Annotated in this window: 49 protein-coding genes and 4 pseudogenes (2 of these 53 only partly in view); 38 read left to right on the top strand and 15 right to left on the bottom strand. The window is 73.8% G+C overall.

Annotation, left to right across the window (positions count from 1 at the left end):
- Window positions 1-1,997, bottom strand: the 5' portion of a protein-coding gene (locus tag BUE44_RS21575; RefSeq protein ID WP_079189944.1) for a catalase. Its footprint begins 217 nt before the window's first position; 1,997 of the gene's 2,214 nt are visible here — the first part of the coding sequence; the start codon lies at window positions 1,995-1,997; its stop codon lies off the left edge, out of view.
- Window positions 1,998-2,404: 407 nt separating this feature from the next.
- Between BUE44_RS21575 and BUE44_RS21570 the strand changes: the two genes are divergently transcribed.
- Together BUE44_RS21570 and BUE44_RS21565 are read left to right on the top strand one after the other, a co-directional pair.
- Window positions 2,405-3,595 carry a zinc-dependent alcohol dehydrogenase gene (locus BUE44_RS21570; RefSeq protein WP_073500606.1) on the top strand — a complete coding sequence of 397 codons (1,191 nt, stop codon included), beginning with the start codon at window positions 2,405-2,407 and terminating at the stop codon, window positions 3,593-3,595.
- Between the two features lie 25 nt (window positions 3,596-3,620).
- Window positions 3,621-4,607, top strand: coding sequence for an SDR family NAD(P)-dependent oxidoreductase (locus tag BUE44_RS21565; RefSeq protein WP_073500605.1), 987 nt, complete (start codon window positions 3,621-3,623; stop codon window positions 4,605-4,607).
- Between the two features lie 24 nt (window positions 4,608-4,631).
- Here the strand turns inward: BUE44_RS21565 and BUE44_RS21560 are convergent, their stop codons facing one another.
- A complete protein-coding gene (locus BUE44_RS21560) occupies window positions 4,632-5,603 on the bottom strand; it encodes a YihY/virulence factor BrkB family protein (protein WP_235002326.1) in 972 nt (323 codons plus the stop codon).
- Window positions 5,604-5,787: 184 nt separating this feature from the next.
- Here BUE44_RS21560 and fdh point away from each other — a divergent pair, with 184 nt between their 5' ends.
- The 3 genes from fdh to nrfD are packed head-to-tail and all read left to right on the top strand — an operon-like array spanning window position 5,788 to window position 11,113.
- A complete protein-coding gene (fdh, locus tag BUE44_RS21555; RefSeq protein ID WP_073500604.1) occupies window positions 5,788-9,051 on the top strand; it encodes a formate dehydrogenase in 3,264 nt (1,087 codons plus the stop codon).
- Window positions 9,048-10,037, top strand: a complete 990-nt coding sequence (locus BUE44_RS21550) for a 4Fe-4S dicluster domain-containing protein (RefSeq protein WP_073500603.1) — start codon at window positions 9,048-9,050, stop codon at window positions 10,035-10,037. The genes fdh and BUE44_RS21550 overlap by 4 nt, the downstream gene beginning before the upstream one ends.
- Entirely contained in the window at window positions 10,037-11,113 is a 1,077-nt protein-coding gene (gene nrfD / locus BUE44_RS21545) for an NrfD/PsrC family molybdoenzyme membrane anchor subunit (RefSeq protein ID WP_073500602.1), read from the top strand. Before BUE44_RS21550 ends, nrfD begins: the two co-directional genes overlap by 1 nt.
- 78 nt (window positions 11,114-11,191) lie before the next feature.
- On the opposite strand, the gene BUE44_RS21540 is transcribed toward nrfD, so the two are convergent.
- From BUE44_RS21540 to BUE44_RS21515, 5 genes are all read right to left on the bottom strand, one after another.
- Window positions 11,192-11,887, bottom strand: a complete 696-nt coding sequence (locus tag BUE44_RS21540; RefSeq protein ID WP_143172541.1) for a GAF domain-containing protein — start codon at window positions 11,885-11,887, stop codon at window positions 11,192-11,194.
- Between the two features lie 85 nt (window positions 11,888-11,972).
- Window positions 11,973-12,887 (bottom strand): SigB/SigF/SigG family RNA polymerase sigma factor, encoded by a 915-nt coding sequence (locus BUE44_RS21535; RefSeq protein ID WP_079189932.1) that lies wholly within the window; start codon window positions 12,885-12,887, stop codon window positions 11,973-11,975.
- 330 nt (window positions 12,888-13,217) lie between these two features.
- Entirely contained in the window at window positions 13,218-13,619 is a 402-nt protein-coding gene (locus tag BUE44_RS21530; protein ID WP_143172540.1) for an SsgA family sporulation/cell division regulator, read from the bottom strand.
- A gap of 178 nt (window positions 13,620-13,797) precedes the next feature.
- Window positions 13,798-14,229 carry an STAS domain-containing protein gene (locus BUE44_RS21525; protein WP_143172539.1) on the bottom strand — a complete coding sequence of 144 codons (432 nt, stop codon included), beginning with the start codon at window positions 14,227-14,229 and terminating at the stop codon, window positions 13,798-13,800.
- 480 nt (window positions 14,230-14,709) lie between these two features.
- Window positions 14,710-15,852, bottom strand: a complete 1,143-nt coding sequence (locus BUE44_RS21515; RefSeq protein ID WP_073500599.1) for a permease — start codon at window positions 15,850-15,852, stop codon at window positions 14,710-14,712.
- Between the two features lie 107 nt (window positions 15,853-15,959).
- Between BUE44_RS21515 and BUE44_RS38640 the strand changes: the two genes are divergently transcribed.
- The 4 genes from BUE44_RS38640 (at window position 15,960) to BUE44_RS21495 (ending at window position 19,822) form a co-directional block, all read left to right on the top strand.
- Window positions 15,960-16,166 (top strand): VOC family protein, encoded by a 207-nt coding sequence (locus tag BUE44_RS38640; RefSeq protein WP_235002325.1) that lies wholly within the window; start codon window positions 15,960-15,962, stop codon window positions 16,164-16,166.
- Between the two features lie 86 nt (window positions 16,167-16,252).
- Window positions 16,253-16,831, top strand: coding sequence for an isochorismatase family cysteine hydrolase (locus BUE44_RS21505; RefSeq protein ID WP_235002323.1), 579 nt, complete (start codon window positions 16,253-16,255; stop codon window positions 16,829-16,831).
- Between the two features lie 193 nt (window positions 16,832-17,024).
- Window positions 17,025-18,320 carry a zinc-dependent alcohol dehydrogenase gene (locus BUE44_RS21500; protein WP_073500642.1) on the top strand — a complete coding sequence of 432 codons (1,296 nt, stop codon included), beginning with the start codon at window positions 17,025-17,027 and terminating at the stop codon, window positions 18,318-18,320.
- 773 nt (window positions 18,321-19,093) lie between these two features.
- Entirely contained in the window at window positions 19,094-19,822 is a 729-nt protein-coding gene (locus BUE44_RS21495) for a GAF and ANTAR domain-containing protein (protein ID WP_073500598.1), read from the top strand.
- Between the two features lie 17 nt (window positions 19,823-19,839).
- Here BUE44_RS21495 and BUE44_RS21490 read toward each other — a convergent pair whose 3' ends face one another.
- The 3 genes and pseudogenes from BUE44_RS21490 to BUE44_RS21480 all read right to left on the bottom strand — a co-directional run bounded on the left by BUE44_RS21490 (window position 19,840) and on the right by BUE44_RS21480 (window position 21,649).
- On the bottom strand, window positions 19,840-20,292 hold the full coding sequence (locus tag BUE44_RS21490; protein ID WP_079189931.1) for an ATP-binding protein: 453 nt from the start codon (window positions 20,290-20,292) through the stop codon (window positions 19,840-19,842).
- A gap of 167 nt (window positions 20,293-20,459) precedes the next feature.
- A pseudogene (locus tag BUE44_RS21485) lies at window positions 20,460-20,852 on the bottom strand (uracil-DNA glycosylase family protein); the annotation flags it as partial.
- 224 nt (window positions 20,853-21,076) lie between these two features.
- The gene (locus BUE44_RS21480; RefSeq protein WP_073500597.1) at window positions 21,077-21,649 is read right to left on the bottom strand and encodes a hemerythrin domain-containing protein; all 573 of its coding nucleotides are present in this window, start codon (window positions 21,647-21,649) and stop codon (window positions 21,077-21,079) included.
- Window positions 21,650-21,949: 300 nt separating this feature from the next.
- On the opposite strand from BUE44_RS21480, the gene BUE44_RS21475 reads away from it, so the two are divergent.
- From BUE44_RS21475 to BUE44_RS21465, 3 genes are all read left to right on the top strand, one after another.
- A complete protein-coding gene (locus BUE44_RS21475; RefSeq protein ID WP_073500596.1) occupies window positions 21,950-22,366 on the top strand; it encodes a CBS domain-containing protein in 417 nt (138 codons plus the stop codon).
- 35 nt (window positions 22,367-22,401) lie between these two features.
- Complete coding sequence (locus BUE44_RS21470; RefSeq protein WP_079189929.1) at window positions 22,402-22,953, top strand: DUF1360 domain-containing protein; 552 nt, start codon at window positions 22,402-22,404, stop codon at window positions 22,951-22,953.
- Between the two features lie 289 nt (window positions 22,954-23,242).
- Complete coding sequence (locus BUE44_RS21465; protein ID WP_073500595.1) at window positions 23,243-24,061, top strand: SigB/SigF/SigG family RNA polymerase sigma factor; 819 nt, start codon at window positions 23,243-23,245, stop codon at window positions 24,059-24,061.
- Between the two features lie 35 nt (window positions 24,062-24,096).
- Here the strand turns inward: BUE44_RS21465 and BUE44_RS21460 are convergent.
- Window positions 24,097-24,321: pseudogene (locus BUE44_RS21460) on the bottom strand (DNA topoisomerase IB); the annotation flags it as partial.
- A gap of 159 nt (window positions 24,322-24,480) precedes the next feature.
- Entirely contained in the window at window positions 24,481-24,807 is a 327-nt protein-coding gene (locus tag BUE44_RS21455) for a hypothetical protein (RefSeq protein ID WP_073500594.1), read from the bottom strand.
- A 373-nt stretch (window positions 24,808-25,180) separates the two neighbouring features.
- Here BUE44_RS21455 and BUE44_RS21450 point away from each other — a divergent pair, with 373 nt between their 5' ends.
- The 14 genes from BUE44_RS21450 to BUE44_RS21385 all read left to right on the top strand — a co-directional run bounded on the left by BUE44_RS21450 (window position 25,181) and on the right by BUE44_RS21385 (window position 39,902).
- On the top strand, window positions 25,181-26,179 hold the full coding sequence (locus BUE44_RS21450) for an NAD-dependent epimerase/dehydratase family protein (protein ID WP_073500593.1): 999 nt from the start codon (window positions 25,181-25,183) through the stop codon (window positions 26,177-26,179).
- A 10-nt stretch (window positions 26,180-26,189) separates the two neighbouring features.
- The gene (locus tag BUE44_RS21445; RefSeq protein ID WP_073500592.1) at window positions 26,190-27,824 is read left to right on the top strand and encodes a carbamoyltransferase family protein; all 1,635 of its coding nucleotides are present in this window, start codon (window positions 26,190-26,192) and stop codon (window positions 27,822-27,824) included.
- Window positions 27,821-28,813: a glycosyltransferase family 2 protein gene (locus tag BUE44_RS21440; protein ID WP_073500591.1), complete on the top strand. Its 993-nt coding sequence runs from the start codon at window positions 27,821-27,823 to the stop codon at window positions 28,811-28,813. The genes BUE44_RS21445 and BUE44_RS21440 overlap by 4 nt, the downstream gene beginning before the upstream one ends.
- Window positions 28,810-29,382 carry a D-glycero-alpha-D-manno-heptose-1,7-bisphosphate 7-phosphatase gene (locus tag BUE44_RS21435; protein WP_073500590.1) on the top strand — a complete coding sequence of 191 codons (573 nt, stop codon included), beginning with the start codon at window positions 28,810-28,812 and terminating at the stop codon, window positions 29,380-29,382. The genes BUE44_RS21440 and BUE44_RS21435 overlap by 4 nt, the downstream gene beginning before the upstream one ends.
- A complete protein-coding gene (locus BUE44_RS21430; protein WP_073500589.1) occupies window positions 29,379-30,386 on the top strand; it encodes a glycosyltransferase family 9 protein in 1,008 nt (335 codons plus the stop codon). The genes BUE44_RS21435 and BUE44_RS21430 overlap by 4 nt, the downstream gene beginning before the upstream one ends.
- Window positions 30,383-31,348 carry a glycosyltransferase gene (locus BUE44_RS21425; protein WP_073500588.1) on the top strand — a complete coding sequence of 322 codons (966 nt, stop codon included), beginning with the start codon at window positions 30,383-30,385 and terminating at the stop codon, window positions 31,346-31,348. The genes BUE44_RS21430 and BUE44_RS21425 overlap by 4 nt, the downstream gene beginning before the upstream one ends.
- Window positions 31,345-32,601 carry a glycosyltransferase gene (locus tag BUE44_RS21420; protein WP_073500587.1) on the top strand — a complete coding sequence of 419 codons (1,257 nt, stop codon included), beginning with the start codon at window positions 31,345-31,347 and terminating at the stop codon, window positions 32,599-32,601. The genes BUE44_RS21425 and BUE44_RS21420 overlap by 4 nt, the downstream gene beginning before the upstream one ends.
- Window positions 32,598-33,224 carry a D-sedoheptulose-7-phosphate isomerase gene (locus BUE44_RS21415; RefSeq protein ID WP_073500586.1) on the top strand — a complete coding sequence of 209 codons (627 nt, stop codon included), beginning with the start codon at window positions 32,598-32,600 and terminating at the stop codon, window positions 33,222-33,224. Before BUE44_RS21420 ends, BUE44_RS21415 begins: the two co-directional genes overlap by 4 nt.
- The gene (rfaE2, locus tag BUE44_RS21410; protein ID WP_073500585.1) at window positions 33,221-34,648 is read left to right on the top strand and encodes a D-glycero-beta-D-manno-heptose 1-phosphate adenylyltransferase; all 1,428 of its coding nucleotides are present in this window, start codon (window positions 33,221-33,223) and stop codon (window positions 34,646-34,648) included. The genes BUE44_RS21415 and rfaE2 overlap by 4 nt, the downstream gene beginning before the upstream one ends.
- Window positions 34,645-35,874, top strand: coding sequence for a glycosyltransferase family 9 protein (locus tag BUE44_RS21405; protein WP_407640041.1), 1,230 nt, complete (start codon window positions 34,645-34,647; stop codon window positions 35,872-35,874). Before rfaE2 ends, BUE44_RS21405 begins: the two co-directional genes overlap by 4 nt.
- Window positions 35,864-36,784, top strand: coding sequence for a glycosyltransferase family 2 protein (locus BUE44_RS21400; RefSeq protein WP_073500583.1), 921 nt, complete (start codon window positions 35,864-35,866; stop codon window positions 36,782-36,784). Before BUE44_RS21405 ends, BUE44_RS21400 begins: the two co-directional genes overlap by 11 nt.
- Window positions 36,781-37,677, top strand: coding sequence for a glycosyltransferase family 2 protein (locus BUE44_RS21395; protein WP_073500582.1), 897 nt, complete (start codon window positions 36,781-36,783; stop codon window positions 37,675-37,677). Before BUE44_RS21400 ends, BUE44_RS21395 begins: the two co-directional genes overlap by 4 nt.
- 470 nt (window positions 37,678-38,147) lie before the next feature.
- Window positions 38,148-38,867, top strand: coding sequence for a GAF domain-containing protein (locus tag BUE44_RS21390; protein ID WP_073500581.1), 720 nt, complete (start codon window positions 38,148-38,150; stop codon window positions 38,865-38,867).
- Window positions 38,868-39,176: 309 nt separating this feature from the next.
- A complete protein-coding gene (locus BUE44_RS21385; RefSeq protein WP_073500580.1) occupies window positions 39,177-39,902 on the top strand; it encodes a GAF and ANTAR domain-containing protein in 726 nt (241 codons plus the stop codon).
- Window positions 39,903-39,954: 52 nt separating this feature from the next.
- Here the strand turns inward: BUE44_RS21385 and BUE44_RS21380 are convergent, their stop codons facing one another.
- A complete protein-coding gene (locus BUE44_RS21380; protein WP_322940452.1) occupies window positions 39,955-41,787 on the bottom strand; it encodes a cholesterol oxidase substrate-binding domain-containing protein in 1,833 nt (610 codons plus the stop codon).
- Window positions 41,788-41,826: 39 nt separating this feature from the next.
- Between BUE44_RS21380 and BUE44_RS21375 the strand changes: the two genes are divergently transcribed.
- From BUE44_RS21375 to BUE44_RS21365, 3 genes are all read left to right on the top strand, one after another.
- The gene (locus tag BUE44_RS21375; RefSeq protein ID WP_073500579.1) at window positions 41,827-42,447 is read left to right on the top strand and encodes an L-threonylcarbamoyladenylate synthase; all 621 of its coding nucleotides are present in this window, start codon (window positions 41,827-41,829) and stop codon (window positions 42,445-42,447) included.
- A gap of 103 nt (window positions 42,448-42,550) precedes the next feature.
- On the top strand, window positions 42,551-42,988 hold the full coding sequence (locus BUE44_RS21370) for a hypothetical protein (RefSeq protein WP_235002321.1): 438 nt from the start codon (window positions 42,551-42,553) through the stop codon (window positions 42,986-42,988).
- Between the two features lie 76 nt (window positions 42,989-43,064).
- Window positions 43,065-44,444, top strand: a complete 1,380-nt coding sequence (locus BUE44_RS21365; protein WP_073500578.1) for an esterase/lipase family protein — start codon at window positions 43,065-43,067, stop codon at window positions 44,442-44,444.
- 76 nt (window positions 44,445-44,520) lie between these two features.
- Here the strand turns inward: BUE44_RS21365 and BUE44_RS21360 are convergent, their stop codons facing one another.
- On the bottom strand, window positions 44,521-45,072 hold the full coding sequence (locus tag BUE44_RS21360) for a DUF1697 domain-containing protein (RefSeq protein WP_073500577.1): 552 nt from the start codon (window positions 45,070-45,072) through the stop codon (window positions 44,521-44,523).
- Between the two features lie 211 nt (window positions 45,073-45,283).
- On the opposite strand from BUE44_RS21360, the pseudogene BUE44_RS21355 reads away from it, so the two are divergent.
- The 9 genes and pseudogenes from BUE44_RS21355 to argF form a co-directional block, all read left to right on the top strand.
- A pseudogene (locus BUE44_RS21355) lies at window positions 45,284-46,468 on the top strand (AAA family ATPase); the annotation flags it as partial.
- 260 nt (window positions 46,469-46,728) lie between these two features.
- Window positions 46,729-47,085 (top strand): nucleotide pyrophosphohydrolase, encoded by a 357-nt coding sequence (locus BUE44_RS21350; protein ID WP_073500576.1) that lies wholly within the window; start codon window positions 46,729-46,731, stop codon window positions 47,083-47,085.
- A gap of 207 nt (window positions 47,086-47,292) precedes the next feature.
- A complete protein-coding gene (locus BUE44_RS37545; protein WP_073500575.1) occupies window positions 47,293-47,775 on the top strand; it encodes a DUF6099 family protein in 483 nt (160 codons plus the stop codon).
- A gap of 33 nt (window positions 47,776-47,808) precedes the next feature.
- Complete coding sequence (locus tag BUE44_RS21340; RefSeq protein WP_073500574.1) at window positions 47,809-48,729, top strand: LLM class F420-dependent oxidoreductase; 921 nt, start codon at window positions 47,809-47,811, stop codon at window positions 48,727-48,729.
- 9 nt (window positions 48,730-48,738) lie between these two features.
- The gene (gene mmuM, locus BUE44_RS21335; RefSeq protein ID WP_073500573.1) at window positions 48,739-49,662 is read left to right on the top strand and encodes a homocysteine S-methyltransferase; all 924 of its coding nucleotides are present in this window, start codon (window positions 48,739-48,741) and stop codon (window positions 49,660-49,662) included.
- Between the two features lie 169 nt (window positions 49,663-49,831).
- A complete protein-coding gene (locus BUE44_RS21330; protein ID WP_073500572.1) occupies window positions 49,832-51,367 on the top strand; it encodes a 3' terminal RNA ribose 2'-O-methyltransferase Hen1 in 1,536 nt (511 codons plus the stop codon).
- Window positions 51,364-53,939, top strand: a pseudogene (locus tag BUE44_RS21325) (polynucleotide kinase-phosphatase). The gene BUE44_RS21330 and the pseudogene BUE44_RS21325 overlap by 4 nt, the downstream one beginning before the upstream one ends.
- A 125-nt stretch (window positions 53,940-54,064) precedes the next feature.
- Window positions 54,065-55,288, top strand: a complete 1,224-nt coding sequence (locus BUE44_RS21320; protein ID WP_073500571.1) for an arginine deiminase — start codon at window positions 54,065-54,067, stop codon at window positions 55,286-55,288.
- A gap of 140 nt (window positions 55,289-55,428) precedes the next feature.
- Window positions 55,429-56,442: an ornithine carbamoyltransferase gene (argF, locus tag BUE44_RS21315; protein ID WP_073500570.1), complete on the top strand. Its 1,014-nt coding sequence runs from the start codon at window positions 55,429-55,431 to the stop codon at window positions 56,440-56,442.
- An 83-nt stretch (window positions 56,443-56,525) separates the two neighbouring features.
- On the opposite strand, the gene BUE44_RS21310 is transcribed toward argF, so the two are convergent.
- Window positions 56,526-56,756: the final stretch of a geranyl diphosphate 2-C-methyltransferase gene (locus BUE44_RS21310; protein WP_073500569.1), read on the bottom strand. It continues 642 nt past the right edge of the window; only the last 231 of its 873 coding nucleotides appear in the window; its start codon lies beyond the right edge, outside the window; the stop codon is at window positions 56,526-56,528.

Here is a 56,756-nt window from a genome sequence, read left to right as displayed (position 1 = left end):
CCCGCCGCGCCCGCCACCGCGTCGTCCACCTTGGCGTCCCGGGCGCCGTAGGCGTCGGCGCCAGGAGCGGGCGCGCCGGCGACGAGGATGGCGTCGAATTCGGTGGACCGGGCGGTCGCGAAGGTGCGCTGCGCGGTCACGGTCTCGTCGCCGGTGCCGACCTCCCCGCCGGTCGGGGCGATCACCAGCGGGACCATCCCGGCGTCCAGGACGGCCTGGCGGACCTCGCGGACGCCGTCCAGGCCCTGGTCGGGCGCCGTGACGATGCCGATGATCCGGCCGTCCAGCGGCCAGCTGTCACCCAGCTGCGACAGCGCGGGACTGGGCTGCGGGTCGGTCAGGGCCGCGGTGGGCTCGGGGGCGGGCAGTCCGAGGCCGGCGGCGACCTGGGCGCACAGGTCGGCGTCGATGTTGGCCAGGACGAGCAGCGCCCGCTCCTTGATCGCCTGCTCGTAGCACTTGTTCAGCTCGAAGGTGTAGGCGGAGACGATGTGCTCGCGCTCGGTGGGCGTCATGCTCAGCCAGAACAGCCGGGGCTGGGTGAAGTGGTCGTCGAAGGAGGCCGCCGCGTCGCGTACCTTGCGGCCGGCCGGCACGTCGGCGGGGACCTCGATGTAGGCGCCGGTGTCGGCCCCGGCCAGGAACGGGCAGCCGCCGTCGAGGGAGTTGGGCCGGTAGGGCGCCACCCCGCGGTGGACCGCGGTCTGGTGCATGCCGTCGCGCAGCATGTCGTTGACCGGCGCGTGGGTGCGGTTGATCGGCAGCTGACCGAAGTTGGGGCCGCCCAGCCGGGTGATCTGGGTGTCGAGGTAGGAGAAGAGGCGGCCCTGCAGCAGCGGGTCGTTGGTGACGTCGATGCCGGGCACGAGGTGGCCGACGTGGAAGGCGACCTGCTCGGTCTCGGCGAAGAAGTTCGACGGGTTGGCGTTGAGGGTGAGCAGGCCGACCGGCTGGACCGGGGCCAGCTCCTCGGGGACGATCTTCGTCGGGTCGAGGAGGTCGATGCCCTGGAACATCTGGTCGTCGGTGTCGGGGAAGGTCTGCACGCCCAGCTCCCACTGCGGGTACGCGCCGGCCTCGATGGCGTCCGCGAGGTCGCGGCGGTGGAAGTCGGGGTCCATGCCGGCGGTGATCTGGGCCTCCTCCCACACCAGGGAGTGCACGCCGAGCTTCGGCTTCCAGTGGAATTTCACCAGCGTGGTGGCGCCTTCCGCGTTGACCAGCCGGAAGGTGTGGACGCCGAAGCCCTCCATCATCCGGTAGGAGCGCGGGATGCCGCGGTCGGACATGTTCCACATCGTGTGGTGGGTGGCCTCGGTGTGCAGGGTGACGAAGTCCCAGAAGGTGTCGTGCGCGCTCTGCGCCTGCGGAATCTCCCGGTCCGGGTGCGGCTTGCCGGCGTGGATGACGTCGGGGAACTTGATCGCGTCCTGGATGAAGAACACCGGGATGTTGTTGCCGACGAGGTCGAAGACACCTTCCGAGGTGTAGAACTTGGTCGCGAAGCCGCGGGTGTCGCGGACGGTGTCCGCCGAGCCGCGCGAGCCGAGCACGGTGGAGAAGCGGACGAAGACCGGCGTCTCGACGTCCTTGCCGAGGAAGGCCGCCTTGCTGATCCCCTCGGCGGTGCCGTAGCCCTGGAAGACGCCGTGCGCGGCGGCCCCCCGCGCGTGCACCACCCGCTCCGGAATCCGCTCGTGGTCGAAATGGGTGATCTTCTCCCGCAGGTGGTGGTCCTGCAGCAGGACCGGCCCGCGCGGGCCCGCCTTCAGCGAGTGGTCCGTGTCGTACAGCCGCGCCCCCTGGGCGGTCGTCAGGTATTCGCCGGCCTGGGCGACCTTGTCCTGCGGGGCGCCGGTCTTCTGGCCGGTGGGGCTGTACGTGTCAGGACCGCGCTGGTCCGGCTTGGGCGGCAGCGGGCCGCGCGGCTCGGTCGGCTCCTCCACCGAGGGCGCTTGCGGTCCGGGGGAGCCGGGGATCTCGTTGCCCGTTCCCATCGCGTTGCGCACGGTCTCCGCCACCTTGTCGGCGGTCGCCGCCACGGGGTTCTTCTTCTTCGCAGTCACCTTGTGCTTCCGATCCGTCTGGGGAGGGCGCCGCCGCGTGCGGCGGCACGGCTCTGCCGCGGGCGTCGCGGGCAGGCTGTCCCTGCCGGGTACCCGGGCGGCCACCTTCGATACGCATGGACTGCTCCATCCGGCGGTCGGGCCGTTCCGGACGGCGCCCGAGCCCCCGGCTGCCCGGCGAGGGCAGGCTGACCAGGGAGGCAGCGGGGTGCGCGGGCGGCCCCTCCGGTGCCGTTTGCCCGCATCCGCCTGGGGCACCCGAGGCCGGAGGGACGCGAGCCGCCTGGGCCTGGACCGCTCGGCTGCCGCGTCGTCCGCGGACGAGCGAGGAGAGCTGCATGCGTGCGACCGTCTGGCACGGCAAGCGGGACGTCCGGGTCGAGAACGTCCCCGACCCCACCATCCAGGAGGACACCGACGCTGTCATCCGCGTCACCTCGTCCGGCCTCTGCGGCTCCGACCTGCACCTTTACGAGGTCCTCGCGCCGTTCATGACCCCGGGTGACATCCTCGGGCACGAGCCGATGGGGATCGTGGAGGAGACCGGTCCCGCGGTGAAAAACCTCAAGCCCGGTGACCGGGTGGTGGTGCCCTTCCAGATCGCCTGCGGCTCCTGCTGGATGTGCGCCAAGGGCCTGCCGACCCAGTGCGAGACCACGCAGGTCACCGAGCAGGGCATGGGCGCCCGGCTGTTCGGCTACACCAAGCTCTACGGGGCGGTGCCGGGCGCGCAGGCCGAGTACCTGCGGGTCCCGCAGGCGCACTACGGGCCGATCAAGGTGCCCGACGGGCCGGCCGACGACCGCTTCGTGTTCCTGTCCGACGTGCTGCCGACGGCCTGGCAGGCGGTGCGGTACGCCGACGTGCCGGAGGGCGGCACGCTGGTGGTGCTGGGCCTGGGACCCATCGGCGCGATGGCCTGCCGGGTCGCCCGCCACCTGGGCGCCGAGCTGGTGATCGGCGTCGACCTGGTGCCCGAGCGCCTGGAGCGGGCCAAGCTCGACGGCACGGTCACCCTCGACCTGGCGGCCTTCGACTCCCCGGACGCCCTCACCGACGCGGTCAAGGAGCTGACCGGCGGCCGCGGCGCGGACAGCGTCATCGACGCCGTCGGCACGGAGGCCCACGGCAGCCCGGTCGCCAAGCTCGCCCAGGCCGCCACCGGCCTGCTGCCCGCGAACTGGGGCCAGAAGCTCATGGAGACCGCGGGCGTCGACCGGCTCAGCGCGCTCGAGACGGCGATCACCCTGGCCCGCAGGGGCGGCACGGTCTCGATCAGCGGGGTCTACGGGGGAGCCGCGGACCCGCTGCCGATGATGACGATGTTCGACAAGCAGCTGACCCTGCGGATGGGCCAGGCGAACGTCCGGCGCTGGAGCGACGAGATCCTCCCGCTGCTCACCGACGACGACCCGCTCGGGGTGGACACCTTCGCCACCCACCACATGCCGCTCGACAGCGCCCCGGACGCGTACGCGATGTTCCAGAAGAAGGAGGACGGCGCCATCAAGGTGCTGTTCCGCCCCTGACGGACCGTCCTGAGAGGAAGCCCGCATGACGACCAGGCAACGACCCTTCGCCGCGGAATCCCTGGCGGGCCTGTCCGCCGTGGTGACCGGCGGCTCCCGCGGACTCGGCCTGCTCATCGCCGGCGAGCTGGCCGCCCGCGGCTGCACCGTCACGCTCGCGGCCCGCGGCGCGGGCGAACTCGACCGGGCCGCGGCCGGACTGCGCGCTGCCGGCACCGGTGCGGGAGAGGTACGCACCGCCGTGTGCGACGTGCGCGAACGCGACCAGGTGGACGCGCTGTTCACCTCGGTCGCGGAGGCGTGCGGCTCGGTGGACGTCGTGGTGGCGAACGCCGGGATCATCCAGGTGGCACCGGTCGCGGCGATCGGGGCCGAGGAGTTCGACGACGCCATGGGCACGATCTTCGGCGGCGCCGTGCACACCGCCCTGAGCGCGCTGCCGCACCTGCGGCGCAGTGCGGCGGGCGGCCGGCTCGCCCTGATCGGGTCGGTCGGCGGCCTGCTGGGGGTGCCTCACCTGCTGCCGTACTCGTGCGCGAAATCCGCGGTGGCCGCGCTCGCCGAGGGACTGCACGCGGAGGAGGCGGCCAACGGGGTGACGGTCACGGCCGTGCATCCCGGCCTGATGCGTACCGGCTCGCACCTCCACGCCGAGTTCGGCGGGGACAGCGGCCGGGAATTCGCCTGGTTCTCGGCGCTGGCCGGCACCCCGCTGGTGTCGATGGACGCGGAGAGGGCCGCCGCCCGCATCGTCGGGGCGGTCCAGCGCCGGCGGGCCCGTATCGTGCTCACCCCGGCGGCGAAGGCGGCCGACGTGCTTCACGGGATCGCGCCGGGCACGGTCACCCGGCTGTCGGGCCTGGCCGCACGGGTCCAGCCCGACGCGTCGGGGGCCCGGGGCGAACTGAAGGAGGGAAGCGCGGTCAGGACGTCGGAGGCCGGTCTGGCCGGGCGCCTGCGCAAGTGGGGGAGCGCGCTGAACGACCGGGCGTCGGCCCGCTTCAACCAGTAAGGCCGCCGCCGGACCGCCGCCGAATCAGAGTTCGCGGCGGTCGCGGGGTTCGACGTACGGCTCCTCCTCGGCGGGATGACCGCCTTCGACGGCCCGTGCGCGCTCGGTCTCCGCATTGAACTCCAGGCCCAGCAGGAGCGCGATGTTGGAGATCCAGAGCCATACGAGAAAGATGATGACGGCGGCGAAGCTCCCGTAGGTCTTGTTGTAGCTGCTGAAGTTGGCCACGTAGACCGCGAAGGCGGCGGAGGCGACGAGCCAGAGGCCGACGCTCAGCAGGCTGCCCCGGGTCACCCATCTGAAGCCGTGCCGGACATTCGGCGCCGCCCAGTGCAGGACCGCGACCACGAGGGCGAAGAGGACGACGAGCACCGGCCACTTGGCGAACTTCCACACGGTGACCGCCGTGTCGCCCAGGCCCAGGACGGACCCGGTCCTGCGGGCCAGCCTCCCGGTGAAGACGATGCCCACCGAGATGGCGGCCAGCATGACGACGGTGAAGACCGTGATGGCGAGGCGGGTGGGGAGGGCCTTCCACACCGGGCGGCCTTCCCCGACGCGGTAGACGGTGTTGCCGGCCCGCATGAAGGCCGCCACGTAGCCGGACGCGGACCACAGGGCGACGGCCACGCCGACGATCAGGGCGACCACGGCGCTGCCCTGGTTGCCCTGCACCTGCCGCACGATGCTGTTCAGGACGGTCCGCACCGTTCCGGGCGCGAGGGTGGCGATGTTGTCGGTCAGCGACTTCACCGCCGAGGGGCCCAGCAGGCCCACGATCGACACCAGGGCCAGCATCGCGGGAAAGATCGCCAGCACGCCGTAATAGGTGAGCGCGGCGGCCATGTCGGGGAGATTGTCGGCCTTGTACTGCTTGAGGGTGCGCCTGAGGACATTCCGCGACGCGCCCTTCGGCAGATCCGACGGTTTCGCGGGCGCTTCCGCACGCTGCGCGCCTTCGCTGGCGGCGTCGTCGCGCCCCGGGTCGTCCTCCATCCCGCAGAATCTACCCTTTTGGTCGGCACTCGGCCGGTTGGTGCGGCCGGGCCGGGCCCGGCATTCCGACCCGGCCGTCGGTTTCACCCGCATGCGCCGTCCCGCGGTGTGCACGAGGACTTCCGGGGAACCCTGGAAGCCGACGGCTGTCGCCGCAGCCGGCCGAGGCGTGAAAGGCGGGACCATGGGTGTGCGGACCTGGATTCAGGACTGGCCCGTCTACCGGCAGCTGACGGGGGACGATCCGCTGGGTAGGGGCGCGGCCGCCATGTCGGCGCGGACCCGGGCACTGCGGCCGCGCACCGGGACCGCGGACCGGGTGGTGAAATCGGTGTGCCCGTACTGCGCGGTGGGGTGCGCGCAGAACGTCTACGTCAAGGACGAGAAGGTCGTGCAGATCGAGGGCGACCCCGACTCGCCCGTCAGCCGCGGCCGCCTGTGCCCCAAAGGCTCGGCGACCCTGCAGCTCACCACCGGCAGCGCCCGCCGCCACCAGGTGCTCTACCGCCGCCCGCACGGCACGGACTGGGAGCCGCTGGACCTGGAGACGGCCATGGACATGGTCGCCGACCGGGTGATCAGGACCCGCCGCGAGACGTGGCAGGCAGAGCAGGACGGCGTCCGGGTCAACCGCACGCTGGGGCTCGCCAGCCTCGGCGGCGCCACCCTGGACAACGAGGAGAACTACCTGATCAAGAAGCTCTTCACCGGTCTCGGCGTCGTCCAGGTGGAGAACCAGGCACGCGTCTGCCACAGCTCGACCGTCGCCGGCCTCGGGACGTCCTTCGGACGCGGCGGCGCCACCACCTTCCTGCAGGACCTGCAGAACGCGGACTGCATCGTCATCGAGGGCTCGAACTTCGCCGAGGCCCACCCGGTCGGCTTCCAGTGGGTGATGGAGGCCAAGGCCCGGGGCGCCACGGTCATCCACGTCGACCCGCGGTTCACCCGCACCAGCGCGCTCGCGGACCTCCACGTGCCGATCCGGGCGGGCAGCGACATCGCCTTCCTCGGCGGCATCATCCACCACGTCCTGGAGAACGAGGCCGACTTCCGCCCGTACGTCCTGGAGTACACCAACGCGGCGATGATCGTCGGCGAGGACTTCCGCGACACCGAGGACCTGGACGGCGTCTTCTCCGGCCTCCACGAGGAGACCGGCCACTACGACGTGACCAGCTGGCAGTACGAGGGGACGCAGGTGCAGGCCCCGTCCGGCGAGTCCGACAAGCTCTACGACGAGCGCACCCACTCCGGCCACTCGGTGTCCACCTCGGGGCAGTCCGAGTCGCACGGCTCCGGCGGCGCCGCCGTCTCCGGGCAACCGCACCGCGATCCGACCCTGCGCGACCCCCGCTGCGTCTACCAGATCCTCAAACGCCACTACGCCCGCTACACCCCGGAGATGGTGCACGAGGTGTGCGGCATCCCTCCCGAGACCTTCGAGAAGGTCTGCCGCGCCCTGGTGGACAACTCGGGACCCGACCGCACGTCGGAGTTCGTCTACGCGGTGGGCTGGACCCAGCACACGGTCGGCTCGCAGTACATCCGCGCGGCCTGCATCCTGCAGCTGCTGCTCGGCAACATCGGCCGCCCGGGTGGCGGCATCCAGGCGCTGCGCGGCCACGCCTCCATCCAGGGCTCCAGCGACATCCCCACCCTCTTCAACCTGCTGCCCGGCTACCTGCCCATGCCGCACGCGCACCGGCACGAGGACCTCGACTCCTTCATCGAGGCCTCGAAGACCGACAAGGGCTTCTGGGGCAACATGCGCGCCTACATGGTGAGCCTGATGAAGGCGTACTACGGTGACGCCGCCACCGCCGCCAACGACTTCTGCTTCGACCACCTGCCGCGGCTGACCGGTTCGCACTCGACGTACGAGACGGTCCTGGCGCAGCTCGACGGGACCTGCAAGGGCTACTTCCTGATGGGGGAGAACCCCGCGGTCGGCTCGGCCAACGCCAGGATGCAGCGGCTCGGCATGGCGGAGCTGGAGTGGCTGGTGGTGCGCGACTTCTCCCTCATCGAGTCCGCGACCTGGTGGAAGGACGGCCCGGAGATCGAGACCGGCGAGCGGCGGACCGAGGACATCGCCACCGAGGTGTTCTTCTTCCCCGCCGCCGCCCACACCGAGAAGTCCGGGTCCTTCACCAACACCAACCGCTGGATCCAGTGGCACCACACCGCCGTCGAACCCGCGGGCGACGCCCGCAGCGACCTGTGGTTCATGTACCACCTCGGCCGCCGTATCAAGGAGCGGCTCGCCGCCTCCACCGACCCCGTCGACCGGCCCGTGCAGGACCTCGCCTGGGACTACCCGGTCCACGGGCCGACCGCGGAACCCGACGCCGAGGCGGTCCTCGCCGAGATCAACGGGTACGGCCCGGGCGGTGAGCCGCTGAGCGCCTACACCGAACTGCGGGACGACGGCTCGACCAGCTGCGGCTGCTGGATCTACTGCGGGGTCTACGCGGACGGCGTCAACCAGGCCGCCCGCCGCAAACCGCACACCGAGCAGGACTGGGTGGCCGCCGAATGGGCCTGGGCGTGGCCCGCCAACCGGCGCATCCTCTACAACCGCGCCTCCGCGGCCCCCGACGGCACCCCGTGGAGCGAGCGCAAGGCCTACGTGTGGTGGGACGAGGAAGCCGGGAAGTGGACCGGGCACGACGTCCCCGACTTCGTTCCCGACCGGCCGCCCACCTACGAACCGCCCGAGGACGCCACCGGCCCTGACGCGCTCAGCGGCGTCGACCCGTTCATCATGCAGGCCGACGGCAAGGGCTGGCTCTTCGCACCCGCCGGCCTGGTGGACGGCCCGCTGCCCACCCACTACGAGCCGCAGGACTCGCCGGTGCGCAACCCGCTGCACGCGGACCAGCAGCGCAGCCCCGTCCGGCAGGCCTTCTCCCGCGAGCACAACAGGTTCCACCCCAGCGGCGACGAGCCCGGTTCCGACGTCTACCCGTACGTGGTCACGACCTACCGGCTGACCGAGCACTTCACCGCCGGCGGGATGACCCGCTGGTCGCCGTACCTGGCCGAGCTGCAGCCGGAGATGTTCTGCGAGGTCTCGCCGGAACTGGCCGTGCAACGCGGCCTGGAGCACGCGGGGTGGGCCACCGTGATCACCGCCCGCGGCGCCATCGAGGCCCGCGTGCTCGTCACCCGGCGGATGGCGCCCCTCACCGCGGGCGGGCGCACCGTCCACCAGATCGGCCTGCCCTACCACTGGGGCCCCAACGGATACACCACGGGCGACGCGGCCAACGAGCTGTCCGCCATCGCGCTGGACCCCAACGTGCACATCCAGGAGGTGAAGGCGCTGAGCGCGGACATCCGCCCCGGCCGGCGCCCGCGCGGACCGGAACTGCTCGACCTGGTCGAGAGCTACCGGCAGCGGGCCGGCATCGACGAGAACACCGGGACGGAGGTCAGGGGATGAGCTCGATCATCGGCCGCAACCTGCTCGCCGGCGCGGAAGCCGACCCGGCGGGCGACGCCGGCCACGGCGCCGACCATCCCGAACGCGTCGGGTTCTTCACCGACACGTCCGTGTGCATCGGCTGCAAGGCCTGCGAGGTCGCCTGCAAGGAGTGGAACGCCGTCCCCGAGGACGGCCTGGAACTGACCGGGATGTCCTACGACAACACCCAGGGGCTCGGCGCCGACACCTGGCGGCACGTGGCCTTCATCGAACAGGACAAGCCGCTCGGCCACGCCGTGACCGGCGTCGACCCCGGCGGCGTCGACCACAGCGGAGTCGACGTCTTCGCACTCGCCGCCGGGACGACCGCGCCCGCCCCGCCGCGGGAGCAGGCCGAGGTGCCCACGCCGGACGGGCGTACGGAACTGCGCTGGCTGATGGCATCCGACGTGTGCAAGCACTGCACCCACGCCGCCTGCCTCGACGTCTGTCCCACAGGGGCGCTCTTCCGCACCGAGTTCGGCACCGTCGTGGTCCAGGAGGACATCTGCAACGGCTGCGGCTACTGCGTCCCGGCCTGCCCTTACGGTGTCATCGACCAGCGCAAGGAGGACGGGCGGGTCTTCAAGTGCACCCTGTGCTACGACCGGCTCGGCGAGGGCATGGAGCCCGCCTGTGCGAAGGCCTGCCCCACCGACTCCATCCAGTTCGGCCCGCTCGACGAGCTGCGCGAGCGCGCGGCGGCCCGGCTCGGGCAACTGCACGACGCCGGCGTCGCGGACGCCCAGCTGTACGGCGAGAGCCCGCAGGACGGAGTCGGCGGCGACGGCGCCTTCTTCCTGCTGCTGGACCGGCCCGAGGTCTACGGCCTGCCGCCCGACCCGGTCGTCACCACCCGCGACCTGCCCTCCATGTGGCGGCACGCCGGCGCCGCCGCGGCGACCCTGCTCGGCGGCCTGGCCGCCGTCTTCGCCCTGCACCGCGACTACCGGAAGGCCCGATGATGAGTGGTTCCGGTGTCGACAGGGACGGCGTGTACGGCGAACGGCCCGGCCGCGAGGCCGTGGTGGGAGGCGAGCAGAGCGTGAGCGACCGGCCGCCGTCCGGGACGCCGTCGGAACGCGGGCCCGGCCGGCGGCGCGGGCGGCGGGGCCGCAGGGGCGAGCGGCTCATGGTGCCGGAGGCCGAGTTCACCTCCTACTACGGCCGACCGGTCATCAACGCGCCCACCTGGTCGGCCCGTGACATCGCCGGCTACTTCTTCCTCGGCGGCCTCGCGGGCGCCGGCTCCGTGCTGGCCGCCGGCGCCGAGCTGACCGGGCGTAAGGCGATGGCCCGCGCCCTGAAGGTCTCCTCGCTGGCCGCGATCAGCGGCTCCGGCGCCCTGCTCGTCCACGACCTCGGGCGGCCCGCGCGCTTCGCCAACATGCTGCGCGTCTTCCGCCCCACCTCGCCGATGAACATGGGTTCGTGGCTGCTGACGGCGTACGCCCCCACGGCCGGTGCGGCGGCCGTCCTCGAAGCGGCCGGCCGGCTGCCCCGGATCGGCCGTGCCGCCACGGGCGGCGCCGCCCTGCTCGGCCCCGCCGTCGCCGCGTACACCGCGGTGCTGATCGGCGACACCGCGGTACCGGCGTGGCACGACGGCCACCGGGAGCTGCCGTTCGTCTTCACCGGGTCCGCGGCCGTCGCGGCAGCCGGTATGGCACTGATCGCCTCACCCGTCGCCGAGAACGGCCCCGCGGTCGGCGCGGCGGTCTTCGGGACGGCGCTGGAGTCGGCCGCGTCCCGGATCATGGAGCGCCGCCTCGGGTTCGTGGGGGAGCCCTACCAGCAGGGGAAGAGCGGCCGCCTGAAGCGCGCCGCGCAGGGGCTGTCGGCCGCGGGCACCGCCGGCGCCCTGCTGTGGGGGCGCCGCAACCGGATCGCGGCCGCGCTGAGCGGAGCCGCGCTGCTCGCCGCGTCGGCCTGCACCCGCTTCGGCGTCTTCCAGGCCGGGGTGGCCTCCGCCGAGGACCCCAAGTACACGGTGGTGCCGCAGCGGGAACGGCTGCGGAAGCAGGCCGCCGGCGACGCCTGAGAGAAGCGGTCCGGCGGCCGCGAAGCCCCCGGGCGCCGTCCGGTGGGCGACGACGTGCCGCCGTGCGCCGACCGGCGCTCAGGAGCCGAGGATGTCCGCGGTGACCTCGGCCAGCGTCCGGCCGGTCGCGAAGGCGCGGGCACGCATCAGGGCCAACGCCGTGGCCACGCTGGTCCGCTTCCTGGCGGCCACGACGCTGACGGCCTGGTGCGTGTCCGACCAGTGGGCGCGGACGACGTCCGACGGCTCCCAGCTGGGGTAGTCGTCGTCCTCCAGCAGCATCCGCTGCGTGGGAAGCAGCGCCAGCGCCGCGGCTTCCGCGGCCTCGGCGGCCTGCTCGACGGCGTCCGCCGGCATGCCTCCCGGGGCGCGGCAGGCGAAATCCACCGAGCCGAGGACGTAGTCGCCGAACCACAGCGGGAAGGCGTGGACGGCCGCGACGTCCGGACACCGCTCGTGCAGGGCGGCCACGAACAGCGGCCAGCGTCCGGCCGCCGCCGGCAGATCGGTCGCGTGGACGGGCTCTCCCGTCGAGGCGGCCTCGATGCACGGCCCCTCCATCACGGTGAACTGCACCTCTTCGAGCACCCTGGCCATCTCGTTCGACGCACACAGCAACTGGCGTGACGGGGTGTCGGTGAGCAGGGACATCGTCACGGCGTCCACCGGCAGCCCGCGGGACAGCGCCTCGCACAGCCGCCGGGGCACCTCCACGGGCGGGCAGTCCGCCGTGGCCCGGCGGATCACCCGTGCGAGGTGCAGTCGGTCGTGCATCGGGTCCACCCCTCCTCGGCCACTGCCTGACGCGCCTGTCACCGGATACCCGGGTTCCCCCGGGCCACACCGCGGCCGGGAGCCCTCACGCCTCGACGAGCAGTCCGGCGCGCAGTTTCGTGTAGATCCCGGTCAGCAGGCGGGAGATGTGCATCTGGGAGTAGCCGAGTGCGTCGCCGATCTCCCGCTGCGTGCACTCCTCGCCGAAACGCATCCTCAGCACCCGCTGCTCCCGCTCGTCGAGGCGGGCCAGCAGCGGTGCCAGGGAGTGGCAGTTCTCGAACAGTTCCAGCGCGGGGTCCTCCGCGCCGGTCACCCGGCTGAAGAGTTCGGCCCCGCCCCCGTCGTCGGTGCCCGGCTCCTCGGCGGGCGCGTCCAGGGACGCGGCGGTGTAGCCGTTCGCGGCAGCCATGGTGTCGGCGACCTCGGCTTCTTCGAGGCCCATCTCCTCTGCCAGCTCAGCCAGCGTGGGCCTGCGCGCCAACCGCGCCTCCAGTTGCTCCTTGGCCTTCGCCAGCTCCAGCCGCTGCTCCTGGAGGCGGCGCGGCACATGCACCGCCCACGTGGTGTCGCGCAGGTGCCGCATGATCTCGCCGCGGATGGTCGGCAGTGCGAAGGTGGGGAACTCCACCTCCCGTGACAGGTCGAAGCGGTCGATGGACTTGATCAGACCGACCACACCGCTCTGGAAGATGTCGTCGGCCTCCTCCGCACCGCGGTGGCGGAAGCGGCGCACGGCGAACCGCACCAGCGACAGGTTCATCTCGATGAGCGTGTTGCGCACGTACTGGTACGCGGCGGTGCCCTCCTCCAGCGTCCGCAGCCGGTGGAAGAAGGCATACGACAGCTCCCTCGCGTCCTTGGCCGCCACCCTTCCCGCGTCGGTTATCAGGGGCAGCCCCAGAGCGTGCGACCGGTGTGCTCCAATGCCGGGCGGTGACACGTCGGCCGGCGCTGCCGGCTCGGACGCGGCCTTGTGGGACCAGGCGTACTGAGTCATGTGGTTCCTCTCTGCGGCCGCCGCGTCGCCGCCCGGGCGCGGCCCGGCAGGAGAGGACGGACCAGAGGCGCCCGTGCTCCCCCGCGAACCGCCGATCCGGGCGGTCGACGCCGCTCGCACGGAGACTGCCGGGGATCCGCTTCATAGCCACCCTGTGCCGTCAGGCACCGGCTCTCTACCTGCCGGTGCCGTACGGCGCTCGCGCATGCCTGCGCCGGGCTACCGCGGGAGTGCCTCTGGTCCGAAGCACACCATTCGCCTTTCCGGCCCGGCCCCCGGCAAACGTCAGCCGTCCCGGCCCGGCCCGCGGGCCCGGCCGGAGCCGCCGGTTCAGATGGCCTCCCTGATGGCCGACAGCTCCGCGTCGAGTGATCGCCGGATGTGCGAGGCGTCGACGTGGGCCCTGCCGCGGATCTTGCCGACGAAGTAGCCGATCTCCCTGGCGGGCAGGAGCACCCGCGCGGTGAACGACGACGTCATGCGCAGCTCCACGGCCGGCGTGGTTCCCCGCGCCGGGACCGGCCGGACTCTGAGGTCTCCTTCGCCGGCCGGGGCGACCAGGCCCTGGGCCAGGATCTGCCAGGCGAAGGTCCAGGCGGCCTCGACGCCGTCGGGCCCGCACAGCACCATGCTCACCGCCAGCGGGTCCCGGGGCCGGTAAACCAGCTCGGCGGCCACCGGCACGAGGTGCTCCTCGGACAGCATCAGGTAACCGGTGGTGGCTGTTCGCACCGGACGGTTGTCGATGGGCACTGCCGTACCGCCTCGTCTGTGTCGGGGTGCAGCGCCAGTGGTTCAGCGCACGGCACCGGAGGGGGTGCCTGCCGTCCGAAGCACCAAACTGCCGCGTGCCTGCCCCGATATGAGAGCGGGAAACACACGGGTCGGGTGGGTCAGGGCCGGGCGACGGTCAGCGGGGGCTGTGCCGGCCGGGGTGGCGGGACGGTCGCGTTCGCGCCCGCCGTGCGGCACCGCGGGAAGCGTCCGGTCGATCGTCCGGTCGCGGACAGCCACGGGCCACGGCCTGCGTGCCGCCCATCGTCGCGCTGACCCGCAGCGCCCGGCTCAGACCGGCGGCCCGGAAGACGCGCCGCGCCAGCGGATGGCGCGCCACGACGCAGAGCGCGGCGCCCTGCGCGAGCGCGCTTTCCCTCAGGCGCATCAGCAGGTGGAGCGCGGTGGTGGTCACCAGGGGCGTACGGACGTCGATGACCACGACTTCCACGTCGCGGGCGCGCAGCCGCCGGACCAGGTCGCGTTCGACGCGGTCTTCGGTCTCGGGATCGACGGCTTCGGTCAATTCCATGACCAGACAGGCGTCAGCACTGCCGGAATGACTCACAAACGACACGTAAACACCACCAAAGACAGGATCGGCCCAGCGGGCCGCTTCCTGACCTCGAACATCAGTATGCCCCGTGCGCGGTGCGGGCGGGGCGCGGGACGGTGACGACCCGCGGCGCGGAGGGGCACTTGCACGGTCTCGGCGCACGTGGCGGGACCCGGCCTGCCCGTGGGTTCCGCACGCCGACCGGTGGCCGCACTTCGCCGCGCTCGCCACCGGCCTGGGCGTCCGGGGCGCCTACGCCTTCCTTCCCGTGACCGCGGGGCGGGCGCCGGTCGGCGTGCTCACGCTCCTGGCCACCGAGGCCGGCAGGTTTCCCGCGGACGACCTGCCCCTGGTCTCGTCCCCGGCCGCGGTCACCCCCGGCAGCGCGCCGGATGAGCCGGGAGGGGCCTTCGCCGGTCGGAGGGCCGCGCGCGGAGGACCAAGCCTCCACGACGTCTGCGCGGACCTCGTCGGCCGCTTCGCGGGCCCGCTCTAGGCCGCGCCGTCCGGTGCGCCGCCCATCGCGCGGAGCATGCCGGCCCCGCCGGTGCGCAGGAAGCGCGCCAGGAGGGCCGCGGCCAGCAGGAGGAAGGCGATGTTGAGCCAGGTGGTGTAATCCCACGTCACCCCCTGCGTGGGGATCTCGGCGTCGGCCTGGTCGGGGATCAGGCCGAGGCCGCCGAAGAGCGACTCGACGACGTATCCGGCGACGACCATGGCCGCGTAGAAGGTACCGAGCAGGAAGAGCGTCATCCGAACGCCGTAATACTTCCGGTAGATGTTCAGGATGGGCAGGATCAGCAGGTCGGCGAAGAGGAAGGCGATGACTCCGCCGAAGCTGATGCCGCCCTTCCACAGGACGACCGCCAACGGCACGTTCCCGATCGAGCACACGAAGGACAGCATCGCCACCAGCGGCCCGACCAGCGGGCCCCACACCTTCGAGGCGAACGGATGGCCCGCGAAGAAGAAGTGCCGCCAGAAGGAGTCGGGGACCCATGCGGCGATGGCGCCGGCGATGAGCAGCCCGATGACGAGGTCGCGGAGGATCGCCGCCCACTCCATGACGAAGACCGCGGCGACCGCGGTGAATCCCTCGCCGGAGGCGAGCCGCCGCACGAAGGAGCCGCTCCCGGCTACGGACATGTCCATCGCCGCGTGGCCCTCCATGGACCCGGACAGGCCCCGGCCGGCCTGCTCCCTGGCCTCGCGCAGCAGCGTGTCCCGCAGGAGCAGGCGGAAGAGCACCGCGAGCAGCACGATCATGACCGGCCCGCCCACGAACTCCGCGGCCGTGAACTGCCACCCCATCAGCAGCGCCAGGATCACGCCCAGCTCGACCACCAGGTTGGTCGAGGCGATCTCGAAGGCCATCGCCGCGGTGAAGTCCGCCCCCTTGCGGAACAGCGAGCGGGCCAGTGCCACAGCGGCGTAGGAGCACGACGAGGACGCGACCCCGAGCGCCGAGGCGGTCGCCAGCGTACGCGGCCGGTCGTCACCCAGCAGGCGTACGACCGTGGACCGGCGGACCACGGCCTGGACGACGGCGGACAGGACGAAACCGAGGATGAGGGCCCAGGTGATCTCCCAGGCCATCGAGCCGGTGATGGACAGCGCGTGCACGATCGGTTCCACCGCCTCGCCGTTCCCCGTGCGGGGGCGCCCGACACCTGGGGGAGCGCGGCCGGGCGCCCAGGCGGCCCGCGAGGGAGGAACCGTTCCGGGCGATCGGTTACGCCGTCGTGCGGCGCGATCCGCCGTATGTCACGCTGGGCCACCCCGCGGGGGCGCAGCCGGAGCTGCTGCTGCAGAAGGTGCCCGAGCGCAAGGAGGGCAAGAACCGCATGCACCTGGATCTGCGCGTGAGCGCGCTGGAGGACGAGCTCGGCCGCATGCTGGGGCTCGGTGCCCGCCGTCTGGCGGGCCCTTCGACGACCAGGGCTGCCTGACCGCCGTTCTCGCCGATCCGGAGGGCAACGAGTTCTGCCTGATCGAGACCGGTGGGCAGCCGCAGGGGACGAGCGAGGAGTGCCCGATGGTTTCTGAGGACATGCCGGGCAGTGGCGACGCGGGCGAGCGGCCCCCCGGGGCCCTGATCGTCGTGGACATGCTCAACGATTACCAGCATCCCGACGCGGACCTGCTCGTCCCGTCCGTACGCGAGGTCCTGCCGGCGGTGCGGACCGCCATCGACGCCGCGCGCGAGGGCGGCGTCGAGGTGATCTACGTCAACGACAACTTCGGGCGCTGGCGCTCCCACCACGACGAGCTGCTCGACACCGTGCTCAAGGGCCCGCACGCCGATCTCGTCGAGCCGGTCGCACCGGACGACGACTCCCTCTTCGTCGTCAAGGCCCGCCATTCGATCTTCTACGAGACCCCGCTGGAGTATCTGCTGCGGCAGCTCGGGATCGGGCACATCGCCCTGTGCGGGCAGGCCACCGAGCAGTGCATCCTCTACTCGGCGCTCGACGCGCACATCCGGCACATCGACGTCACCGTGGTCCGGGACGCGGTGGCCCACCTGCACGCCGACCTCGCGGACGCGGCGCTGCGGATGATGCGGGAGAACATGGGGGCGCGACTCGAAAAGGCCGCCGACCTCGCTTTCTGAGGGGTGGCGGCGCAAACTCCCTGTCGGACCCCGGACCCCGGACCCCGGACCCCGGACCCCGGACCCCGGACCCCGGACCCCGGCTCCCTGCCGGACCCCGTGGGCCTGCCGCCGTTTAGCGGCCGCCCGGATGGAAACCCGCAGGGCGGTGGTGCGCCCGCGCCACCCACGCGGCACCGAGGGAGTGATCATCGTGAAGGCTGTTGTGTGGCATGGGATCGGGGACATCCGCCTCGACGACGTGCCGGAGCCGAAGGTCCAGGAGGCCACCGACGCGATCGTACGGATCACCACCTCCGCGATCTGCGGCACGGACCTGCACTTCGTCCGCGGCACCATGCCGGGGATGGCTGCCGGGAGGATCCTCGGGCACGAGGCCGTGGGCGTGGTCGAGGAGGTCGGCTCGGGCGTGCGGAACTTCCGGCCCGGCGACCGCGTGGTGGTGCCCTCCACCGTGGGCTGCGGCAGTTGCTCGTACTGCCGCGCCGGGTATTTCGCGCAGTGCGACCGGGCCAATCCCGGCGGCCCGCAGGCCGGGACCGTCTTCTTCGGCGGCCCCGAGGCGGCGGGCGGCCTGGACGGTCTCCAGGCGGAGTACGCCCGGGTCCCCTACGCGCACGTCGGGCTCGTCCCGCTGCCGGACTCGGTGGACGACGCGCAGGCGGTGCTCCTGTCGGACATCTATCCCACCGCGTGGTTCGGGGCGAAGCTCGCGGAGGTCGGCACCGGCGACAGCGTCGCGATCTTCGGCGGGGGCCCGGTCGGACAGGCGGCCGTCGCGTGCGCCCGCCTGCAGGGCGCGACCCGGATCATCCTGGTCGACGGCCTGCAGGACCGGCTGGAGCTGGCGGCCCGGCAGCACGCGGAGGTCGTCGACTTCAACGCCGAGGACCCGGTGGTGGCCATCAGGGACCTCACCGGCGGTAGCGGCGTCGACCGGGTGATCGACGCGGTCGGCGTGGACGCGCAGCGCCCCGCGCACGGACCCGCGGCGGAACAGGCCGACGAGCGCGCCGGCCAGGACCGGCGCGAGAGCCGGCAGGCAGCCCCGGAGAGCCGGCCCCGCGGCGACACCTGGGTGCCCGGGAATGCTCCGTCGCAGGCGGCCCGCTGGGCCGTCCAGGCGGTGGCGAAAGCCGGCACGATCGGCACCGTCGGCGTCTATCCGCCGCAGGTCGAGACCTACCCCTTCGGTCAGGCCTTCATGAAGAACCTCACCCTGAAGACCGGGAACTGCAACCACCGCGCCTACCTGCCGCACCTGGTCTCCCTCGTCGCCACCGGCGCGCTGGACCCCACGCCGCTGGTGACGCGCTGGCCCGACCCCGTCGACGCGATCGAGGCGTACGCCTCCTTCGACCGCCGCGAGTCGGGATGGGCCAAGGTGGCACTGGAATTCGGTGGCGAGGGCGGCATGCCGCCGGGCTCCGGCGAACACGCCGGCTCGGGCGCGGCCACCACCGCCGGCGGATCCCGGTCCACGGGCTGACCTCCCCGCGTACGGGAACGGGCGCCGCGGAGCAGGGCCGCACGCGGCGGTCACCTGCTCCGCGGCGCCCGCTCCTTTACGCACGACGGTTCGGGCCGGAGTGGGACGTCAGTCCTCACCGCGGACGATCGCGGAGTCGTCCCCTTCGGGGTAGCGCCAGCCGTCGCCCGTGGCGCGCGCCGGCAGGCTCACGCGTGGTTCGCCGGTGTGCCGGTGAGCTGTCCGCTGGGCGCGGTCCGCAGGTCGCTTTGCCGCAGAGTCCGCCGTTCGGCCCTTCTCGGTCATCTTTCCTCGTCTTCCCTCTGACGCGTCCTTGCGTGCTCGGCAGGCGCGGACGCGCCGCTTGTCGCTCGTCTCGTCAGGTCGTAGTCCTGTCGTCTGACCGGATCGGGGCGGCCGAAACCGCTTCGCTCCCGGCCCCTGCCCGATGCCCGCGGGCGCTGCGCACAGGGCATAATCGTGTGCGAGGTCAGGAAGCGGCCCCCAGGATTCTTCGTATCTTCTGTGGGGTTTTCGTGGTGTTTGTGAGTCGGCGCACCTCAGGTGGCGCCTGTCCGGTCACGGAGCTGACCGAACCCCCGGTCCCGCCGCCGGACACGGTGTCGAAGGTGCAGCCGCCCGGCGCCCGTGCCTGCGTGCCGCCGGCCTTCCGTCCCCGGCCTGCTCAGGCCCTCTCCCGACAGTGACCCGCGCGGTCCACGGCGGCCCGGTTCCGGCCGTCCGTCTGTGGTTCCGTCCGCCCGGCTTTGTGCCTAGTGCAGAACGAGTTGACGATGACAGAGACGCCGTTTGTGCCCGCGGTGGACGTGACCGCGCTACTGCTGGATACCGACACCCTGGACGCCTTCCTGGGCGCCCTGGCCCACCACGCCCTGGACCTGGCACCGAACGCCACCGGATGCGGGGTGACCCTGGAACGACAAGGCCGCCCCGTCACCGTCTCCAGCGCCGGACCCACTGCCACCGAACTCGACGAAGCCCAATACGGCCAGGACGACGGACCCTGCCTCCAAGCCATGCGCACCGGCACCACCATCAGCGTCCCCGACACACTCAACGAAAAACGCTGGGGCACCTACCCCGCCTACGCCGCCACCCACGGCGCCCGCTCCTCACTCTCCCTCCCCATCGCCCCCCACACCCACACCGCCGGCGCCCTCAACCTCTACGCCCCCCACCCCCACGCCTTCGACACCACCGACCACCAACCACTCCACCTACTGGCAGCCCAAGCCACCGGCGCCATCGCCCTGGCCCAACGCCTCTCGGACGCCCGCCAATTCACCGACGACCTCCACACCGCACTCCAATCACGCACCACCATCGACCAAGCCATCGGCATCATCATGGGCCAACAACGCTGCACCCCCGACCACGCCTTCACCATCCTCCGCAGCGCCTCACAACACCGAAACACCAAACTCCGCGACCTCTGCGCCGAACTCATCACCACCACCACCGGCCAACCCCCCGCCGCCACCCCACTCCACCCCCGACCCTGACCCACCCGAGTGGCTGACTACCGCAGGCGGGAGGCGAGTTCGATACGGGCCACGACGCGTTTACCGCCGACGACCTGTTCGGCGTGCAGCCGGGAGCAGATGCCCGCGACGATCTCCAGCCCGTGGCCGCCGATGCGCGACGGGTCGCGAGGCATCCGTACGGGAATCGCCGTGCCGGTGTCCCAGACGGCCACGTCGAGCGCGCTGCCCGTCCAGGCGAGGTCGAGCAGGACGGGGCCGTCGGCGTGGCGTCCGGCGTTGGTGACCAGCTCGCTGACCACGAGCAGCACGTCGTCCTTCGCCTGCTCGGAGAGGATGACGGCGGTGCCCGCGAGCGCGCGCAGGAAGTCGCGGGCCTGCCCGCGGGCGACGGCGATGCTGTCGGTCGGATGGTCGTACGCGGCCCGCGAGTGGAGCAGCACGGTCGGCCCGGCGGGAGTCGGCGCGTGGAGGAAAGGACGTTCGGTCACGTGGCGCCAATCTCAGCCAGTACGACAGGGCGCGGTTCCTGCTCCACGCGTTCACCTGCCATTTTCACGGCAGATTACCGGCAGTCCGTGAGCGCAACAAGGGCTGCCGCCGCGTACGGGGTCCCCTGACCGGCCCGGCAAGGTCCGCTGCACATGCCCTGGACCTCGAGCGCGGCCGCGGCCACCCTCAGATCCGCGACCAGGCCGGCGTACGCCGCCTCGCGATCGGTGGCCCGCAGGACCGCGGACGGGTGGACGGTGGCCACGATGCCGCCCGGCGCCGGTCCCGCGCCGCCTTCCGCGGCGGGCGGCGGCAGTACGGTGCCCCGGTCCCTGGTCACCCGGAAGGACGGGCCCAGCAGCGCGCGGCCGGCGGTGGCGCCCAGTGCCACCACCAACTCGGGTCGGACGAGCCGCAGTTCGGCCGCGAGCCAGGGGCGGCACGCCGCGGTCTCGCGCAGGCTCGGCGGCTTGTGGATGCGCCGCTTGCCGCGCTCGGCAGGAGCGAACTTGAAGTGCTTGACCGCGTTGGTGACGTACGCCTTCTGGTCCCCGAGCCCGGTCATCGCCGTACTCCTGGTCGTATGGGTCGTTCACCGGCATGGTGCGCCTTTCCGGCGCTACGGGTGCGAAAGCGATCAGCCCGGGTGCCCCATCCGCTCGGCCGTGGGGCGGACGTCCCGGGGTGGCGGGCAGGCCGGCGGGGCCGCCGCACGCGCGGCGGCCCCGCCGTGTCCGGGCTCGCCTGCCGGGCAGCCGTCCGCGCAGGCGTCACCGGCGGCGGTCAGGAGCGCATGGCGTCGCGCGCCTTGTCCATCATCGCGGCGAACGGCCCGGTCAGGGCGAGCGCTGCCGGCTTGCCCGCGGCGGTGGGGTGCGGATGGGTCGGGGCGAGGTGTTCGACCTTCGACAGGCGCTCGCCCATCGTGCGGCGCTGCTCCTGGCTGCACTGGGCGACCAGCGCCGGGAATTCCTCGGCCTCCTCGTGGTCCGCGTGGTCGCTGACGGCCTGCTCGAACTCGGCGATGAGGCGCTCGAAATCCGGGCTGGACAGGTCCATGCCCTCCAACTGCTTGAGCACCTTGGTGGCTTCGGCCTCCTCGTGGTTGCGGGCCTCGGCCTCCCCTTCCCCCGCGGTCTTCTTCGCCACCGGGCGGACCACCAGCTCCTCGGCGGCCTCGTGGACGGCCAGCAGCGCGCGCAGACCGTCGAACGCCTGCTGCCGCGCCTCGCCCTGGCTGTTCTTGACCTGCGTGAACAAGTCCCTGATCCGGGCGTGCTGTTCGAGCAGCAGCGCCACGATGTCCCCTTGCGGCAGCTGTGCCGCGGCCATGCGTTCGTCCTGGGCCGTTCCCATCAGACAGGCTCCTCGGTTCGGTGCGATCCGCGCACCGGCCCCGCGTCATCCATACGGCGGTACCGACGCGCACTTCTCGCCGACCCGGGTACCCCTGCGTGCCCGGACAAACGCCCTTGGCGGCAGCAGACCGTCCGAGCAGGCCCATGCGGCCGAAATCCTCGGCCGTCCGGGCGGGCGGGTGTTTCCGACCGCCCGGGCGTGGCACCCGCAGAGCATGCCCCGAAACGAGCGCGCCGCCTGCACGCTCGCCACGGCCCGGGGCGGTGAACCGTACGCGAACCGGAAGGGCACATCGCGATGACGACCGCACGAGAGATCATGAGCGCCGGCACCGAATGCGTCGGCGCGGAGGAAGACACCCTGACTGCGGCGAAGAAGATGACCCGGTTCGAGGTCGGAGTGCTGCCCATCTGCGGCACCGACAACAAGCTCAACGGCATGCTCACCGACCGCGACATCGTCACCGAGGTCCTCGGAGCGGGCAAGGACCCCGCCACCACCAAGGCGGGAGACCTCGCCCAGGGCGAGGCCGTCACCATCGGCGCCGACGACGACGCGCAGGAGATCCTGCGCACGACGACCGCGCACAAGGTGCGCCGCTTCCCCGTCATCGACGGCCACGACCTGGTCGGCATGGTCGCCCAAGCCGACGTCGCCCGCGCACTGCCCGACCCTCCGGTGGGCGACCTCCTCCAGGCGCTGTCCACCGACTGACGGCCAACCGGCATCGAGGAAGGGAGGGTGCGACGATGGCGCCCGACGACAACCGGCCGGAGTCCGGCACCGGCGCCGCCCCGTCCGACGCCGCGGCGACCGGCCCGACAGCGGGCTACGCCCCTGGTCAGGGCCTGCCGCTGGGCGGCTACGCCACGCTCGCCGCGGTCTATGCCGCGGGCGTCGGCGGATTCGCCGTGCTGGCACGCGCTTCCGGACGGCGCCTGCCGTCCGCCCTCCCGCCGGGGGACCTGCTGCTTCTCGCGACGGCGACACACAAGGGCGCGCGCCTGCTGACCAAGGACAAGATCACCAGCTTCGTGCGGGCGCCCTTCACCCGGCGCAAGGAAGCCACCAGCGCGAGCGAGGTGATGGACGAGCCGCGCGGGCACGGGCTGCGATTGGCCACGGGCGAGCTGCTGGCCTGCCCGTTCTGCATGTCGGCCTGGGTGGGCGGCGCCCTCTTCTGCGGATACGTCGCCGCTCCCCGTGCCACCCGGCTGGTGGCGGCCGCCCTGAGCGCGGTGACGGTCGCCGACTGGCTGCAGTACGCCTGGAGCCTCACCCAGCAGCAGGCCGAGGGCTGAACCGACTGCGGGCGGGACTGCGGGGACGACCGCAGGCCGGCTCGTCGTCGCACACCGCCGCCACGCCTGCGCGCCGGCCGCCGCCACCCGTGGCGAGTCGCTGCGCCGACCGCGTGAAAGGGCCCGCGAGCTGGGTTTGCGGGAGGGCATTCCGGACAAATGTGATGCGTGCTTCGGACCGGAGGCACGCACCGCAGCGTGGAACGGCTCGCCCCGTTCCCCGCGGTCCGCCCCGGCCGCCGGCGTCCGGGCCGCTGCGCTGCACGAGCCCGCACGTGAAAGAGCCCTCATGCGCGACGACGAAGGACGCCAGGTCCCGGTGCGACCGGGGGAGCGGCAGCATGACGTGCCGGCCGAGTCCGACGAGCTCTTCCAGCGGATGCTGGCGGCCCGGCGCAAGAGCGAGCGGGACGCCTGCAGGGAGCGCCTGATCATCGTGTGGATGCCGATGGCCAGGCGGCTCGCCGGGCGCTACCGCAGCCGCGGGGAGACGCTGGAGGACCTCCAGCAGGTCGCCGCGGTGGGCCTGATCAAAGCTGTCGACCGGTTCGACCCCACGCGCGGGCACGCTTTCGCCTCGTACGCGGTCCCCACCATCGACGGGGAGATCAAGCGGCACTTCCGCGACCACCTGTGGAGCGTGCACGTGCCGCGCAGCGTGCAGGAACTGCGCAACCGGGTCCGCACCGCGTGCCAGGAACTGGACGGCGGCCATGCCGCGTCCAGGCCGTCGGTCGCCGACGTGGTCGCGCGCACCGGGCTGTCCGTGGACGAGGTGAGGGCCGGTCTCGCCGCACTGGACAGCTACGCGGCGCTCTCGCTCGACGCGGCGCTGGAGGCCGACAGCGCGGACGCCTTCCTCGGCCACCGGATAGGCGTGCTGGACCCCGCCTTCGACCGCGTGGTGGACCGGGAGGCGGTCAAGCCGACCCTGCGCGCCCTCCCGCTGCGGGAGCGGACCATCCTGTTCCTGCGGTTCTTCAACGACATGAAGCAGGCCGAGATCGCCGCGGTCCTCGGGATCTCCCAGATGCACGTGTCGCGCCTGCTCAACAACGTCTGCGCGCAGCTGCGGGCGGTGGCCCTGGAGGAACACGCCGCCGGCTGAGAAAGCCGGCGGCGATGCCGTACATCCGCACCGGGTCAGGCGGTCAGCATGCGGAGCACTGCCTCCTCGACCGCCCCCTGGGTCGCGGGCTCCCCGAAGCCGGCGTCCTCGCCGAGGGCGTCCAGCGAGGCGCTGACGGTGACACCCTGCTCGAACAGCTCCACGACCCTGGGGTTGACGTAGGAGGCCCGGCAGACCGCCGGGGTGTTGCCGAGGTAGTGCGCCACCTCGCGGACGGCGCGGCCGACCCCCCGGCGGCGGGTGGCGGGCCGACCGCCGGGGGTGGCCCGCCGTGTCCAGACAGCGGAAGCCCTTGCCGTGACGGCGGCGGGTCAGCCCGGGCCGTGTGGGGTCGCTGGAACTCAGCCGCATGGCCGGTTCCTTCCGCGCGGTGTCAGGGACCTGTTACCGGGTGCCCCTCACCCGCCGCTGTTGTAAGCGTCGGGACCGAGCAGGTGATCCAGACCGGCCGCTTCGAAGATCCGCACCGCCACCGGCGGGACGACGACCGACAGGGCGACACCGCGGCCGCGCGCGGCCGCGTAGGCGGCGGTCACGGCGCGCAGCGCCGCCGTGGTGACGATCGGGTCGTGCAGCCGCACCACGATCTCGGGCACGTCGCACATCTCCACGTGCGTGAGCAGGGTCCGGGAGACCGCGTCGCAGTCCATCAGGTCGACGATGCCGCCGACCTCTACGGTGACGCGCGCGTCCTCCCGGTAGGCCAGTACGTCCGGCAAGGGCATGGCGGCGGTCCGTTCTGCACGTTCACAGGGGGAATCGGCCGCTTCCTGACCGCTTCTCACGCTAGCAGCGCCGTTCCCGGCGCGCGACGGCGTCCCCCGACCGTCTCACGGACTTCTCGCGCCCTCGCCGCCCGCCCCCGGCGGCCGTGGCGCCGCCCCGCAGCCGGTGAGGCAGGTATACCCCCCGAGCGCCACCCGGAGGCGGCGCTCGGGTGGTGAGCAAAACCCAAGGTGTAAAGCCAACTGTTCCGGGGACCCGCACCACGAGTCGTCGGGAACACGGCGACGCTCGCCCTGGTAGAAGAATCCGCGTGACCGAGCCGCCGTGCCCGACCAGGGTCTTGGACACTTCTCCCCAGGTGGAGGCTCTTCGATGACCAATGACACCTCCTTGCCGTGGCGTCGCGCCGCGGTGACCGGCGGAGCCGGCTTCCTCGGCTCGCACCTGTGCGAGCGCCTGCTGGATTCCGGAGTCGGAGTCGACTGCGCCGACAACCTGCTGTCCGGCTCCCGGGGAAACGTCGCCCACCTCGAAGCCCGGCCCGGTTTCCGCTTCCTGGAGTGCGACCTGTCCGACCCGCGCAGCACGCAGGTGCTGGACGGGCCGTACGACCTGGTCCTGCACTTCGCCTGTCCCGCCTCGCCGGTCGACTACCTGAGCCACCCGCTGGAGACCCTGGACGTGGGGAGCGCCGGCACCAGGCACGCGCTGGAGGTCGCCGGCCGGGACGGCGCGCGCTTCCTGCTGGCCTCCACCTCCGAGGTGTACGGCGACCCCCTGGTGCATCCGCAGCGGGAGGACTACTGGGGGAACGTCAACCCGGTGGGCCCGCGGAGCGTCTACGACGAGTCCAAGCGGTTCGCCGAGGCGCTGGTGACGGCGCACGCGGGCACCCTGGGCACCAACGCGGGCATCGTCCGGCTGTTCAACAGCTACGGGCCGCGCATGCGGGCGCACGACGGCCGGGCGGTCCCCACCTTCATCTGCCAGGCCCTGGCCGGCGAGCCGCTCACGGTCGCCGGCGACGGCAGCCAGACCCGCTCCCTGTGCTACGTGGACGACACCGTGGACGGCGTCCTGACCGTGGCCGCGACCCGCTCGCTGCGCCCGGTCAACATCGGCGGCACCGACGAGGTCACCGTCGCGGACATCGCCCGGCAGATCGTCGAGCTGACCGGCTCGCACTCGGAGCTGACGTTCGTCGAGCGCCCGGTCGACGACCCGGAGCGGCGACGGCCCGACACCACGCTGGCACGCGAACTCCTCGGGTGGCAGCCGCACGTGCCGTGGGCGGAGGGCATCAAGCGCACGATCGCCTACTTCGCCGCCCGTGACGACCAGCGTGAGGCCGAGCCGGCCGTACGCGTATAGGGGGAGCACCATGCGAGTCCTGGGAATCAACGCCCTCTTCCACGACCCGGCCGCGGCCCTGGTCATCGACGGGCGGGTCGTCGCCGCGGCGGAGGAGGAACGGTTCAGCCGTCGCAAGCACGGCAAGCGGCCGCTGCCCTTCTCCGCGTGGGAGCTGCCGGAACTGTCGGCCCGCTGGTGCCTGGAGCACGCCGGACTGCGCGCCGCCGACCTCGACGCCGTCGCCTACTCCTACGACCACCGCCTCGCCCGGCCGGCCGCCGACATGGGCCTGCACGACCCGTTCGACCCGATGCGGCAGGACTACGCCAGGCAAGCCGCGGGCTTCCTCGCCGAGGCCCTGCCCGGCCTGGACCCCGGCAAGGTCTGCTTCGTCCCGCACCACGTGGCCCACGCCGCCTCCGCGGGACCCGCCTCCCCGTACCCCGACTGCGCGGTCCTTGTGCTCGACGGGCGCGGCGAGTGCGCCTCGCACCTGGCCGGCCGCTACACCGATCGCGAACTGGAGGTGCTGCACAGCCAGCAGCTACCCGACTCGCTCGGCCTGTTCTACGAGGACCTCACGCAGCACCTCGGCTTCCTGCGCAGCAGCGACGAGTTCAAGGTGATGGCACTGGCCTCGTACGGCACGCCGCGCTTCGTCGACCGCCTGCGCCCGTACGTCGCCGCGGACGGCGCCGGCGGCTTCCGGGCCCGGCCGGTCCCGTGGGCCGAACTCGCGCCTCCCCGGTCCCCCGGCGCGCAGTGGGAGCCGGTGCACGCCGACCTCGCCGCGAGCGCCCAGGCGTGCCTGGAGGAGGTCGTCGTCGACCTCGCCCGGTGGCTGCACGAGCAGACCGGGCAGCCGGCCCTGACCATGGCCGGCGGTGTCGCGCTGAACTGCGTGGCCAACACCAGGCTCCACCGGGAGACGCCCTTCGAGCACATCTGGGTGCAGCCCGCCGCCGGGGACGCCGGAACGGCGCTGGGCGCCGCCCTGCACGTCGCCCGCACGCGGGGCCCCGTGAAGCCCATGCCCACCGCCGCGCTGGGCAGGGGCTGGAGCGACGAGGAGCTCCGCCGCCGGCTGGAGGAGGCGCAGCTGCCGTACGAGGAGCCCGCCGACATCGCGGAGACGGTCGCGCAGGAACTGGCCGGCGACGGCATCGTGGCCTGGTTCCAGGGGCGGAGCGAGTACGGCCCCCGGGCGCTCGGGCACCGGTCGCTGCTGGCCCACCCCGGGCGGGCGGAGAACCTGGAGCGCCTCAACGCCGTCAAGGGCCGGGAGGAATTCCGGCCCGTCGCCCCGATGGTCCTCGGCGAGCGGGCGGCCGAGATCTTCGACGGCCCGCTGCCGAGCCCGTACATGCTCTTCGTCCACGGGGTGCGGGACGGCTGGCGCGACCGCATACCCGCCGTCGTCCACGTGGACGGCACCGCCCGGGTGCAGACCGTGGAGCCCGGCGAGGAGCCGCTGGTCGCCCGGATGCTCACCGCCTTCGAACGGCACACAGGCCTGCCGGTGGTCGTCAACACCAGCCTCAACACCGCGGGACGGCCGATGGTCGACGACCCCAGGGACGCGCTTGAGTGCTTCGGCTCCGCGCCCGTCGACCTGCTGGCCCTCGGACCCTTCGCGGTCCGCCGTTCGAAGGCGTTCTCATGACGGCGCCCGAGGAATACACCGTGGTGATCCCCACCCTCGGCCGCCCGTGCCTGGCCGACTGCCTGCGGGCGCTGGACGCGACCCGCGGGCCCCGTCCCGCCCAGGTGGTGGTCGTCGCCGACCTGCCGGAGGCCGAGGGGCTGCCGCTCGACGGCGCGGGGCGGCTGCTGGACCGCCTCGTCCTGGTCAGCACCGGCGGCCGCGGCCCCGCCGCCGCCCGCAACGCGGGCGCCCGCACGGCGGAAACCCCCTGGGTGGTGTTCCTGGACGACGACGTCCGGGTCGAGCCCGACTGGGCCGAGCGGCTGGCCGAGGACCTGGCCGCCGCCGCCCCGACGACCGGCGGTGTCCAGGGACGGCTGCGGGTGCCGCTGCCCGGCGACCGGCCCGCCACCGACTGGGAACGCGGCACCGCGGGCCTGGAGCAGGCCGCGTGGGCCACCGCCGACATGGCCTACCGCACCGAGGCGCTGCGCAAGGTGGGCGGATTCGACGAGCGCTTCCCGCGCGCCTTCCGGGAGGACGCGGACCTGGCCCTGCGGGTGCTGGACGCCGGCTGGGCGCTCGAACGCGGTGAACGCGTCACCGTGCACCCGGTGCGCCCCACCGACCGGTGGGTCTCCGTACGCGTCCAGCGCGGCAACGCGGACGACGCGCTGATGAGCCGCGTGCACGGCCCCGGCTGGTGGTCCCGGGCCCACGCCCCCCGCGGCAGGCTGCCCCGGCACCTGGCCGTCACGGCGGCCGCACTGGCCGTGCCCGTCCTGGCGGCCGCCGGCCGGCGCGGCGCCGCCGTGACCGCGGCGGCCCTGTGGGCCGCGGGGACGGCGGAGTTCGCGTGGGCCAGGATCGCCCCGGGACCGCGCACCCGGCAGGAGGTGACGGCCATGGTGTCGACCAGCATGCTGATCCCGCCGCTGGCGGTACGCCACTGGCTCGCCGGCACCGTGCGCCACCGCAGGGCCACCGCGTGGACGGGCGCCACGTGACCGCCCCCTCGACCGCGCAGGGCGGTCCGTGGGAGGCCGTGCTGTTCGACCGCGACGGCACCCTCGTCGAGGACGTTCCGTACAACGGCGACCCCGACCGGGTGCGGCCCATGCCCGGGGCCGCGGAGGCGGTCGCACTGGTGCGGGCGGCGGGCATCGCGACCGGGGTGGTCAGCAACCAGTCCGGCATAGGCCGCGGGCTGCTCACCGCCGACCAGGTCCACCGGGTCAACGAGCGCGTCGACGCGCTGCTCGGGCCCTTCGGCACCTGGGCCGTCTGCCCGCACGCACCGCAGGACGGCTGCCCCTGCCGCAAACCCCGCCCCGGCCTGGTCCGGCAGGCGGCGCGGGCGCTCGGGGCGCGGCCCGCCGGGTGCGTGCTGATCGGCGACATCGGCGCCGACCTCGGCGCGGCCCGCGCGGCCGGCGCCCACGGCGTGATCGTCCCGACCCCGGTCACCCGCCCCGAGGAGTACGCGGACGAGCCCGACGCCGCCCCCGACCTGGTCACCGCGGTCCGCCGGCTGCTGGCCGCACCCGTCCCCGAGCCCGGGAGGCGGTTCCGATGAGAGCGCTGGTCGTACGGCTGGACAGCTTCGGCGACGTCCTGCTGGCCGGCCCCGCCGTCCGCGCGGTGGCCGAGCACGCCGACCACGTCACGCTGCTGTGCGGTACCCAGGGAGAGCCCGCCGCCCGGCTGCTGCCGGACGTCGACGACGTCCTGGTGTGGGCCGCGCCCTGGGAGGGCGTCAGCCCGCCGAGCGTGGAGGAGGCGAGCGTGGACGCGATGGTCGGGCGGCTGCGCGCCGGTTGCTACGGCGCGGCGCTCATCCTCACCTCCTTCCACCAGAGCCCGCTGCCCGCCGCCCTGATGCTGCGTATGGCGGGGGTCGACCGGATCGGCGCCGAGAGCGTCGACCACCCGGGACGGCTGCTGGACGTGCGGCACCAGCGCAGGGAGGGGCGCCACGAGTGCGAGGCGGCGCTCGACACGGCCGCCGCCATGGGGTTCACCCCCAACCAGTGGGACGACGGGCGGCTGCGCGTGGTGCCCGTACCCGACACCGCGCCGCTGACGGGCAACGGCCCCTACGTCGTCGTCCACCCCGGTGCCAGCGCGCCCGCCCGGGCCTGGGACCCCGCCCTCTGCGCCGAAACCGTCCAGCGGCTGGCCGACGAGGGGTACCGCGTCGTGGTCACCGGCAGCGCGGGGGAGAGGTCGCTCACCCGCCAGGTGAGCGGCTCCGTCGCGCTGGACCTCGGCGGGCGCACCGACGCCCGGACGCTGGCCGGGGTGCTGCGCTTCGCCGACGCCGCGGTGTGCGGCAACACCGGCCCCGCCCATCTCGCGGCCGCCGTCGGCACCCCCGTCGTGTCGCTCTTCGCCCCCGTCGTACCGGCCGAGCGGTGGCGCCCCTACGGCGTGCCGACGGTCCTCCTCGGCGACCAGCAGGCGCCGTGCGCCGACACCCGGGCGAGGCACTGCCCGGTACCCGGCCACCCCTGCCTCTCGCAGGTCACCCCGGACGACGTCCTGCGAGCCGTCCGCAAACTCATCGAGGAGGCCGCGTGAACATCCTTGTCTGGCACGTGCACGGCTCCTGGCTCACGTCGTTCGTCCAGGGCCGCCCGCACAGCTACCTGGTCCCGGTCACCCCCGACCGCGGTCCCGACGGGCTCGGGCGGGCCCGGACCTGGGACTGGCCCGCCTCCGTACGCGAGGTCCCGCCGCAGGAGCTGCGTACCGCGGACATCGATCTGATGGTCCTCCAGCGCCCCCACGAGCTGGAACTGGCCCGGCAGTGGACCGGCCGACGGCCCGGCGCCGACGTGCCGGCCGTCTACGTCGAGCACAACTGCCCCGACGGCACCGCCGTCGGCACCCGGCACCCGCTGGCCGACCGGGACGACATCCCGGTGGTCCACGTCACCCACTTCAACCGCCTGGTGTGGGACAGCGGCCGGGCGCCCACCACCGTCATCGAGCACGGGCTGCCCGACCCGGGGCGGCTGTGGACCGGCGAGGAGCCGCGCGCCGCGGTCGTCGTCAACGACCCGGTGCGCCGGGGCAGGACCACCGGCACCGACCTGCTGCCCGGCTTCGCGGCCGTCGCGCCGCTCAGCGTGTTCGGGATGCGGACCGAAGGCCTCGCCGACCACCTCGGCCTCCCCGCGGACCGGTGCCGTACCCAGGACCTCCCGCAGGACAGGCTGCACCGCGAGATGGCCCGCTGCCGCCTCTACCTGCACCCCGTGCGCTGGACGTCGCTGGGCCTGTCGCTGCTGGAGGCGATGCTGCTCGGGATGCCGGTGGTGGCGCTGGACACCACGGAAGCGCGCGAGGCCGTCCCCGACGGCGCGGGAGTGGTCTCCAACCGGCCGGACGTGCTGCACAAGGCGGTACGCGACCTGCTGTCCGACCCCGGGCACGCACGGCGGACGGGTGAGGGGGCCAGGGCCGCCGCGCTCTCCCGGTACGGGCTGCGGCGCTTCCTGGACGACTGGGAACTGCTGATGAAAGAGGTCAAGCGATGAACGGCTACCCCTCCGCACGCCGGCACGTGGCGATGATCTCCGAGCACGCCAGCCCGCTGGCCGCGCTCGGCAGCACCGACGCCGGCGGCCAGAACGTCTACGTCGCCCAGTTGGCCGCCGGGCTCGTCAGATCCGGGCACACCGTGACCGTCTACACCCGGCGCGACGATCCGGAACTCCCCGAACGGGTCGGCACAGCCGAGGGGTTCACCGTCGTCCACGTGCCCGCCGGGCCGCCGGAACCCGTGCCCAAGGACGAACTCCTGCCGTTCATGGCGGAGTTCGGCGAGTTCCTGGACCGGGAGTGGGAGCGGCGGCCACCGGACGCCGCGCACGCCCACTTCTGGATGTCCGGAGTGGCGGCCCTCGCCGGAGCCCGCCGCCACGGCATCCCCGTCGTGCAGACGTACCACGCGCTGGGCAGCGTGAAGCGGCGCCATCAGGGCGCCGCCGACACCAGCCCCGCCGGCCGCGTCGACATCGAGACGGCGATCGGCCGGGAGTGCCGCCGCGTGCTGGCCACCTGCGCCGACGAGGTCGCGGAACTGGTCGCCATGGGGGTGCCGCGGGAGAGCATCCGGGTGGTGCCCTGCGGCGTCGACACCGACGAGTTCGCCCCGAACGGCGGACCGCGCGGCGAACGGCGCCCGCGCCAACTCCTGGCGGTCGGCCGGCTGGTCCCCCGCAAGGGCTTCGACCGGGCGATCCGCGCCCTGGCCGGCCTCCCCGACACGGAACTGCGGATCGCCGGCGGCCCCCCGGCCGACCTGCTGCACGCCGAACCGGAGGCGGAGCGGCTGCGCAAGCTGGCGGCCGACCGGGGCGTCGCCGACCGGGTACGGCTCCTCGGCGGCGTGCCGCACCACGACATGCCCGCCCTGATGTCGGAAGCCGACCTGGTGCTGTCCACCCCGGCCTACGAGCCCTTCGGCATCGTCCCGATCGAGGCGATGGCCTGCGGCACGCCCGTGGTGGCCACCGCCGTGGGCGGCCAGCTCGACACCGTGGCGGACGGCCGCACCGGTGTGCTGATCCCGCCCGTGCCGGACGGCGACGACGAGGTCACGCTGGCCAAGGTGGTCGGCGAACTGCTGGACGACCCCGAGCGGCTGCGCGGCTGGGGCGCGGCCGGCCGTGAGCGGGTCCTCGCCCGCTACACCTGGACGCGGGTGACGGAGGAGGTCGCCCGGGTCTACCAGGAGGTCGCCCCCGCGTCCGACCGGATTTCCCGAGCGTCAGGAGCAGACCGATGACCACTGCGACCGACCTGCGGCACTGCGACGACCTGATGACGGCCCTCGCCGAATTCCGCTCCTCCTGCGAGGCGGTCGAGCGGTGGGGCAAGGCGCTGGCGCACCGGCTCGGCGACGGCGCCCGGCTGCTGGTGGCCGGCAACGGCGGGAGCGCCGCCCAGGCCCAGCACCTGACCGCCGAACTCGTCGGCCGCTACCGCGACGACCGGCCGCCGTTCTCCGCCATCGCCCTGCACGCCGACACCTCGTCGACCACGGCCATCGCCAACGACTACGGCGTCTCCGAGGTCTTCGCACGGCAGACCCGGGCGCACGGGCGGCACGGCGACATCCTCATGCTGCTGTCGACCAGCGGCGCCAGTGCCAACCTGCTGGAGGCGGCCGACGCGGCGCGGAGCATCGGCATGCGCGTCTGGGCGCTCACCGGCGGGGCGCCCAACCCGCTCGCCGCGGCGGCCGACGAGACGCTGTGCGTCGCCGCGCGGTCCACCGCGACCGTGCAGGAACTCCACCTGGTCGCCGTGCACATGATCTGCGAGGCGTTCGACCGGGCGATCCAGGAGCGGTACAGCCGCGCCGACGGGAAGGCACAGCCCTCGGCGGCGGAAGGGGGCGGCAGGTGAGCACCCCCGTGGTGGTCGTCGGGGACGCCCTGCTCGACCACGACCTCACCGGCCGGGCCGAGCGGCTCGCCCCCGACGCCCCGGTACCGGTGGTCAGCGGCCTGCACCGCGGCACCCGCCCGGGGGGAGCCGCGCTCGCGGCGTGGTTCGCCGCGGCCGACGGCCGCGAGGTGACACTCGTGACGGCGCTCGGCGACGATCCGGCCTCCCGGTCGCTGCGCGACCTGCTGGCCCCGCGGATGCGGCTGATCGAGCTCCCCCTGGACGGCTGGCTGTCCCGCAAGACCCGCGTCCTGGCCGGCGGCCACCCCCTGCTCCGCCTGGACGAGGGCGACGGACGGGCCGCGGGCAGCACGCCGGAGGCCCTGCGGGCCGTCGCCGCCGCCCCCGCCCTCCTCGTCTCCGACTACGGGCGCGGCACCCCGGACACGCTCCGCGAAGCCCTGGCCGAGGCCGCCCTCGCCCGCCCGATGGTGTGGGACCCGCACCCCCGGGGCGGCGCCCCGGTGCCCAGCGTCCGGCTGGTCACCCCGTCGGCGTCCGAGGCCCGCGCCCTGGCCCCCGCCCCGCCGCCCCGGCAAGGGGACCACCACACCCTGCGTACCGCCGCGCGGGACGCACGGGCACTCGTACGGCACTGGGACGCCAGATCCGTGGCGGTCACGCTCGGCGAGCGGGGCGCGCTCCTGTCGCACGGCGCTGAGGCCATGCTCGTCCCGGCCCCGACCCGCGCCGCCGGCGACCCCTGCGGCGCCGGGGACCGGTTCGCCGCCGCGGCCGCCGGGCTGCTCGCCGACGGCGAGCTGGCGGAGTCCGCCGTCCAGGGCGCCGTCCGCGCGGCGACGGAATACGTGGCCGCGGGCGGTGCGGGCGCCCTGACCTTCGCCGGTACGGCCGAGGGCGGCCGCGAGACGGCGGGCCGAGACGGTGGGTCCGCCCCGCAGGCCGCGGCCGCCCTGGCGGCGGACGTCCGCGCAGCCGGCGGCACGGTGGTGGCCGCGGGCGGCTGCTTCGACCTGCTGCACGCCGGGCACGTCGCCCTGCTGCAGGCGGCCCGCAGCGCCGGCGACTGCCTGATCGTGTGCGTCAACTCCGACGCGTCCGTGCGGCGCCGCAAGGGCGACACCCGGCCTCTCGTCCCGGCCGCCGACCGGGTCAGGGTCCTCCAGGCCCTGGAGTGCGTCGACGCCGTCGCGGTGTTCGAGGAGGACACCCCCGAACGGCTACTGGCGGCCCTGCGGCCCCACATCTGGGCCAAGGGCGCCGACTACGCCCGCTCGGACCTGCCGGAGAGCGCCCTGCTGGAGACATGGGGCGGCCAAGTGCTGCTGCTGCCCTACCTCGACGGACGTTCCACGACCGCCCTGGCGGCACGAGCATCCGGCGCCGAGCGGCCCCCGGCCAGGACGGAGCCCGCGAGGTGACGGGGCGCCAGGAGCGCGGCGGCGCCCAGCGCCGGCCCGGGTCCTCCGCGTCGGGCCCGGCGGGGGGCGAGTCGGGTGCGCGCGGGCGCGGGGCGCTGCGGGACGCGGGCGGCGGCGCCCAGCGTCGGCGCGGGGCCTCCGCGTCGGGCCCGGCGGGGAGCGAGGCGGGTGCGTACGGGCGCGGAGCGCTGCGGGACGCGGGCGGTGGTGCGGCCCGGTGGCGGTCGCCGGCCGGGGAGGAAACCGTCGCCGGGCGGCCCCGCGTGCTCGTCCTGCGCGCGCTCGGCCTCGGCGACCTGCTCGCCGGAGTCCCGGCCCTGCGCGCCCTGCGCCGGCACTTCACCGGCCACGACATCGTCCTCGCCGCGCCGGAAGGGCTGCGGGCGGCCGTCGCGGCGACGGAGACCGTGACGGACCTGCTGCCGACGACCGCGCCCGGCCGGGCCGTACCGTCGCTCGCGCACTGGACCGGCCGGCCGCCCGAGGTGGCGGTGGACCTGCACGGCAACGGCCCGGAGAGCCACCGGGCACTCGCCGAGCTCCAGCCGGAGCGGCTGCTGTCGTTCGCCGGCGCCGCGGCGTCCGCCGGGCCGGGACCGGTGTGGCGCGCCGACGAGCACGAGCGGCTGCGCTGGTGCCGCTTCCTGGCGGCCTACGGCATCGCCGCCGACCCCGGGGACCTGCGCCTCGGGCCCCCGCAGGTGCGCTCACCCCGGCCGGGAGCCGTCGTCGTCCACCCCGGGGCGAACGCCCCGGCCCGCCGGTGGCCCGCGAGGCGCTACGCCGAGGTGATCAGGACCCTCCTCGCCGAGGGCCACCGCGTGGTGGTCAGCGGCGGACCCGGCGACGGCGAGCAGGTCGGCGAAGTCGTGCGGCTGGCCGGCCTCGGCGCCCGGGAGGTCGTGTACGGACTGCCCTTCGCGGACTTCTCCGCGCTGGTCGCACACGCGGTGGTCTTCCTCAGCGCCGACACGGGCCCCGCCCACCTCGCCGTCGCCCACGGCACCCCCTCGGTGACCCTCTTCGGACCCGTGGCGCCGAGCCTGTGGGGACCGCCGCCGGACCCGCGGCACACCGTCCTGTGGGAAGCGGGACCACCGGGTGAACCCAACGGCGGGAGCGTCGACCCGTGCCTGCTGGCGATCCGGCCCGACGAGGTCGCCCGGGCCGTCCTGGCGCTCGCCGGGAGCGCACCCGTCACGAGCGAGGCGTGCCGTGCGGGATGAACCGGCGCCGCCCACCCCCGGTCGGGTCTCCGTCGCCGTGATCACCCGCGACCGCCGGGACAGCCTGGCCAGGACCCTCGACCGGTTGGCCACGCTGCCCGAGCGCCCGCCCGTCCTCGTGGTCGACAACGGGTCGCGGGACGGTACGGAATCCATGGTGCGGGCGCACCCGGTGGGCGCGACCCTGCTCAGCCCGGGCCGCAACCTCGGCGCGCTCGGCCGCAACCTCGCCGTGCGCCACGCGGCCACCCCCTACGTCGCCTTCAGCGACGACGACTCGTGGTGGGCCCCCGGCGCACTGGCCACGGCGGCGGCGCTGCTCGACCGCCACCGCGGGCTCGGCCTGCTGGCCGCCCGCACCCTGGTCGGCCCCGAGCAGCGCGAGGACCCGCTCAACGGGCAGCTCGCCGCGTCGCCGCTGCCGCCCGCGCCCGGCTGTCCCGGCCGCCGGGTGCTCGGCTTCCTCGGCTGCGCCTGCGTGGTGCGCCGCAGCGCGTTCCTCGACGCGGGCGGCTACCACCCACTGCTCTTCTTCGGCGCCGAGGAGACGCTCCTCGCCTACGACCTGGCGGCCCGCGGCTGGGACGCCTGCTACGCACCCGAGGTCGTCGCCCACCACCACCCGGCCACCGGCGGGCGGGCCGGGCGCTCACCGCTGGTGCGGCGCAACGCGCTGCTCACGACGTGGCTCCGGCGCCCGCTGACAGTGGCCGCGCGGCACACCTCCCGGCTGGCGGCCGACGCGGTCCGCGGGGAACCCGGGGCCGCGGCCGCGCTGCGCGCCGCGCTCGTGCGCCTGCCGGCGGCCGTGCGGCAGCGCCGCGTCCTGCCCGACCGGGTCGAGGCGTGCGCCCGCCTGCTGGACCGACCGGCCGGTCACCTGACCCCCGCGACCGAGGAAGGCGTATGAGCGAGAAACGTGTCACGGTGGTCGTCATCACCCACAACAGGTACGCCGAACTCCTGCACACCCTCGGCCGGATCACCGACCTGCCGGAGAGTCCGCGGACCGTCGTCACGGACAACGCGTCCACGGACGACACCGCCGCGGCCGTCAGCGCGCGCTTCCCTGACGTCCTGCTGCTGCGTCCCGGCCGCAACCTCGGGGCTCTCGGGCGCAACCTGGCCGTACGCCATGTCACCACGCCCTACGTGGCCTTCTGCGACGACGACACCTGGTGGGAGCCGGGGTCGCTGCGGCACGCCGCGGACCTGCTCGACGAGCGGCCGGGACTGGCCGCGGTCAACGCGCGGATCGTCGTCGAGCCCTCCGGCGAGGAGGACCCCGTCGTCGCCGAACTGCGGGAGTCGCCGCTGACCGGCCCGTCCTGGCTGCCAGGACCGGCCATCGGCTCCTTCCTCGCGGCGGCGACCGTCATGCGCACCGACGCCTTCCGCTCCGTGGGCGGATTCCATCCCGGGCTGTGGCTCGGCGGCGAGGAGGAACTCCTGGCCACCGACCTGCTCAGCGACGGGTGGTGGCTGAGCTACGTACCCGACCTGACCATCCACCACGCCGCCTCGACGGTCCGCGACAGCACCGGCCGGCGGGTCACCGGACTGCGCAACACGCTGTGGTTCACCTGGCTGCGCCGCCCCCTGATCCCCGCCGCCCGCCGCACCGCGGAGCTGATGCGGACGGTTCCGCGCGACCTGCCCTCGGCACGCGCCCTCGGCCAGGCGGCAGCCGGCCTGCCCTGGGTCCTGAAGCAGCGGCGCCCGGTCTCGGCCGAGGTGGAGGCCCAACTGGCCGCACTGGAAAGGGCCCGGCGTACGTCGTCGGCCCGCAGATACGTGGGATAGCGGACCTGCCGGCGGCCGACGCGGGACGTACGGCCCGCCGGCCGGACCGGACAGGGGGCGCCGCGGTGGCGTGGCCGCGCCGCCCTTGCGCCACCCGGTGGCGCTGATGGGGTTGGTCGTCGTGGCCGGAGGTGAGCGGGTGAAACGCGGTCGTCCCGATGGCCGGGACGAGCCGGGCAGCGGCTCGCCCGGAGCCGCTGACCAGCGGCTGTTGGTCCAGGTCACACCGACGCGATGAACTCGCCGGACGCGGGCTCGGTGCCCGCGCGGCTGTGCCAGGCGTGCGTGAACCTCCTGGACATCACCGGCGCGTCCGTCTCGCTGATTTCACCGAAGGCCGCACCGTGACGGAGACCGCACGTGACGTCGTGTCCCGGAGGCTGAGTTTCGATGACTGGCGCTCGACGTCGGGGCCGTGAGACTGAGGAGGGTGCGGCGTGAACCGGATGCGGTAGGTCGCGGACGCCTTCGTGGACGTCACCGACACCTTCGGGACGGACACCGACCCGCTGACGCTGGCCGGCCGGCTGGTCGACCACTGCGTCCGGCTGACGTCCGCGAGCGCGGCGGGGCTGATGCTCGTCGACGCACGCGACCGGCTGCGGCCGCTGGTCGCCTCCGACCGGCCCACGGAAGCGCTGCTGGCCCTCGAACTGGACGCGGAGGCGGCCCCGGACCTGGACTGCCGGCACTCCGGTACGCCGGTGGTGGCCGCGCCGCTCGACGGGTTCGCCGAGAGGTGGCCGCGGTTCACCGCCGCGGCTGCGGACAGGGGCTTCCGCGCCGTGTACGCGGCGCCCGTGAGGGTGGGCGGCCACCCCGTCGGCGTCCTGAGCCTGCTCGGGGCGGGGCCGGACGCGCCGAGCGCCGACGAGATGGAATTGATCTCGGCGCTCGCGGCGGTGGCCCTGGGCTCGATGATGCGCTGGCGAGCTGAGCCGGCCCGCCCCTCCGACATCCTCACCCGCGTGCAGTCGGTGATCTCCGCCAAGGCGGCGGTGGAGACGGCCGTGGGCATGCTGGCGGCCACCGGCCGTACGACCGTCGGCGAAGCCGCCCGGGAGCTGGAGCGCTACTGCCGGCACGAGGGTTTCCGCGCCGCCGCGGTCGCCCGGTGGCTGCTGGACGGCACGGTCACCCCCGAATCGGTCCTCGCAGCCGCCCGGCAGCTGCGCGGCCCCGCCACCTGATCGTCAGCGGCGGGGGTCCGCCTCGGCGGCGGCCGCCAGGAGGCTGCATCATGCCCCCGGCCGCGCGCCGCGCGCCGTGAGCCGGCGGGCACGGGCCGGTGCCGTGGGGGATATCTCCGCTGACCGCTGTTGTTGCGCGCTGCCCGGCATGCAACAGTGGAAGTGACGCCTACCGCTTCTCTTCTCGCGCTGCGGCCGAGTGGTCGGCGGCGCTGGAGTTGGTCCCCCGGATCTGGAGCCTGTGGTCCCCAGTGCGATGTCGATCGCGACGCCGAAGAGCGGGTGGACCGGCTTACCGAGGGGAGCACCATGGGCGACGCACCGGGTCGGGGGACCCCGGATCTGACCGCGCTCCTGCTGACGACGAAGAGCCTCGAAGGATTCCTCACCGCGCTGGCGGAGGCCGCGATGGCTCTCGCGCCCCACAGCGCGGGGTGCGCCATCACGCTGGAGCGGCGGGGCCGCCCGCTGACGGTGGCCAGTGTCGGAGCCAGAGCACTGGAGCTGGACGAGAGGCAGTACGGCCAGGACGACGGCCCCTGCCTGGAGGCCCTGCGGACCGGCCACGAGGTCTCCGTACCCGACATGCTCGACGAGGGGCGCTGGGGAAGCTATCCCGCGTACGCGGTGGCCATGGGCACCCACTCCTCGATGTCCTTCCCGATCGCACCGCGCACCCACACCGCGGGCGCGCTGAATCTCTACGCCGACAGGGTGCGCGGCTTCGCCGACGCCGACCTGCCCGCCCTGCGCTCGGTCGCCTCCCAGGCGACCGGGGCGATCGCCCTCGCGCAGCGCGTCGCGGACATCGAGGGCTTCAACGGGGAGCTGCAGGACGCGCTGCGGTCGCGGGCGGTCATCGACCAGGCGATGGGCGTGATCATGGCGCAGCAGCGATGCACGCACCAGGAGGCGTTCGACATCCTCCGCTCCGCCTCGCAGCACCGCAACATCAAGATCCGCGACCTGTGCGCCGAACTCATCAGCCGCTTCGGAGAGCCGTCCGATCCCCCCGACCTGCCGCCCCGCACCTGACGCCGGCGCGCCCGCGCAGCGGCCCCGTACCGCGGGAAGCTGCCTGCCCCCCTCAGCGCAGGAGCGCGTCCAGGAAGGGGCTGGACAGCACCCGGTGGGGGTCGAGCCGGTCGAGGATCGCGACCGCCTCGTCCCAGCCGGGGCCGCCCCCCGCGCGCTGGCTGTCGGGGATGGCGCCGCCGAGGACGTCCGGGTCGGCCCAGGCGGCGGTGTCGGTGTAGGCCCAGCCCTTGGACCACTCCACGCGGACCGTCGCCCGGTCCCCGTCCAGGGTCAGCAGGAACTGCTCGATGTCGCGGTAGAAGCGGTGCAGGGCGGGGGTGGTGGGCAGCGAGAGGATGTCGATCCACACGGCGGTGTCGACGTCCGGCCGGTCGGGGCGCGGCCGCAGGGCGGACAGCTGCGGGGGCCGGGCGCCGGGGACCGCGCACACGGACGGGTCCTCCAGGCCGGTCACCCGGATCTCCACCTGACCGTTGACCGGGTACTCGCCGCGGGCCGCGTACTGCGCGAGCAGCGTGCGGTAGAAGTCGGCGAACCGGCTGACCACCCACTGCACATCGGCGCGGCGGGTGATGACCGCGTACCCGTTGGCGGTCTCGCGCAGGGTGGTGGGCCGCACGTACTCCAGCAGGTTGCGGGACGCCCCCCACAGGTCCGAGCGCAGCCCGTCCGCGAGCAGGTGGGTGAGCACGTCACCGGTCAGCACATCCCGCACGGCGGAGCCCGACAGCAGGACGTCGGTGATGTCGCCGGTCAGCGCGACCTTGGCCAGCAGGTACTGCACCTGCCCGAAGAGCGGCGCGCTCGCCCAGGCCCCGGAGACCAGGCTCCCGGCCAGCCGGGCCACCGGCTCCGGGATGGAGTCCGAGAAGGGGTAGTTGTACGGCCCGGTGACCGCGCGGGCGGCGAGCGGCCTGGCCGGGGTGACGCTCCAGGTCTTCAGCCAGGGGCTGTCGGTGAAGGCGAACCAGATCGCCTCCACCCGGCCGGTGCTGTCCACGAAGCCGGCCAGGGTCCGCGTACCGGCCGGGGCACCGGGGGCAGCGAACAGCTCGGTGGCGGGGATGTCCAGATAGGACCGGCAGCGCAGGTTGACGTCGGTGCCCACGCGCAGGACCGCCTCGATGACGAGGGCGCGGCCGAGGTGGGTGAGCAGCGCCGCGCAGTCGGGCTCGGCTCGGCCGACGGTCCGCAGGACGTAGCGGCCGGCGCCGCCGTCCCAGACGACCGCGGTCAGCTCGGTGACCAGGTTGCTCAGCGAGCCGAAGCCCTGCCCGGGGGCCGGGCTCTCGCCGACGGCGGGGGCGGCCGTGCCGTGCGCGCCGATGGCGAGCGCGCCGCCGACCGAGAGGTCGCCGGGCGCCGGCGCGGCGATGACCCCGTAGCCGCCGGCGCCGGCGAAGGCGAGCACTGCCTCCAGCGAGGCGCCGGCCTGGACCCGCACCGCGGCCGACCCGTCGGCGGCCTGCTGCTCCAGTGACATCGCGGTGAGGCGGGCGGTGGTGTCCAGCAGGACGACCTGGGCCGCGGCGGGCGTGCCGTCGGCCACCGTGAGCGGTGCCCACCCGTGCCGATGGCCCTGCGCGCGTGCCGTCCACCCGGCACCGTAGGCCCAGTTGACGACGTCCAGCACCTCCTGGGGGCTGCGCGGCGCGCAGGTCCACAGCTGGTCGGTGCGGATCTCGCCGGCCCAGTTCTCGTAGACGCGCTGGTAGACGTCGAGCCCGGCCGGGAAACCGGGCGGCGGTCCCGAGGCCGCGTAGGCGCTGCCCGGCCGCACCAGGCCGCGCAGCAGCCAGACCGCGCCGCCCGCCGCGGCCGACGAGGCGAGCAGCCTGCGCCGCGACAGCCCGCCGGCCTGGTCCGAAAGGTCGTCAGCCACTTCCGTCGCCCTCCTCCGTGTCGCCCCTAAGCTTGCCTGATGGCCCGATACTTCGACGTACATCCCGAGAATCCCCAGCCACGCGTGATCAGCGCGGTGGCGGACGGTATCCGCTCCGGTGCGCTCGCCGCGTACCCGACGGACTCCTGCTACGCCCTCGGCTGCCGGATGGGCAACCGCGACGGCATCGACCGCATCCGGTCGATCCGTCACCTCGACGACCGGCACCACTTCACCCTGGTCTGCCAGAACTTCGCGCAGCTGGGGCAGTTCGTGCAGATCGACAACGACGTGTTCCGGGCCGTCAAGGCGGCGACGCCGGGCAGCTACACGTTCATCCTGCCGGCGACGAAGGAAGTGCCGCGCCAGCTGCTGCACCCCAAGAAGAAGACCGTGGGCGTGCGCATCCCCGAGCACGTCGTGGTGCAGGCGCTGCTCGCCGAGCTCGGCGAGCCGCTGGTCTCCAGCACCCTGCTGCTCCCCGACGAGGCCGAGCCGATGACACAGGGCTGGGAGATCAAGGAACGTCTCGACCACGTCGTGGACCTGGTGGTCGACTCCGGCGACTGCGGCACCGAGCCCACCACGGTCGTCGACTTCTCCGGCGGTGGGACCGAGATCCTCCGCCGCGGGGCCGGCGACGTGGCGCGCTTCGAGTAGCAGCGGGCCGGACAGCCGTGCGCCCGGCCGCCGCAGCCGTGAGAATCACCATCGGTGAGAATGCGGATGCCCGCGCGCCGGTGGGCCGTTCGGAGGGGGAAGCATGGCCGAGGATGTCGTGGCGAACACGGCCGAGGGCGAGCGGCGGGCAGCGGCAGGGCAGCTGCCGGAGCCGCTCGTCAAGGAGATGGACCGGGAGATGCGCCGGTGGCGTACCGCCACCTTCAACTACGGCGTCACCTACTACCTCGGCCGGATCCTCCTCATCGTCGCCAGCGCCGTCGTGGCCGCCGACCGGAACCTGGGCGAAGGCCACGGAAGCTGGCTGGTCACCTGGGTACCAGCCCTGGCACTGGTCGTCGCGGTGATGACCGCGGTGGACACCTGGCTCAAGCCCCAGCAGAAGTGGCGCGGCTTCATGGAGTCCCGCGACGCGCTGGCCGACCTGCGGATCCAGGCCGACGGCGGCATGCCGGCCGACCAGGTGCGCGCGCGGTTCCTCGAACTGCGCCGCCAGCACCGCGAGCGGAACATCTTCTGACGCCCCGCCGGGCCGCGCCTCCACCGGGTCGGCGCGGCGTGGCGGGACACGCCCGACGGGACAGGAGGAGCGTTCGGTGAAGCACGACCTGGTGGTGCTCGTTCCGGGCATCATGGGCACGGCCCTGACCCGGGGCGGTGCCGACCTGTGGGACCTGACGCCGGAGGCGATGGGCGGGCTGCTCCGGCCCGGGAGGACCCGGGAGGCGCTCGAACTGCCCAGGGGCATCGGCGACGATGACCCGGAGCCGCCGCACGCCCTGGAGCTGGGCCGTACCGTTCACGGGGCCCGGATCCTGCCCGGGCTCGTCTCCACCACGCGGTCCCCGGACCTCCGCGGGCTGCTCGGGATCGAGCCGGAGAGATTCGCGGAATTCCGCTACGACTGGCGCCTGAGCAACCGCAACTCGGCCAGGAAACTTGCGGTCTTCGTCGAGGAGCGGTTGACCCGGTGGCGGGAGACGGCCGACCGGCAGCTCTTCCCGCGCGCGGGCGAGGCCAAGGTGGTCTTCCTGTGCCGCTCCATGGGCGGCCTGGTCGTCCGCTACTACACCGAGGTCCTCGGAGGGTGGGAGCAGACCAGGTCGGTCGCCACGCTGGGTACACCCTTCTCGGGCAGCGTCAAGGCGCTGCGCTTCCTGACCGGCCAGGTGGAGTGGGTGCCGAGCCCCTTCCGCGAAGGGATACGCGAGGTGTGCTCGACCTTCCCCTCGGTCGGCCAGCTCCTGCCCACCTACCGGGTGGTGGTCGACCGGCAGCAGGGCAGGTCCCCTCTGCGGGGCCGGTCGGTCGAGGGGGTGGACACCCGTACGGTCGACGACTCCTTCGCCTTCTTCCGGGAGGTGCAGGACGCCGTCGCGGAGAGCGATGCCCTCCACAGCCGGCGGCGCCGCACGCTGATCGCCCTCGGGGGCGACAAGCACCGGACGGACCAGGCGCTCTCCTTCGCCGCGGGCGGGCGGCCGGTCTTCCACCAGGACTTCGCGGACTCCGGCGACCCGGAGGACCGCGTCCTGCCGCTCTTCGGCGACGGCACGGTGGCGCACATCGCCCAGACCCCGCCCGAGTGGCCCGACACCGGCCGGACCGTCTGGCTCGACAGCAGGCACGCGGACCTCGTCAACTCCGACCACGCCCTCAAGCAGTTGAGGCGCGTCTGCGACGGCCTCGAACCGGCCGGGGTGCTGAGCGTCGGGGAGCCGGTCGGGTGCGAATTCCCCGACTTCGCCCGGGCCGGCGAACCCTTCGAGGTGTGGGCGACGAACGCCGACGCCGCGCTGCGGCTGAGGGTCCGCCGCCTCGGCGAGGACGGCACGCCCGTGGTGGACGAGGCGATGCGCCATTGCGGCGGTGGGGACTTCCGCGCCGAACTGCGCGCCGAACCGGGGCGGTGGACCCTGGAGGTCTACTCGACGGCTCGCCGGTATTCGTGCCGGGACGTGCTGCTCGTCGTGTAGTGCCGGCGCCGGCCGGTGCGGCCGTGCGGTGATCGCGCCGCATCGGTCCCCGGCCGGACTCCCGGTGGACGGGCCGTCAACTACCCGCTATCTCGGCCAGTTTGGTCACCGTGTTCCAGTTGCGGTTGGTGGCCGGCATGCCGAGGCCGCGGTCGGTGAGCCGTGCCGCCAGCTTGGAGTCGCGGATGGAGTCGGGGAAGTACGCGTAGATCTCCCGCTCACCCGGCCGGATTTCGTCCGGCGCGTACGCCTCCCGGTCGATCGCGGCGAGCCGGTCGAGCGGGACGGGACCGGCGAGGAAGACCACCAGGAAGCGGGAGCCGTCGACCCCGGTCATGTCGAACGGGTTGGCCGCCACGACCCGCCGCAGGTCCTCGGCGGTGCGGACCATGCAGGTGATGGTCAGGCCCAACTCGTCCGCGAGCGCCTGTTGCAGCGCGGCGGCCAGCGCCTGCGGATCGGTGTCCTCGTGGGTGAAGACGGCATTGCCGCTCTGCAGGTGCGTACGGATCCCGGTGCCGCCGATCGCGGCCAGCAGCTCGCGCAGGGTCTGCATCGGGACCCTGGCCCTGCCCCCGACGTTGATCCCGCGCAGCAGCGCGACGTATCCGGTGCTGGTCGTGGTCACACCTGACACCGTAACCGGCGGCACCGACAGGGGCAGGGAGCGACGGGCGCGGACGGCGAACCGGACGCGACGGCACGCCCGTACTCCCCGCGTTGCGCGGCGGGATATGTAATTTCCGGATTTCCGCGAATCATGCACGATGTCGCTCGTTCGGGTACCACCTGGACGCTGGAACGGTTCGGCAGACCACATCGTGGCTACCTTCGCGGCCATGAGCACCAGTGCGCCCAAGGACGCCGGTCACGACCGCCCCGTCGTCACCGAACTGCGGCTGTCCGCTTTCAAGTCACACCGCGGGGCGACCTTCGCGCTCGGCCCGCTCACCCTGCTCACGGGGGGCAGCGGCACCGGCAAGTCCAGCGTGCTCGAAGGGCTGGCCGCACTCGGCCGGCTGGCCTGCGGCGCCGAACTCGCCGAGGTCTTCGGGTCGGTGGTGCACGGCGGCGCCGCGGCCTGCGTGCCGCAGGGCGCCCAGCCGGACGCGCAGGGGCGGCGCGGCTTCCGCATCGGCTGCACGGTGACAGGACCCGTCGGCCCGGTGCGGCTGGACGTCGCGGTGCAGGCGGAGCCGACGCTTCGGATCGTCGGCGAGCGGCTGACCGGCGCCGGCGAGACACTGCTGACCACCGCGCTGCGCGATCCGGCCCGCCGCACCGTGCAGGCGGCCTGGCACACGGCCGGCGAGGTCTCCGTCACCCGTGCACCGCTGCCGGACAACGTCCTGGCCAGCGCCCTGCTGCCGCTGCGGGTCTCCGGACGCACCGACGGGCAGCGGCTGGTGCTCGCGGCCGCCGAGCAGCTGGTGGTGGCGCTGCGCGGGGTCTTCCCGGTGGCACCGCGGCCCGAACTGATGCGCGCCCCCGTGCCGCAGGGCGACGGGCGGCTGCGCGCCGCCTGCGACAACCTGTCCGCCGTTCTGGCCAGGACGGAGGGCGAGTGCGGCACGCGGCACGCGGCACTGGTCAACGCCGTGCGGGCGGTGTGCAGTCCACCGGTCGAGGGCCTGACCGTGCTGCCCGCGGTGCTTCCCTCGCCGGGCGGCGGCCGTGCGCCGCTGGAGGCCGTGATCGCCGCGGTGGACCGCGGTCCGCTGGGCGTGGTGCCGGTCGACCGGCTCGGCGATGGCGAACTGCGCTTCCTGGCTTTGGCGTTGGTGCTGCTCACCGGCCCCGGCGTGCTGGACGTCGACACCAGTACGGAGCTGCTGCCGGCCGGCCAGGTGCTCACCGTCCTGGGCGACGGGCTCGATCTGGGCCTGGACCGCCGGCAGGTGCGCGAACTGCTGCGGCTCGCCGGGATGGCCGCCGCCCGCGGCCACATCCGGCTGCTCGGCACGGTGCAGGACCCCGCCTGCGCGGAGGGCCTGGGCGGTGTGACGGTCGCCCGGCTCGGCGAGGGCCGGCGGGTGCCGGCGCAGGAGACGGGGGAGGCGGACCGCGGCGGTGACGGGGGCGGCGACCGGGGGGCCGGGCGGCGCGGCGGGCGCGGCGGTGACCTGATGGGCGGTCACCCGATCGGCGGTACGGGCGTGGGTGCGGCGGGCGGTACGGGCGTGGGTGCGGCGGGCGGTACGGGCGCGGGTGCCGGCGGGGGAGGTGACTCGGGCGGCGTGGGCCGGGAGGAGGAAGGGTGCGGCGATGCGGTAGACCAGTCCGGGTGACCGGACAACCAACGGACCTGGCGGCCCTGCAGCGCCGCCTGGTCGAATTCGCCGCCGCCCGTGACTGGGAGCCCTTCCACACCCCGAAGAATCTGGCCGCCGCGCTGAGCGTCGAGGCGTCCGAGTTGCTCGAGATCTTCCAGTGGCTGACGCCCGGGCAGTCGTCGGCGGTGATGGCGGACCCCGGGTCCGCCCACCGGGTGCGCGACGAGGTCGCGGACGTGCTGGCGTATCTACTGCAGTTCTGCGCGGCGCTGGAGATCGACGTGCTGGCCGCGCTCGCGGCCAAGATCGACAGGAACGAGGAGCGCTTCCCGCGGCCCGGCCGGCCGGGGGATCCCCCGGCCGGGTGAGGATCCGGTGCGGGGGAGGCGGCACGGGGTCCGGTGCAGGGGTGCGGCACGGGATTTGGGTGCGGTTTCAGGGGTGTTTGTCCGCGGGTGCGAGGTTATCCACAGATGTCGTGATCAACCCTTTCGCGGTACCGCGACTGTGTCACGCTGAGTGATGTCGGCAGGTGGCGAAGGGGTCGCCACCACCGGTGTCGAGGGGGTGCGCTGATGGACGCGGCACGGTTGGTGGCGGAGGCGGAAAGGGTGATGCGCGGGGCGCCGCAGCCCGAGGACGTCATCGCGGAGGCCTGGCAGGCCGGCGAGCTGGTCGAGGCGGTGGAGCGGCTGCTGGCCGCCGGTCAGCAGCCGCCGGGGGCGGACGCGGACACGGTGGGCCCGGCTTGGGCGGCGGGGCCGGCCGGTCGGGCGGGGCCGGTGCTCGCGGCCGCGGGGGCGGGGCCGCCGCGGGCGGCCAGGATGACCGCGGTCCGCGATCCGGCGGGGACGTTGCGGGCCCTGCGGGTGCTGCTCGGCGAGATCACCCACGCCCTGGTGGGACTCACCTGCGCGGTGCAGGACGAGGGGGCGTATTGGCAGTGCATCGAGGCGCTGGACGCGGTGGACGAGGCCAGGGACCGGGTGCGGGCGCTCGCCCGCGGCTTGTGGGCGCCGGGGCCGACGGGCGCCGGGGGGCTGCCATGCGCCGATTGACGGGCGGGCGCGGGATGAGTGCAGGATGGGGGAATGGATCTGCGAATCTTCACCGAGCCCCAGCAGGGGGCCGACTACGACACGCTGCTCGCGGTCGCCAAGGCGACGGAGAACCTCGGCTTCAACGCCTTCTTCCGATCGGACCACTATCTGACGATGGGCGGCGACGGGCTGCCGGGACCCACGGACGCGTGGATCACCCTGGCCGGTCTCGCCCGGGAGACCAGCAGGATCAGGCTCGGCACCCTGATGACGGCGGGCACCTTCCGGCTGCCCGGCGTGCTGGCGATCCAGGTGGCGCAGGTCGACGCGATGTCGGGTGGAAGGGTCGAGTTCGGGCTGGGTGCCGGCTGGTTCGAGGCGGAGCACACCGCCTATGGCATCCCGTTCCCGAAGGAGAAGATCGGCCGGCTCGCCGAGCAGCTCGCGGTGATCACCGGGCTGTGGGCCACCCCGGTCGGCAAGACGTTCGACTTCGAGGGGGAGTTCTACCAGCTCAAGGACAGCCCCGCGCTGCCCAAGCCCGCTCAGGCCAAGGTGCCGGTGCTGATCGGCGGCATGGGCGCCAAGCGCACCCCGGAGTTGGCGGCGCGCTATGCCGACGAGTTCAACGTGCCCTTTGCCTCGATCGAGGACTCCGCCCGGCAGATCGGGCGGGTCCGCGACGCGGTGCGGGCGGCCGGGCGCCCGGCTGACAGCATGGTGTATTCGAACGCGCTGGTGGTCTGCGTCGGCCGGGACGACGCGGAAGTGGCCAGGCGGGCGGCGGCGATCGGCCGCGAGGTCGCGGAGCTGAAGGAGAACGGGCTGGCCGGATCGCCGGCGGAGGTCGTGGAGAAGATCGGGCGGTATGCCGAGCAGGGCGCGACCCGCTTCTACCTCCAGACCCTCGACCTCGGCGACCTGGACCACCTGGAGCTGATCGCCGCCCAGGTCAAGCCGCAGCTGGGCTGAGGCCGCCGGATGCCGACACCGCCCGCCGTCCCGCCCGCTCCCACCGGGGAGTTGGGGGCGCTGCTGGCCTCGGGCCGCACCCTGGTGCTGGACGGCGGGCTGTCCAACCAGCTCGCCGACCAGGGCTGCGATCTGTCCGACCCGCTCTGGACGGCCCGGCTGCTCGCCGACGACCCCGGGCAGATCGAGGCAGCCCACCGGGCGTATGCGCGGGCGGGTGCGGATGTGCTGATCACCTCGGGCTACCAGGCCAGTTACGAGGGCTTCGCCCGCCGCGGCATCGGGCGGGCCGAGGCGTCGGCGCTGCTGCGGCGCAGCGTGGAGCTGGCCCGCCGGGCGGCCGCGGACCGGCCGGGAGTGCGGGTGGCGGCGTCGGTCGGGCCGTACGGAGCGGTGCTGGCGGACGGCAGCGAATACCGCGGGCGGTACGGCTTGACGGTGGGGGAGCTGGAGCGTTTCCACCGGCCGAGGATCGAGGCGGCGGCCGCCGCGGGGCCCGACGTGCTGGCCCTGGAGACGCTGCCGGACATCGACGAGGCCGAGGCGATGCTGCGGGCTGCGGCGCCGACGGGCCTGCCGGTGTGGCTGTCCTACACCGCCGACGGCGACCGGACCCGGGCCGGGCAGCCGCTGGCCGAGGCCTTCGCACTGGCCGCGGGCCGCGACGAGGTGATCGCGGTGGGCGTCAACTGCTGCGCGCCGCGGGACGTGCTGCCCGCGGTGGAGCTGGCGGCCGCGGTCACCGGCAAGCCGGTGGTGGCCTACCCCAACAGCGGCGAGCGCTGGAATGCCACGGCACGCCACTGGGAGGGCGCCCCCGACCTCTCGCCGCTCCTCGCCACCGCCTGGCAGGCGTCCGGCGCCCGCCTGATCGGCGGCTGCTGCCGCGTCGGCCCGTCCGCCGTCGCGGCCTTGCGTGCTGCCCTGTCCTGAGCGCAGGCTCTCGGGCCGGCGGCCCCGGCGGCCCCAGCCGACCGGGGCCTCGGCTCCGGCAGCGGCCGCCCCACCGGGACCCGCGGCGCCGGCCCCGCCGGTCCCGGTGGGGCTCGGCGGTGGGGAAAACGCCTGGGCCGGGTGCGGGGCGGCGGGGATACTCGGTCAGGTGTTCCTGACGATCTCCACCACAGGCAGCGCCGCGCGGCCGGCAACGGACCTCGGCTATCTGCTGCACAAGCACCCGGGCAAGGCCCAGGTCTTCGCCACGTCCTACGGTGACGCGCACGTCTTCTACCCCGAGGCGGGCGAGGAGCGCTGCACGGCCGCGCTGCTGCTCGAAGTCGATCCGCCGGCGCTCGTGCGGCGTGGGCGCGGCAAGGGCAGGGGCGGGGCGCCCGACGCGGCGCTGGCGCAGTATGTGAACGACCGGCCGTACGCCGCGTCGTCACTGCTCGCGGTGGCCCTGCGGACCGTCTTCGCCAGCGCGCTGCGCGGGGAGTGCCGCACGCTGCCCGAGCGGGCCGCGGCGCCGCTGCCGCTGCGGGTCGAGGTGCCCGCGCTGCCCGCCCGCGGCGGACCCGCGCTGGTGGCCCGGCTGTTCGAGCCGCTGGGCTGGCAGGTGGCCGCCGAGCCGGTGCCGCTGGACGACCACTTCCCCGAGTGGGGCGACTCGCGGTACGTACGGCTGGTGCTTGAGGGCGAGCTGCGGCTGTCCGACGCACTGCGGCACCTCTACGTGCTGCTGCCGGTGCTGGATGACGCGAAGCACTACTGGGTGTCGGCCGAGGAGGTGGACAAGCTGCTGCGGTTCGGGGACGGCTGGCTCGCGGGGCACCCCGAGCAGCAGCTGATCAGCCGGCGCTATCTGGCCCGCCGCCGGTCGCTCACCCGGGAGGCGGACGAGCGCCTTGAGCTGGTGCGGCTGGCCGACGCCGACGACGTGGAGGTCGAGGAGATCGACAACGCCGTCGAGCCCGAGCAGCCGGACGGCTCGCAGGAGCGCCCGGCGCCGCTGGCCGTGCAGCGCCGCGAGGCGATCCTCGCCGGGCTGCGCGCGGCCGGCGCCACCCGGGTCCTCGACCTGGGCTGCGGCCAGGGCCAGTTGCTGGCCGCGCTGCTCAAGGAGCCGCGCTTCACCGAGATCGTCGGCGTCGACGTCTCGGTCCGTGCCCTGGAGATGGCCGCCCGCCGGCTGCACCTGGACCGGATGGGCGAGCGGCAGTCCTCCCGCCTCACGCTGCTCCAGGGCTCGCTGGCGTACACCGACAAGCGGCTCAAGGGCTATGACGCGGCGGTGCTCAGCGAGGTGGTCGAGCATCTGGACCCGCCGCGGCTGCCCGCGCTCGAATACGCCGTCTTCGGCGCCGCCCGCCCGCGGACGGTGATCGTGACGACGCCGAACGTCGAGTACAACGTGCGCTGGGAGACGCTGCCGGCCGGTCACCGCCGGCACGCCGACCACCGTTTCGAGTGGACCCGGCGGGAATTCCGCGACTGGGCGCGGGCGGTGGCCGACCGCTACGGCTACGCCGTGGAATTCCAGCCGGTCGGCCCCGACGACCCCGAGGTCGGCCCGCCCACCCAGCTCGCACTCTTCACCGGCGGCACCGGCGGCACCGGCGGCACCGGCGGCACCGGCACCACCACTGACACCGGCACCGACACCGGCACCCACGAGAAGAAGAAGGAGGACGCGGCATGACCGGCGACGACCGTGACGGCGGCACCACCGCTGCGCCCCGCACCCTCGCCGTCACCGAGATGTCCCTGGTGGTGCTGATCGGCGCCACCGGCTCCGGCAAGTCCACCTTCGCGGCCCGGCACTTCAAGCCCACCGAGGTGGTCTCCTCCGACTTCTGCCGCGGCCTGGTCAGCGACGACGAGAACGACCAGAGCGCGACCGGCGACGCCTTTGACGTGCTGCACTACATCGCGGGCAAGCGGCTCGCGGCCGGCCGGCTGACCGTCGTGGACGCCACCAACGTGCAGCCGGAGAGCCGCAGGCACCTGGTGCAGCTGGCCAGGGAGCACGACGTCCTGCCCATCGCGATCGTGCTCGACGTGCCCGAGCAGGTGTGCGCCGAGCGCAACGCGGCACGCTCCGACCGGGCGGGCATGCCCCGGCACGTCATCGCGCGGCACCAGCGCGAGCTGCGCCGCTCGCTGCGCGGCCTGGAGCGCGAGGGCTTCCGCAGGGTCCACGTCCTGCGCGGCACCGCGGAGATCGACGCCGCCCGCGTCGTCGGCGAGCCGGCTTACAACAACCTGCGGCACCTCACCGGGCCGTTCGACATCATCGGCGACGTCCACGGCTGCGGCTCCGAGCTGGAGACGCTGCTGGCCAAGCTCGGTTACGACGACGGCCGGCACCCGGACGGCCGTACCGCGGTCTTCGTCGGCGACCTGGTCGACCGCGGCCCGGACAGCCCCGGCGTGCTGCGCCGCGTCATGGGCATGGTCGAGGCGGGCACCGCCCTGTGCGTGTCGGGCAACCACGAGAACAAGCTGGGCCGGCACCTCAAGGGCCGCCGCGTGCAGCCCACCCACGGCCTGGCCGAGACGCTGGAGCAGTTCGCTCGCGAGGACGAGCGCGACCCCGGGTTCCGGGGCCGCGTCGCCGACTTCATCGACGGCCTGATCAGCCACTACGTCCTCGACGGCGGCCGGCTGGTGGTCTGCCACGCGGGCCTGCCGGAGAAATACCACGGCCGTACCTCCGGCCGGGTCCGCTCGCACGCCCTCTACGGCGACACGACCGGCGAGACCGACGAGTTCGGCCTGCCCGTCCGCTACCCCTGGGCCGAGGACTACCGCGGCAGCGCCGCCGTCGTCTACGGCCACACGCCCGTCCCCACCACCTCCTGGATCAACAACACGCTCTGCCTCGACACGGGCGCCGTCTTCGGCGGCCGGCTGACCGCCCTGCGCTGGCCAGAGCGCGAGATCGTGGACGTCCCCGCCGAGCGGGTCTGGTACGAGCCGGTCAAGCCGCTGCTGTCCGACGCGCCCGGCGGCCGGGAGGGGCGCCCGCTCGACCTGGACGACGTCGCGGGGCGCAGGATCGTGGAGACGGCCCTGATGGGACGGCTCGCGGTGCGCGAGCAGAACGCGGCCGCGGCCCTTGAGGTGATGAGCCGCTTCGCGGTCGACCCGCGGCTGCTGTGCTACCTGCCGCCGACCATGGCGCCCTGCGCCACCTCCACGCAGGACGGCTACCTCGAACACCCCGCGGAGGCCTTCGCCTCCTACCGGGCCGACGGGGTGCGGCAGGTGGTGTGCGAGGAGAAGCACATGGGCTCCCGAGCGGTCGCCCTGGTGTGCCGGGACGAGGCGGCCGCCGCCGAGCGGTTCGGCGCCGCCGCGGGGGTGACCGGGACGGTGCACACCCGCACAGGCCGGCCGTTCTTCGACGACCCGGCCGTCACCGAGGCGGTGCTCGACCGGGTGCGCGGCGCCGTCACCGCGGCGGGGCTGTGGGACGAGCTGGACACCGACTGGCTGCTGCTCGACGCCGAGCTGCTGCCGGGTCGCTCAAGGCGTCGGGGCTGCTGCGCAAGCAGTACGCGGCGGTCGGCGCGGCCGCGGGTGCCGCCTTCCCGCCGGCCCTCGCCGCGCTCCGCGCCGCGGCGGACCGCGGTGCCGACGTCGGTGAGGTGCTGGCCAGGCAGTACGAGCGGGCCGCCGACGCGCAGGCGTTCACCGACGCCTACCGCCGCTACTGCTGGACCACCGACGGCTTGGACGGGGTCCACCTCGCCCCCTTCCAGCTGCTCGCCGTCCGCGACCGCAACCTCGCGGGGGAGCTGCCGCAGGACCGGCAGCTCGCGCTCGTCGACCGGCTGGTCGACGCCGATCCCACCGGGCTGCTACGTACCACCCGGCGGCTGGCCGTCGACACCGCTGACGAGGCGTCGGTCGCGGCCGGCACGCGGTGGTGGCTCGACCTGACGGAGGCCGGCGGCGAGGGCATGGTCGTCAAGCCACTGGCGGCGACGGCCCGCGACCCCAAGGGCGGCCTCGTCCAGCCGGGCGTCAAGTGCCGCGGCCGGGAGTATCTGCGCATCATCTACGGCGCGGAGTACACCCGCCCGGCCCACCTCGACCGCCTCCGCCGGCGTTCGCTGGGCCACAAGCGCTCGCTCGCGCTGCGCGAGTACGCACTCGGCCTTGAAGCCCTCGACCGCCGCGCCTCCGGCTCGCCCCTGTGGCGTGTCCACGAGGCCGTCTTCGCCGTCCTGGCCCTGGAGTCCGAGCCGGTGGACCCCCGCTTGTAGCCGCGCCGGCTGCCGTGCCCGCGCCGCCGCCGGACCTCCTGCCGCGTCCACCCGGACGAGGTCCGGGGGCGGGGCGGGGGCCGCGGACGGGATAGACGGCACCGGACGTGGGAAGCTCTGCTTTCATGGGCTTCCACGTGGACTCCGAGACCGGGCGGCTGCGCCGCGTCATCCTGCACCGGCCCGACCTGGAGCTGAAGCGGCTGACGCCGACGAACAAGGACGCGCTGCTGTTCGACGACGTCCTGTGGGTGCGCAGGGCCCGTGCGGAGCACGACGGTTTCGCCGACGTGCTGCGGGACCGCGGGGTCGAGGTGCACCTGTTCGGCGACCTGCTGACCGAGTCGCTGGCGTCGCCCGCCGCCAAGGCGCTCGTGCTGGACCGGGTGTTCGACGAGAAGGAGTACGGGCCACTGGCCACCGGGCCGCTGCGGGAGGCGTTCGACCGGCTCGCCCCGGCGGAGCTGACCGAGGCGCTGGTCGGGGGGATGACCAAGCGGGAGTTCCTGGACCGCTTCGCGGAGCCGGTCTCGGTCCGCTTCCACGCCATGGACCTGGACGACTTCCTGCTCGCGCCGCTGCCGAACCACATCTTCACCCGGGACACCTCCGCCTGGGTCTACGACGGGGTCAGCATCAACGCGATGCGCTGGCGTGCCCGCCGGCGCGAGACCGTGCACTTCGAGGCGATCTACCGGCACCACCCGCTCTTCGCGGACGGCGGCTTCCACGTCTGGTCGGAGGGCCAGAGCGCGTATCCCTCGACGATCGAGGGCGGGGACGTGCTGGTGATCGGGTCGGGCGCGGTGCTGATCGGGATGAGCGAGCGGACCACCCCGCAGGCGGTGGAGATGCTGGCCCGCGGGATGTTCGCGGCGGGGTCGGCGCGGACCATCGTGGCGCTCGACATGCCGAAGCGGCGTGCGTTCATGCACCTGGACACGGTGATGACGATGGTCGACGGCGACACCTTCACGCAGTACGCGGGCCTGGGGATGCTGCCGTCGTACACCATCGAGCCCGGCGCGGAGTACGGCGAGCTGAAGGTCACCGACCACGCGCCCGAGCACATGCACCGGGCCATCGCGGCGGCGCTCGGACTGGACTCGGTCAAGGTGCTGACCGCGACGCAGGACGTGCACGCGGCCGAGCGGGAGCAGTGGGACGACGGCTGCAACGTGCTGGCGGTGGAGCCCGGCGTGGTGGTGGCCTACGAGCGCAACGCGACCACCAACACTTTCCTGCGCAAGCGCGGCATCGAGGTGATCGAGATTCCGGGCAGCGAGCTGGGCCGGGGCCGCGGCGGGCCGCGCTGTATGAGCTGCCCGATCGAGCGCGACGCGGTGTGAGCTGGGACGCAGCCACGGATGCCGACGGCAGGGAGCCGTGCCGCAGCGCCAGGGAAGCCGGAGAAGGGGCTGTATAAGAATGCCTATCCTCGTATAGACTTCCACAGTTACCGATGAACCACCGACCGAGGAGTCCCCGCATGGCCGTCGATCTCAAGGGCCGCCACTTCGTCAAGGAGCTGGACTTCACGCCCGAGGAGTTCCTCGGCCTGGTGGAGCTGGCCGCCGACCTCAAGGCGGCCAAGCGGGCGGGTGCGGAGGAGCCGCGGCTGCGAGGTCGCAACATCGCGCTGATCTTCGAGAAGACGTCCACCAGGACCCGCTGCTCCTTCGAGGTCGCCGCGGCCGACCAGGGCGCCGCCACCACGTACCTGGACCCGGCGGGCTCCCAGATCGGCCACAAGGAGTCGGTCAAGGACACCGCCCGGGTGCTGGGCCGGATGTTCGACGCGATCGAATACCGCGGCGCCAGCCAGACCGCCGTCGAGGAGCTCGCGCTGCACGCCGGTGTGCCGGTCTACAACGGGCTCACCGACGACTGGCACCCCACGCAGATGCTCGCCGACGTGCTCACCATGGCCGAGCACACCGGCGGCGGCGTCGCGGGCCTCGGCTCCGGCGGTGTGGCCTTCGCCTACCTCGGCGACGCCCGGTTCAACATGGGCAATTCCTATCTGGTCACCGGCGCCCTGCTCGGCCTCGACGTGCGGATCGTGGCGCCGCGCGCGTACTGGCCGAGCGAGGACGTCGTCGCCCGCGCCCGCAAGCTCGCCGAGACCACCGGCGCGACGGTCCTGCTCACCGAGGACATCGCGGAAGGCGTCCTGGGCTGCGACTTCGTGGTGACCGACGTCTGGGTCTCGATGGGCGAGCCGAAGGAGGTGTGGGCCGAGCGGATCGCCGCGCTCGCGCCGTACGCGGTGACGATGGACGTGCTGCGGGCCACCGGCAAGCCCGACGTGAAGTTCCTGCACTGCCTGCCCGCCTACCACGACCTCGGCACCGAGGTCGGCCGGCTGATCCACGAGCAGTACGGGCTGAGCGAGCTGGAGGTCACCGACGAGGTCTTCGAGTCGGCGCACTCCGTCGTCTTCGACCAGGCCGAGAACCGTATGCACACCATCAAGGCCGTCCTGGTCGCGACGCTGGCCTGACGCGCGGGACCGGCCCGGCCCGGCCCGGCACCGGGCCGCGCCCACCGCCCGGTGCCGGGACGACCGCCGCGGGACCGGCCCGCTCAGACCCGGTCGGCCGCGATCAGCAGGTACTGGAAGCTGCCGTTCTTGTACGCCGTCAGGAACGTGTCCTCGATGCCGGTGACCAGGTGCTCCGCGGTCCTGCGCAGCTCCCAGTACGGGATGGTGGCCTGCGTGAGGTCCTCGACGTGGACGGGGACGAGGCGGTGGCGGGCCATGGCACGGAAGTACTCCGACCGCGGGTGGATGTCGCAGATGTAGTGGGCGTTGAT

The sequence above is a fragment of the Actinacidiphila paucisporea genome (assembly GCF_900142575.1).
Taxonomy (GTDB): domain Bacteria; phylum Actinomycetota; class Actinomycetes; order Streptomycetales; family Streptomycetaceae; genus Actinacidiphila; species Actinacidiphila paucisporea.
This window is presented reverse-complemented; position numbering and strand designations above follow the sequence as displayed.

What these genes read in the sequence shown, in the direction of transcription:
- BUE44_RS21565 (WP_073500605.1), top strand. Translation starts at nt 3,621, where the DNA reads ATGACGACCAGGCAACGACCCTTCGCCGCGGAATCCCTGGCGGGCCTG.
- BUE44_RS21450 (WP_073500593.1), top strand. Translation starts at nt 25,181, where the DNA reads ATGACCAATGACACCTCCTTGCCGTGGCGTCGCGCCGCGGTGACCGGC.
- argF (WP_073500570.1), top strand. Translation starts at nt 55,429, where the DNA reads ATGGCCGTCGATCTCAAGGGCCGCCACTTCGTCAAGGAGCTGGACTTC.
- BUE44_RS21430 (WP_073500589.1), top strand. Translation starts at nt 29,379, where the DNA reads ATGAGAGCGCTGGTCGTACGGCTGGACAGCTTCGGCGACGTCCTGCTG.
- BUE44_RS21375 (WP_073500579.1), top strand. Translation starts at nt 41,827, where the DNA reads ATGGCCCGATACTTCGACGTACATCCCGAGAATCCCCAGCCACGCGTG.
- BUE44_RS21370 (WP_235002321.1), top strand. Translation starts at nt 42,551, where the DNA reads ATGGCCGAGGATGTCGTGGCGAACACGGCCGAGGGCGAGCGGCGGGCA.
- BUE44_RS21560 (WP_235002326.1), bottom strand. Translation starts at nt 5,603, where the DNA reads ATGGAGGACGACCCGGGGCGCGACGACGCCGCCAGCGAAGGCGCGCAG.
- BUE44_RS21505 (WP_235002323.1), top strand. Translation starts at nt 16,253, where the DNA reads ATGGTTTCTGAGGACATGCCGGGCAGTGGCGACGCGGGCGAGCGGCCC.
- BUE44_RS21445 (WP_073500592.1), top strand. Translation starts at nt 26,190, where the DNA reads ATGCGAGTCCTGGGAATCAACGCCCTCTTCCACGACCCGGCCGCGGCC.
- BUE44_RS21540 (WP_143172541.1), bottom strand. Translation starts at nt 11,887, where the DNA reads ATGCACGACCGACTGCACCTCGCACGGGTGATCCGCCGGGCCACGGCG.
- BUE44_RS21570 (WP_073500606.1), top strand. Translation starts at nt 2,405, where the DNA reads ATGCGTGCGACCGTCTGGCACGGCAAGCGGGACGTCCGGGTCGAGAAC.
- BUE44_RS21550 (WP_073500603.1), top strand. Translation starts at nt 9,048, where the DNA reads ATGAGCTCGATCATCGGCCGCAACCTGCTCGCCGGCGCGGAAGCCGAC.
- BUE44_RS21415 (WP_073500586.1), top strand. Translation starts at nt 32,598, where the DNA reads ATGACCACTGCGACCGACCTGCGGCACTGCGACGACCTGATGACGGCC.
- BUE44_RS21535 (WP_079189932.1), bottom strand. Translation starts at nt 12,887, where the DNA reads ATGACTCAGTACGCCTGGTCCCACAAGGCCGCGTCCGAGCCGGCAGCG.
- BUE44_RS21385 (WP_073500580.1), top strand. Translation starts at nt 39,177, where the DNA reads ATGGGCGACGCACCGGGTCGGGGGACCCCGGATCTGACCGCGCTCCTG.
- BUE44_RS21480 (WP_073500597.1), bottom strand. Translation starts at nt 21,649, where the DNA reads ATGGGAACGGCCCAGGACGAACGCATGGCCGCGGCACAGCTGCCGCAA.
- BUE44_RS21420 (WP_073500587.1), top strand. Translation starts at nt 31,345, where the DNA reads ATGAACGGCTACCCCTCCGCACGCCGGCACGTGGCGATGATCTCCGAG.
- BUE44_RS21455 (WP_073500594.1), bottom strand. Translation starts at nt 24,807, where the DNA reads ATGCCCTTGCCGGACGTACTGGCCTACCGGGAGGACGCGCGCGTCACC.
- BUE44_RS21320 (WP_073500571.1), top strand. Translation starts at nt 54,065, where the DNA reads ATGGGCTTCCACGTGGACTCCGAGACCGGGCGGCTGCGCCGCGTCATC.
- BUE44_RS21395 (WP_073500582.1), top strand. Translation starts at nt 36,781, where the DNA reads ATGAGCGAGAAACGTGTCACGGTGGTCGTCATCACCCACAACAGGTAC.
- BUE44_RS21340 (WP_073500574.1), top strand. Translation starts at nt 47,809, where the DNA reads ATGGATCTGCGAATCTTCACCGAGCCCCAGCAGGGGGCCGACTACGAC.
- BUE44_RS37545 (WP_073500575.1), top strand. Translation starts at nt 47,293, where the DNA reads ATGGACGCGGCACGGTTGGTGGCGGAGGCGGAAAGGGTGATGCGCGGG.
- nrfD (WP_073500602.1), top strand. Translation starts at nt 10,037, where the DNA reads ATGAGTGGTTCCGGTGTCGACAGGGACGGCGTGTACGGCGAACGGCCC.
- fdh (WP_073500604.1), top strand. Translation starts at nt 5,788, where the DNA reads ATGGGTGTGCGGACCTGGATTCAGGACTGGCCCGTCTACCGGCAGCTG.
- BUE44_RS21470 (WP_079189929.1), top strand. Translation starts at nt 22,402, where the DNA reads ATGGCGCCCGACGACAACCGGCCGGAGTCCGGCACCGGCGCCGCCCCG.
- BUE44_RS21465 (WP_073500595.1), top strand. Translation starts at nt 23,243, where the DNA reads ATGCGCGACGACGAAGGACGCCAGGTCCCGGTGCGACCGGGGGAGCGG.
- BUE44_RS21475 (WP_073500596.1), top strand. Translation starts at nt 21,950, where the DNA reads ATGACGACCGCACGAGAGATCATGAGCGCCGGCACCGAATGCGTCGGC.
- BUE44_RS21440 (WP_073500591.1), top strand. Translation starts at nt 27,821, where the DNA reads ATGACGGCGCCCGAGGAATACACCGTGGTGATCCCCACCCTCGGCCGC.
- BUE44_RS21495 (WP_073500598.1), top strand. Translation starts at nt 19,094, where the DNA reads ATGACAGAGACGCCGTTTGTGCCCGCGGTGGACGTGACCGCGCTACTG.
- mmuM (WP_073500573.1), top strand. Translation starts at nt 48,739, where the DNA reads ATGCCGACACCGCCCGCCGTCCCGCCCGCTCCCACCGGGGAGTTGGGG.